General features: G+C 72.5%; 29 protein-coding genes, 1 tRNA gene, 2 rRNA genes and 1 pseudogene (1 of these 33 only partly in view). 11 read left to right on the top strand and 22 right to left on the bottom strand.

Features of this window, described 5'->3' with window-relative positions:
• The 3 genes from dapF to miaA form a co-directional block, all read right to left on the bottom strand.
• On the bottom strand, positions 1–742 hold the 5' portion of the coding sequence (dapF, locus tag BM385_RS04095; protein ID WP_093842195.1) for a diaminopimelate epimerase. It extends 125 nt beyond the left edge of the window; 742 of the gene's 867 nt are visible here — the first part of the coding sequence; it begins with the start codon at positions 740–742; the stop codon falls past the left edge of the window.
• A 52-nt stretch (positions 743–794) separates the two neighbouring features.
• Positions 795–1,271: a hypothetical protein gene (locus BM385_RS04100; protein WP_019435101.1), complete on the bottom strand. Its 477-nt coding sequence runs from the start codon at positions 1,269–1,271 to the stop codon at positions 795–797.
• Positions 1,272–1,381: 110 nt separating this feature from the next.
• Entirely contained in the window at positions 1,382–2,332 is a 951-nt protein-coding gene (miaA, locus tag BM385_RS04105) for a tRNA (adenosine(37)-N6)-dimethylallyltransferase MiaA (RefSeq protein ID WP_093842196.1), read from the bottom strand.
• Positions 2,333–2,449: 117 nt separating this feature from the next.
• On the opposite strand from miaA, the gene BM385_RS04110 reads away from it, so the two are divergent.
• Together BM385_RS04110 and BM385_RS04115 are read left to right on the top strand one after the other, a co-directional pair.
• The gene (locus tag BM385_RS04110) at positions 2,450–2,692 is read left to right on the top strand and encodes a hypothetical protein (protein ID WP_019435099.1); all 243 of its coding nucleotides are present in this window, start codon (positions 2,450–2,452) and stop codon (positions 2,690–2,692) included.
• Positions 2,693–2,736: 44 nt separating this feature from the next.
• On the top strand, positions 2,737–2,961 hold the full coding sequence (locus BM385_RS04115) for an antitoxin (RefSeq protein ID WP_237751352.1): 225 nt from the start codon (positions 2,737–2,739) through the stop codon (positions 2,959–2,961).
• A 75-nt stretch (positions 2,962–3,036) separates the two neighbouring features.
• Here BM385_RS04115 and BM385_RS04120 read toward each other — a convergent pair whose 3' ends face one another.
• From BM385_RS04120 to miaB, 3 genes are read right to left on the bottom strand one after another with little or no spacing between them, the layout of a single operon-like run.
• Positions 3,037–3,753, bottom strand: coding sequence for a class III extradiol dioxygenase subunit B-like domain-containing protein (locus tag BM385_RS04120; RefSeq protein ID WP_093842197.1), 717 nt, complete (start codon positions 3,751–3,753; stop codon positions 3,037–3,039).
• 23 nt (positions 3,754–3,776) lie between these two features.
• Complete coding sequence (locus BM385_RS04125; RefSeq protein WP_093842198.1) at positions 3,777–4,091, bottom strand: hypothetical protein; 315 nt, start codon at positions 4,089–4,091, stop codon at positions 3,777–3,779.
• Complete coding sequence (gene miaB, locus BM385_RS04130; protein WP_380979213.1) at positions 4,081–5,529, bottom strand: tRNA (N6-isopentenyl adenosine(37)-C2)-methylthiotransferase MiaB; 1,449 nt, start codon at positions 5,527–5,529, stop codon at positions 4,081–4,083. The genes BM385_RS04125 and miaB overlap by 11 nt, the downstream gene beginning before the upstream one ends.
• Before the next feature lie 163 nt (positions 5,530–5,692).
• On the opposite strand from miaB, the gene BM385_RS04135 reads away from it, so the two are divergent.
• Complete coding sequence (locus tag BM385_RS04135) at positions 5,693–6,703, top strand: TAXI family TRAP transporter solute-binding subunit (RefSeq protein WP_093842200.1); 1,011 nt, start codon at positions 5,693–5,695, stop codon at positions 6,701–6,703.
• Positions 6,704–6,824: 121 nt separating this feature from the next.
• On the top strand, positions 6,825–9,878 hold the full coding sequence (locus BM385_RS04140; protein ID WP_093842201.1) for an alpha-mannosidase: 3,054 nt from the start codon (positions 6,825–6,827) through the stop codon (positions 9,876–9,878).
• On the opposite strand, the gene BM385_RS04145 is transcribed toward BM385_RS04140, so the two are convergent.
• Together BM385_RS04145 and BM385_RS04150 are read right to left on the bottom strand one after the other, a co-directional pair.
• Complete coding sequence (locus tag BM385_RS04145; RefSeq protein WP_093842202.1) at positions 9,788–11,290, bottom strand: sensor histidine kinase; 1,503 nt, start codon at positions 11,288–11,290, stop codon at positions 9,788–9,790. The two genes, BM385_RS04140 and BM385_RS04145, sit on opposite strands and share 91 nt — an antisense overlap.
• Positions 11,291–11,305: 15 nt before the next feature.
• On the bottom strand, positions 11,306–11,992 hold the full coding sequence (locus BM385_RS04150; RefSeq protein ID WP_093842203.1) for a response regulator transcription factor: 687 nt from the start codon (positions 11,990–11,992) through the stop codon (positions 11,306–11,308).
• 263 nt (positions 11,993–12,255) lie between these two features.
• Here BM385_RS04150 and BM385_RS04155 point away from each other — a divergent pair, with 263 nt between their 5' ends.
• The 5 genes from BM385_RS04155 (at position 12,256) to BM385_RS04175 (ending at position 17,291) form a co-directional block, all read left to right on the top strand.
• Positions 12,256–13,041, top strand: coding sequence for an amino acid ABC transporter ATP-binding protein (locus BM385_RS04155; RefSeq protein WP_019435087.1), 786 nt, complete (start codon positions 12,256–12,258; stop codon positions 13,039–13,041).
• A gap of 79 nt (positions 13,042–13,120) precedes the next feature.
• Positions 13,121–13,969 carry a glutamate ABC transporter substrate-binding protein gene (locus BM385_RS04160; RefSeq protein ID WP_093842204.1) on the top strand — a complete coding sequence of 283 codons (849 nt, stop codon included), beginning with the start codon at positions 13,121–13,123 and terminating at the stop codon, positions 13,967–13,969.
• A 100-nt stretch (positions 13,970–14,069) separates the two neighbouring features.
• A complete protein-coding gene (locus BM385_RS04165) occupies positions 14,070–14,744 on the top strand; it encodes an amino acid ABC transporter permease (protein WP_019435085.1) in 675 nt (224 codons plus the stop codon).
• Positions 14,741–15,661, top strand: coding sequence for an amino acid ABC transporter permease (locus tag BM385_RS04170; RefSeq protein ID WP_019435084.1), 921 nt, complete (start codon positions 14,741–14,743; stop codon positions 15,659–15,661). Before BM385_RS04165 ends, BM385_RS04170 begins: the two co-directional genes overlap by 4 nt.
• A gap of 73 nt (positions 15,662–15,734) precedes the next feature.
• A complete protein-coding gene (locus tag BM385_RS04175; RefSeq protein ID WP_078576301.1) occupies positions 15,735–17,291 on the top strand; it encodes an FAD-dependent monooxygenase in 1,557 nt (518 codons plus the stop codon).
• Between the two features lie 346 nt (positions 17,292–17,637).
• Here BM385_RS04175 and recX read toward each other — a convergent pair.
• The 3 genes and pseudogenes from recX to BM385_RS04190 form a co-directional block, all read right to left on the bottom strand.
• Positions 17,638–18,375: pseudogene (gene recX, locus BM385_RS04180) on the bottom strand (recombination regulator RecX); the annotation flags it as partial.
• The gene (recA, locus tag BM385_RS04185; RefSeq protein ID WP_019435081.1) at positions 18,261–19,403 is read right to left on the bottom strand and encodes a recombinase RecA; all 1,143 of its coding nucleotides are present in this window, start codon (positions 19,401–19,403) and stop codon (positions 18,261–18,263) included. The pseudogene recX and the gene recA, both read right to left, overlap by 115 nt.
• 176 nt (positions 19,404–19,579) lie before the next feature.
• Positions 19,580–19,774, bottom strand: coding sequence for a DUF3046 domain-containing protein (locus BM385_RS04190; RefSeq protein WP_093842205.1), 195 nt, complete (start codon positions 19,772–19,774; stop codon positions 19,580–19,582).
• 122 nt (positions 19,775–19,896) lie between these two features.
• Between BM385_RS04190 and BM385_RS04195 the strand changes: the two genes are divergently transcribed.
• On the top strand, positions 19,897–24,567 hold the full coding sequence (locus BM385_RS04195) for an ATP-dependent helicase (RefSeq protein ID WP_093842206.1): 4,671 nt from the start codon (positions 19,897–19,899) through the stop codon (positions 24,565–24,567).
• A 144-nt stretch (positions 24,568–24,711) separates the two neighbouring features.
• On the opposite strand, the gene BM385_RS04200 is transcribed toward BM385_RS04195, so the two are convergent.
• From BM385_RS04200 to BM385_RS04235, 8 genes are all read right to left on the bottom strand, one after another.
• A complete protein-coding gene (locus BM385_RS04200) occupies positions 24,712–25,092 on the bottom strand; it encodes a helix-turn-helix domain-containing protein (protein WP_026047653.1) in 381 nt (126 codons plus the stop codon).
• A gap of 95 nt (positions 25,093–25,187) precedes the next feature.
• Positions 25,188–25,742, bottom strand: a complete 555-nt coding sequence (locus tag BM385_RS04205; protein WP_019435077.1) for a CinA family protein — start codon at positions 25,740–25,742, stop codon at positions 25,188–25,190.
• On the bottom strand, positions 25,739–26,437 hold the full coding sequence (gene pgsA, locus BM385_RS04210; protein ID WP_026047652.1) for a CDP-diacylglycerol--glycerol-3-phosphate 3-phosphatidyltransferase: 699 nt from the start codon (positions 26,435–26,437) through the stop codon (positions 25,739–25,741). Before pgsA ends, BM385_RS04205 begins: the two co-directional genes overlap by 4 nt.
• Complete coding sequence (rimO, locus tag BM385_RS04215; protein ID WP_093842207.1) at positions 26,434–27,951, bottom strand: 30S ribosomal protein S12 methylthiotransferase RimO; 1,518 nt, start codon at positions 27,949–27,951, stop codon at positions 26,434–26,436. The genes pgsA and rimO overlap by 4 nt, the downstream gene beginning before the upstream one ends.
• A 90-nt stretch (positions 27,952–28,041) precedes the next feature.
• The gene (locus BM385_RS04220) at positions 28,042–28,863 is read right to left on the bottom strand and encodes a helix-turn-helix domain-containing protein (RefSeq protein ID WP_093842208.1); all 822 of its coding nucleotides are present in this window, start codon (positions 28,861–28,863) and stop codon (positions 28,042–28,044) included.
• Between the two features lie 154 nt (positions 28,864–29,017).
• Positions 29,018–31,690: a DNA translocase FtsK gene (locus tag BM385_RS04225; RefSeq protein WP_093842209.1), complete on the bottom strand. Its 2,673-nt coding sequence runs from the start codon at positions 31,688–31,690 to the stop codon at positions 29,018–29,020.
• A gap of 156 nt (positions 31,691–31,846) precedes the next feature.
• Positions 31,847–32,524, bottom strand: coding sequence for a response regulator (locus tag BM385_RS04230; protein ID WP_019435072.1), 678 nt, complete (start codon positions 32,522–32,524; stop codon positions 31,847–31,849).
• 391 nt (positions 32,525–32,915) lie between these two features.
• The gene (locus BM385_RS04235; RefSeq protein ID WP_175542918.1) at positions 32,916–38,447 is read right to left on the bottom strand and encodes a HAMP domain-containing protein; all 5,532 of its coding nucleotides are present in this window, start codon (positions 38,445–38,447) and stop codon (positions 32,916–32,918) included.
• 315 nt (positions 38,448–38,762) lie between these two features.
• On the opposite strand from BM385_RS04235, the gene BM385_RS04240 reads away from it, so the two are divergent.
• On the top strand, positions 38,763–41,372 hold the full coding sequence (locus BM385_RS04240) for a SpoIIE family protein phosphatase (RefSeq protein WP_019436514.1): 2,610 nt from the start codon (positions 38,763–38,765) through the stop codon (positions 41,370–41,372).
• 129 nt (positions 41,373–41,501) lie between these two features.
• On the opposite strand, the gene BM385_RS04245 is transcribed toward BM385_RS04240, so the two are convergent.
• The 3 genes from BM385_RS04245 to BM385_RS04255 all read right to left on the bottom strand — a co-directional run.
• Positions 41,502–41,574 (bottom strand) — tRNA-Thr (locus BM385_RS04245).
• 3 nt (positions 41,575–41,577) lie between these two features.
• A 5S ribosomal RNA gene (gene rrf / locus BM385_RS04250) occupies positions 41,578–41,694 on the bottom strand.
• Positions 41,695–41,746: 52 nt separating this feature from the next.
• Positions 41,747–41,916 (bottom strand): 23S ribosomal RNA (locus BM385_RS04255); the annotation flags it as partial.

Consider the following 41,916-nt stretch of genomic DNA (forward strand, 5'->3'; position numbering starts at 1 on the left):
CGCCGTCCGCCACCGGGTTCCGGCCGTCGCGGCGGGCGGCGGCCACCATCACCGCGCAGGCGCCCGTCCCGCACGAGCGGGTCTCGCCGGAACCGCGCTCGTGCACCCGCAGGGCGACGTGCCGCGGGCCCCGGTCCACCACGAACTCCACGTTCGTCCCGTGCGGGTACACCTCGGCCGGCCGCACCTCGGGCGGGCTCAGCAGCGGGCCCGCGTCCGCCAGCGCCGTCACGAACGCCACCGCGTGCGGATTGCCCATGTCCACGTGGCGGGCGGGCCAGGAACGCTCCCCGATCCGCACCGTCACCGAGTCGCCGTCGCCGCCGGGCAGCCGGGCGGGTCCCATGGAGACCGTCAGCGGCCCGTCCCCGGCGACCCGGACCCGCCGTACCCCGGCCCGGGTGGCCACCGGCACCTCGCCGTCCTTGACCAGGCCGGCCCGCTGGAGGTAGCGCACGAACACCCGGACTCCGTTGCCGCACATCTCCGCGATGCTGCCGTCCGCGTTGCGGTAGTCCATGAACCACTCGGCCTCGTCCGCCAGCGCCCGCGCCTCGGGGTGCGCCGCCGTGCGCACCACCCGCAGCAGGCCGTCCGCGCCGATCCCGGCGCGCCGGTCGCACAACCGCGCGACGTCCGCGGCGGACAGCTCCAGCCGCCCGTCCGGGTCGGGAATGATCACGAAATCGTTCTCCGTGCCGTGGCCCTTGAGGAACGGTACGGACTGCCGTGCGGTGCTCATCTGCCCGATCGTATCCGGCGGGCGCGGCCCCCGCCGTCCGGCGCGGTCCCGCTCAGCGCAGCAGCGCGACGCGGCTGACGGCGAGCGCCGCGAGCAGGGCGATGCCCAGCCCGTACAGGGTGATCAGCCGCCAGTCGGGGCGGCGTCCCGAGCCCCGGGGCGGCAGCCCCGGCAGGGTGTAGCCCACCCGCAGGGCGGCCATCATGCCCAGTCCTGCCGCGCTGCATCCGATGAGCAGCCCGGTCATCGCGACGACGGCGCCGCCGTCGTCGAAGGTGAAGGCCAGCGGGAAGGCGAACATGAGCGAGCCGAGCAGGCCGAGCAGCACGATCGGCACGATGTGCAGGACGCGCAGCCGCCGCGGCGGGCGCAGTTCGCCGTACGACTCGGCGCGCTCCCCGCTCTCCTCGGGGGCGTCCTCACCCGCCGGCGCGCCGGGTTCGGGCAGCCGTGCTGCGGGGAGCTCGCCCCGGTGCTGCCGGGGGATGTCTCCGGTGGTTCCGTCTGTTTCGCGAGGGCCGGCCTCCATCGCCACGTGCCCTCCCTAGCGATCGGTCTTCACGGCTGCGGCATCGCTCGATGATGGCACGGCGGGGCGCCGGGACCGGCCCCGGGGAGCGTCCCGATGCCATCACGTGATCAGGATGTGACCGTCCGTTCGAGCAGCTCCCAGGCCCGGTCCGCCAGGGGCGCGCCACCGGCGTCCGGGGCGCCGTCGAGCCAGTGCACGCGGGCGTCGCGCCGGAACCAGGTCTCCTGCCGCCGCGCGAAGCGCCGGGTGGCACGCACCGTCTCGGCCCGCGCCTCCTCCTCGGTGCACTCCCCGGCCAGCGCCGCCAGCACCTGCTGGTAGCCCAGCGCGCGCGAGGCCGTCCGCCCCTCCCGCAGCCCGGCGGGCTCCAGGCCGCGCACCTCCTCGACCAGGCCGGCGGCCCACATCCGGTCCACCCGGGCGGCGATCCGCGCGTCCAGCGCCGGCCGGTCGGTGGCGATGCCGATCTGGAGCGCCCGGTAGTGCCCGGCGTCCTCGCCCGACGCCGGCAGGTTCGCGGTGAACGGCCGGCCGGTGATCTCGATGACCTCCAGGGCCCGTACGATGCGCCGCCCGTTGCCGGGCAGGATCGCGGCGGCGGCGGCCGGGTCGGCGGCGGTGAGCCGGGCGTGCAGCGGGCCGCTGCCCACCGCCTCCAGCTCGGCCTCGAGCCGGGCCCGTACCGCCGGATCGGTGCCGGGGAACTCCAGCCTGTCCAGCACGCCGCGCACATAGAGGCCGGACCCGCCGACCAGCACCGGGGTGCGGCCGGCCGCGAGCAGCCGGTCGATCTCCGCCCTGGCCAGCCGCTGGTACTCGGCGACGCTGGCGGTGACGGTGACGTCCCAGACGTCGAGCAGTCGGTGCGGCACGCCCGCGCGCTCGGCCTCGGTCAGCTTGGCGGTGCCGATGTCCATGCCCCGGTAGAGCTGCATGGAGTCGGCGTTGATCACCTCGCCGCCCAGCCGGCGGGCGAGGGCGGTGCCCAGGTCGGACTTGCCGGCGGCGGTGGGGCCGACGACGGCGATGACCTGCGGGGTCGGTGCTGCGGTGTTCATCCGGTGCAGTCTCGCAGACCGGCGGGCGCCACCACGAACGAGCGACGTGACGGGAGGCGCCCGGGGTCGTTTCCACCTCGGGGGACGGCAGGGACACACAAGGATCAGGAGCAGCTCATGGGTGTGGTCAGCAAGGTCTTCGGCCGGTTCCGGCGCCGGGCGGACGGGACGGAGCGCGCGCCGGAGTCCGCGCCCGGCGCGCAGGACGGTGCCGCGCCCGACACGGAGCAGGGCGCACCGTCCGGGGAGAGCGGGCAGACCACGGCGGCGGCGCCGGAAACCGTCGACATCCCGAAGCAGACGGCGGCCGGTGAAGCGGCGGATAATGAGACCGACGAGGGCGCTCGTCAGCAGCAGTAGGCCGTTGGCAGCACGTGAGAAAGCAGGTGGCCGGGATGGGCTTCATGGACAGGCTCAATGTCGACAAGCTGAAGCAGACGCTCAGCCAGCACCGTGACAAGGTCGAGGTCGGCCTGGACAAGGCCGCCGACGCGGCGAACTCCCTGACCAAGGGCAAGTACACCGACCGCATCGAGGACGGCGCGGACAAGGCCAAGGACGCGCTCGGCAAGTTCGCCGACGACGAGGACGGCAAGGACGGCGGCAAGCCCGCGAAGAGCGGTTCCTGACAGACCTCCCGCACACAGCGGAGCCGGCCGCGACGGGGCGCACCCCTCGCGGCCGGCTCCGTCGTTTCCGCGGGTTCAGGACCAGGCGGCGACGCAGTAGCCCACGCCGTACGGGGCGTCGTCGTAGAGCAGGGCGCCGGCCAGGTCCGCGCCCCGGGCCGCCCCGGCGAGCAGCTGCCAGCCGGAGCGGCCCGCCACGCGCAGTTCGCGGGCCAGGCCGGCGTCGAGGCCGGCCAGCGCGTCGAGGTCGGCGCGGCCGAGCGCGGCGGCGGCGTCCGCGTCGAAGGCGGCGGCGCGCTCGTCGAAGGCGCCGGGCGCCTTGGGGGTGCGGCAGGCGCTGCCGTCGCCCATGATCAGCAGCGCGAGGCGGTCGGTGTCCCGGGCCAGCTCGGCGCCGGTGGCGGCGCAGTGCGGCGGCTCCAGCAGTTCGCCGATGCCGAGCCCTTCGACGGGCGCCGCGTCCCAGCGGTGCTCCGCCAGCAGCCAGGCCCCCACCGCCAGTGAGGGCGGCAGGGCGCGGCCGTCGTGTCCGGGATGAGCGGCGCGCCCGAGGCGTACCGCGAGGTCCACCCCGAACCCGTGGAACGAGCCGGGCGAGCCCTCCGGGTACGCCCCGCGGGCCTCGGGGAGCGCGGGGCCGACCACCACCAGCCGTCCGGGGCGCGCGGCGGCGAGCACCGCGAGCGCGTCGGCGCAGGCGGCGCGCGCGGTGTCCAGTTCCGCGGCGGCACCTCCCGCCACCTCGGGAACCAGCAGCGGGGGGCAGGGGCACACGGCGGCGGCGACAAGCATGCTGATCAGCGTAGTGGCGCGGGTCAGCGCTTACCCGAGTCCCACACCAGTTCCCGGACCACGAACCGGGCCGGGTACGCGGCCCCGCTGGTACCCGTGTTGAGAGCCGGGAAGCCGCTCTCCTCCCGGTGGATCCGCTGATGCCGCACCGTGCGGGGAAGAGCCGGCCGGTGGCGGTGCACCAGCGGCTGCGGGGCCTGGACCGCGCCGGCATGCGCTCCGTAGTGCTCGCCGAGGAGCCGCGCCCCCCACCAGCGGGTCTTGCCGCGCCGCAGGTTCTCCTCGACGATCAGGCCCCACCAGCGCGACCGCTCTCCCTTGTGCAGGTCAACAGACACTGCATCCGCCGCCACCCGGCTGGGCGGCCGGCGCGGGGGCCGGGGCGCCGACGGTCGGCAGGCCGAGCAGCACGCCCTTCGGCTCGGCGGGGGCGGCGTTGCGCAGTTCCCAGGCCTCCCCGGCGCGGGTGCGCCGCACGGCGCTCGGCGGGGCCTCGGCCAGCAGGTGGTGCGGGGCGGCGTAGCTGATCTCCACGGTGACCATGTCCCCGGGGCGGACCGGCTCGGCGGGGCGGGCGAAGTGCACCAGCCGGTTGTCGGGGGCCCGCCCGGACAGCCGGCGGGTCGCGTCGTCCTTGCGGCCCTCGCCCTCGGCCACCAGCACCTCGACGGTGCGGCCGACCTGGCGCTTGTTCTCGGACCAGGAGATCTCCTCCTGGAGGGCGACCAGCCGCTCGTACCGTTCCTGGACGACCTCCTTGGGCACCTGCCCCTCCATCTCGGCGGCCGGGGTGCCGGGTCGCTTGGAGTACTGGAAGGTGAACGCCTGCGCGAAGCGCGCCTCGCGCACCACGTGCAGGGTCTCCTGGAAGTCCTCCTCCGTCTCCCCGGGGAAGCCGACGATGATGTCGGTGGAGATGGCGGCGTCCGGCATGGCGGCGCGCACCTTCTCGATGATGCCGAGGTAGCGCTCCTGCCGGTAGGAGCGGCGCATCGCCTTGAGCACCCGGGAGGAGCCGGACTGCAGCGGCATGTGCAGCTGCGGCATGACGTTCTCCGTCTCGGCCATGGCCTCGATCACGTCGTCCGTGAAGTCGCGCGGGTGCGGCGAGGTGAACCGCACCCGCTCCAGGCCCTCGATCCGGCCGCAGGCCCGCAGCAGCTTGGAGAACGCCTGGCGGTCGCCCATGTCGGAGCCGTAGGCGTTGACGTTCTGCCCGAGGAGGGTGATCTCCAGGACGCCCTCGGCGACCAGGGCCTCGACCTCCGCGAGCACGTCCCCGGGGCGGCGGTCCTTCTCCTTGCCGCGCAGCGCCGGGACGATGCAGAAGGTGCAGGTGTTGTTGCAGCCGACGGAGACCGAAACCCAGGCCGCGTACGGGCTCTCGCGCCGGGTGGGCAGCGTGGAGGGGAACGCCTCCAGCGATTCGGCGATCTCCACCTGCGCCTCGCGCTGGACGCGGGCCCGCTCCAGCAGCACCGGCAGCTTGCCGACGTTGTGGGTGCCGAAGACGACGTCGACCCACGGCGCGCGGCGGGTGATGGTGTCCCGGTCCTTCTGGGCCAGGCAGCCGCCGACCGCGATCTGCATGCCGGGCCTGGCGGCCTTCTTCGGGGCCAGCTGCCCGAGGTTGCCGTACAGCCGGTTGTCGGCGTTCTCCCGTACCGCGCAGGTGTTGAAGACGACGACGTCGGCGGTTTCGGCGTCCTTGCCCGCACGGACATAACCGGCCTGCTCCAGCAGGCCGGCCATGCGCTCGGAGTCGTGAACGTTCATCTGGCAGCCAAACGTTCTGACTTCGTACGTGCGCGTGACTTCCGGCATGCGAGTGCTCAATCCATGAAGATCCGGGACCTGATACAGCGGATCTCCCAGTTTACGTGCCCCCGCCGGCGGCCCGGCCTTGCCTCCGGGGGCGGGCAGCGACCAGGATTCCGGCATGCCCTCCCTGCGCGTCCCCGCCCCGCTGCGCCGCCGCCCGGTGCCGGTCCTGCTCGCCGTCGCCGTCGCCCTCGTCCTGCTGGGCGTGGTGCTGTGGGCCCCGGCCACCCGGGGCCAGGAGCGGCTGACCGGCAGCGTCACGCTGAGCACCGGGGTGCCGAGCGGGGTGTACGCGCGCTACGGGCCGCTCCTCCAGACGCAGCTGGCGCGGGACGCCCCGGATCTGGACATCACGCTGCGCGGCAGCGCCGGTTCGGTGGAGAACATCGAGCGGCTGATCTCCGGCGAGGCGGACTTCGCCATCGCGACGGCCGACTCGCTGGCCTCGTACCAGGCGGCGGGCGGCAAGGACGCGGACCGGCTGCTGGCGTGTGCCCGGCTGTACGACGACTACATGCAGCTGGTCGTCCGGGCGGACTCGCCGGTGCAGCGGGCCGCCGACCTGGCGGGGCTGCGGGTCGGGGTGGGGCAGGACCAGTCCGGGGTGCAGCTGGTGACGCGGGAGCTGCTGGAGGCGGCCGGGCTGGACATGGACCGGGACATCACGGCGGTGCGGCAGGGCATCAACACCACGCCGACGATGCTGGAGGCCGGCCGGATCGACGCGTTCTTCTGGTCGGGCGGGCTGCCGACCTCGGCCGTGGAGCAGTTGTCCGCGCACACCGGGATCCGGCTGGTGCCGCTGGGGGATCTGGTACCGGCGCTGCGCAGCGAGGGCGGCTCGTACCGCGACTACTACCGGGCGGCGGTGCTGCCGCCGGACGCGTACCCGGACGTGGCGGGCAGCCAGGTGATCGACACGGTGGCGGTGGCGAATCTGCTGGTGACCACGGACCGGGTGGACGCGGCGGTGGCGGAGCAGATCACCCGTTCGGTGATCAACGGCCGGGACCGGATCGGTTCGCAGGTGCACGCGGCGCAGCGGGTCGATCTGCGGACCGCGATCTACACCCAGCCGCTGCCGTTGCATCCGGGGGCGCGGGAGTACTACCGGTCGGTCAAGTCCTGAGCCGGCGGCCGGGAGCACGGCGCGCAGGGCCGGGCCACGGCCCTCTCGTGCGGGCGGCGGAAGTGATCTAGCCTCGACGGGCGTGTAGTCCCCGGTTCGACGCCGAGCCTTCGGAGCCGCCATGCATGACGACCGCCGCATTGTCGAGGACCGGCTGCGGCGCGTTCTCGACGAACGCGTCCGGCCCGCCGTCCACCGCGATCACGTGCCGCTGACCGTGGAGCGCTGGGACGCGCCGGGCGAGCCGGTGCCGGTCGCCGAGGCGCTGGCCGCGCCGTACGCGCCGTGTGCCGGGGCCGGGGAGCGCTGGGGGCCGGCGTGGGGCACCACCTGGTTCAAGGTGACCGGCACCGTACCGGCCGGCTGGGCGGGCCGCACGGTGGAGGCGGTGCTGGACCTGGGCTTCGACCGGGGGATGCCGGGCTTCCAGTGCGAGGGGCTGGTGCACCACCCGGACGGCACGGTCGTCAAGGGCCTGAACCCGGACAACTCCTGGGTGCGGCTGGCGGACAGGGCGGCCGGGGGCGAGGAGGTGGTGCTGTTCGTGGAAGCGGCGGCCAATCCGATCCTCAACGATCCGCGCCCCACCCGCCAGGGCGATGTCCGCACCGCGAGCGACGAGCCGCTGTACCGGCTGGCCGCGATGGACCTGGCCGTGTTCGAACCGCAGGTGTTCGAGCTGGTGGCCGATCTGGAGGTGCTCGGCGGGCTGATGACGCAGCTGCCGGTGGAGGACGCCCGCCGCTGGGAGCTGCTGCGCACCATCGAGACGGCGCTGGACGTGCTGGACCTGGACGACATCCCGGGCAGCGCGGGCGCCGCCCGCACCCGCCTCGCGCCGGCGCTCGCCGCGCCCGCGCACGCCTCGGCGCACCGGCTGAGCGCGGTGGGCCACGCGCACATCGACTCGGCGTGGCTGTGGCCGCTGCGCGAGACGGTGCGGAAGGTGGCCCGTACCACCGCCAATGTGGTGGCGCTGATGGACGAGCACCCCGAGTTCGTCTTCGCGATGTCGCAGGCCCAGCAGCTGGCCTGGCTCAAGGAGCACCGCCCGCAGCTGTACGCGCGGGTGAAGGAGAAGATCGCGGCGGGCCGGTTCGTGCCGGTGGGCGGCATGTGGGTGGAGTCGGACACCAACATGGTGGGCGGCGAGGCCATGGCCCGGCAGTTCCTGTACGGGAAGCGGTTCTTCCTGGAGGAGTTCGGGATCGAGACGGACGGGGTGTGGCTGCCCGACTCGTTCGGCTACACGGCGGCGATGCCGCAGTTGGTGAAGCTGTCGGGCTCACGGTGGTTCCTGACCCAGAAGATCTCCTGGAGCCAGACCAACGCGTTCCCGCACCACACCTTCTGGTGGGAGGGCATCGACGGCACCCGGATCTTCACGCACTTCCCGCCGATCGACACCTACAACGCGGACCTGGGCGGGGCGCAGCTGGCGCACGCCGCGCGCAACTACCGGGAGAAGGGCCGCGGCTCCCGCTCGCTCGCCCCGTTCGGGCACGGGGACGGCGGTGGCGGCCCGACCCGGCAGATGCTGGCCCGGGCCCGCCGGCTGGCCGATCTGGAGGGCTCGCCGCGGGTACGGATCGAGGAGCCGGCCGCGTTCTTCGACGCGGCGCGGGCCGAGTACCCGGACGCCCCGGTGTGGGTCGGCGAGCTGTACCTGGAGCTGCACCGGGGAACGTACACCTCGCAGGCGAAGACCAAGCAGGGCAACCGGCACTCCGAGTCGCTGCTGCGCGAGGCGGAGCTGTGGGCGGCGACGGCGGCGCTGCGGGTGCCGGGGTACGGCTATCCGTACGCGGATCTTGAGCGGCTGTGGAAGACGGTGCTGCTGCACCAGTTCCACGACATCCTGCCGGGCTCCTCGATCGCCTGGGTGCACCGGGAGGCGCGTGCGACGTACGCGCGGGTGCACGCGGAACTGGCGGCGATCACCGCCGCCGCACAGCGCGCGCTGGCCGGGGACGTCCCACCCGGGGGTACGGGCACGGTCGTCTTCAACGCCGCGCCGCACGCCCGGGACGGCATCCCGGCCGGCGGCGCCGGGCCGCGCCCGCCGCGCACCGCCGCGCCGGTCACCGTGGCGGAACGGCCGGGCGGCGGGTTCGTGCTGGACAATGGCGTACTGCGGGTCGGCATCGACCACCGCGGCCTGCTGGTCTCGGTGCGCGACCCGGACGGGCGCGAGGCCGTCGCCCCCGGCCGGGCCGCCAATCTGCTCCAGCTGCACCCGGATCTGCCCAACCACTGGGACGCCTGGGACGTGGACGCCTTCTACCGGCACAACACCACCGATCTGACCGGCGTCGAGGAGCTGGAGCTGGCCGAGGCGGACGAGGAGGCGGCCACCGTGCGGGTGAGCCGCGCCTTCGGGGCCGGTTCGGCGGTGCGGCAGCGGCTGACGCTGCGGGCCGGTGCCGCCCGGGTGGAGGTGGACACCGAGATCGACTGGCGGGAGAGCGAGAAGATCCTCAAGGCCGCCTTCCCGCTGGATGTGAAGGCCGACCACTCGGCGGCGGAGACGCAGTTCGGGCACGTGTTCCGGCCCACCCACACCAACACCTCGTGGGAGGCGGCGAAGTTCGAGATCTGCGCGCACCGCTGGCTGCACGTGGGCGAGCCCGGCTGGGGCGCGGCCCTGCTCAACGACTCCACCTACGGCCACGACGTCACCCGCGAGGTACGGGCGGACGGCGGGCAGACCACGACGGTACGGCTGTCGCTGCTGCGCGCCCCGCGCTACCCCGATCCGGAGACCGACCAGGGCATCCACCGGCTGCGATACGCGCTGCTGCCCGGCGCGACGCGGGCGGACGCGGTACGGGAGGGCCACGCGCTGAATCTGCCCGAGCGCGCGGTGCCGGGCTCGGCCACCGTCCCGCCGCTGGTGTCCGTGACGCCCGGGACGGCGATCGTGGTGGAGGCGGTGAAGCTGGCCGAGGACCGTAGCGGCGACGTGGTGGTGCGGCTGTACGAGTCGGACGGCGGCCGGGCGGCGGGCCGGCTGGTGCCGGGCTTCGCGCTGGCGTCGGCCACGGCCACCGATCTGCTGGAGCGCCCGCTGACCGACGCGCCCGGCTATCCGGTGGGCGAGGACGGCGGGGTGGCGGTGTCGCTGCGGCCGTTCGAGATCCTCACCCTGCGGCTGGTGCCGGTCTCCGCTTCCTGAGGCTCGGGGGCGTGCCGGGGGACGGAGATCAGCACGCGCAGCCCGTGCGGCTCGTTGTGGGCGTAGCGGATGGTGGCGCCGCCCGCGGCCAGCAGCGTGTGCACGATGGACAGCCCGAGCCCGGAGCCGGAGACGTTCTGGTGCCGGCCGGCCCGCCAGAACCGGTCGCCGATCCGTTCCAGCTCCTCGTCGTCCAGACCCCGCCCGGTGTCGGCGGTCTCGATGGCGACCCGGTCCCCGTCGGGGGTGACGGTGACGGTGACCTCGCCGCCGAAGGGCGTGAACTTCAGGGCGTTGTCGATCACCGCGTCCAGCGCGCTGGACAGTGCCACCGGGTCCGCCCAGCCGGTGACCGCCCCGGCGCCGTCCTGCCGCAGCACCACGCCGCCGCGGCCTGCCACCGGCCGCCAGGAGCCGATCCGCTCGGCGACCAGGGCGGCCACGTCGGTGACCCGCAGGTCGGCGGCGTGGTGCTCGGCGAGCGCCAGGTCCAGCAGGTCGTCCAGCACCCGTGCCAGCCGCTTGCCCTCGGCCTGGACGGAGGCGAACTCGGCGCTGCCCTCGGGCAGGTCGAGACCGAGCAGTTCGATGCGCAGCAACAGCGCGGCGAGCGGATTGCGCAACTGGTGGGAGGCGTCCGCGACGAAGGCACGCTGCTGTTCGAGGATGTCCTCGACGTGATCGGCCATCTCGTTGAAGGATCTCGCCAGCCGTTTGAGCTCGGGCGGTCCGCCGCCGGGCGCCACCCGCGCGGTCATCCGGCCGGTGGCGATCTCGTGGGTGGCCCGGTCCAGCACCCGGACGGGGCGCAGGATCCAGCCGGTCAGCTGGTACGCGGCGGCCACCGCCAGCAGCATGGCGGCGGCCAGGCCGTAGCCGATGGGCAGCCAGCCGGCCAGGATGCGGGAGCGCAGCGGCCCGGTCGGGGACTCGGTGACGACCACCGCGATCACGTCGCCGTCCCGGATGACCGGGGAGGCGACGACCAGGGTGCGGTCGCCGTCCCAGGGCCACACCTGCCCGGGGCCGCGGCTGCGGCGGCCGGCCAGAGCCTCGGCGAACGCATCCCCGTCGTCGCCGTCGGCGCGCGGCGCCGTCCAGCCGTCGGGCGCCACCGCCATCGGCTCCCCGTCGCGCTGGAAGACGCCGGCCTTGATCCCGTACACCTCGTGGTAGCGGCGCAGCTCGTCCTGGAGAGTGCCCAGCGGGTCGGCCGGCGCGGCGCGCCCCGGGACCGTGCTCTGGCCGGCGGCGAACTGGGCCAGCGAGGCGAACCGGGCGGTGTCGTCGATGCGGTCCACGACGACGCGTTGCTGCTCGGTGCTGGCCTGGCTGGTGGCGAGCGGTACGCCGAGGGCCAGCAGCACGGTGGCCAGCAGCACGGTGAGCAGCAGGAGCAGTCGGGAGCGCATGGTGGGGTGGCGGGGTCAGCGGGGCGGCAGGGCGAGGCGGTAGCCGACGCCGCGGACGGTCTCGACCAGCTCGGGGCGGCGCAGCTTGGAGCGGAGCGAGGCGATGTGCACCTCCAGGGTGCGGCCCGTCCCCTCCCAGCTGGTCTGCCAGACGTCGGAGATGATCTGTTCCCGGCGGAAGACCACCCCGGGCCGGTGGGCCAGCAGCGCCAGCAGGTCGAACTCCTTGCGGGTCAGGGCGATGCGTTCGCCGTCGACGGTGACCTGGCGGGTGGCGTGCTCCAGGGTGACGGGGCCGAGCGAGAGCACCCCGGAGGGGCCCTCGGCACGCTCGGGCTCCTCGGCGGCCTTGCGGCGGCTCACCGCGTGGATGCGGGCCAGCAGCTCGCCCGTGTCGTACGGCTTGACCACGTAGTCGTCGGCGCCGATGTTGAGGCCGTGGATGCGGGAGCGCACATCCGCGCGGGCGGTCACCATGATCACCGGTACCGAGGTCAGCCGGCGGATCCGGCCGCAGACCTCGAACCCGTCGACGTCGGGCAGGGTCAGGTCGAGCAGCACGACGTCGAAGGCGCTGTTGCGCAGCCGGGTCAGCGCGTCCTCACCGCCGCGGGCGTGGATCACGGAGAAGCCGTGCCGGCCCAGGACGGCGATGAGGGCGGCGGCGACGTGCTCGTCGTCCTCGACCAGAAGGAGTCTCATCCCGCTGTTCTCTCCTCCCGCCGCGTCGTCGTCGTTCCCTAACTGCATCCATCACGCGCGCGGACCCGGCGTCAAGGGACTTCGGAAGAGCTGAACTGTTCCGTTATCCGGAAAACGGGGAACGGATACCGAGGGCGACGGAGCGTCACGGTACGCGTTTCACGCGATCGGATCGTGATGCTCAATTTCCGCTCAACTCTGCTGACGCTGTCACCACCGGTGGCTAGTGTCCCTGCAACCGACGAGGACGGAGCTACCCCACGATGAGCGAGACGTCGCTGACCAAGGAACCCGAGGACGCGTCGCACGCGACGGAAGACCTGGTCGTCCTGGACAGCGTGAACAAGCACTTCGGCGCGCTGCATGTGCTCCAGGACATCAACCTGACCATCAAGCGCGGCGAGGTCGTCGTCGTCATCGGTCCCTCCGGATCCGGCAAGTCCACGCTGTGCCGTTCCATCAACCGGCTGGAGACCATCGACGCCGGCACCATCACCATCGACGGCGACCCGCTGCCGTCGGAGGGCCGCGAGCTGGCCCGGCTGCGCGCCGACGTGGGCATGGTCTTCCAGTCCTTCAATCTGTTCGCGCACAAGACGGTGCTCGAGAACGTGATGCTGGGCCCGATCAAGGTCCGCAAGGAGGACAAGGCCGAGGTCGAGACCCGGGCGCGGGCCCTGCTCGACCGGGTGGGTGTGGGCAACCAGGCCGACAAGTACCCGGCGCAGCTCTCCGGCGGCCAGCAGCAGCGCGTGGCGATCGCCCGGGCGCTCGCGATGCAGCCGAAGGTGATGCTGTTCGACGAGCCGACCTCCGCGCTGGACCCGGAGATGATCAACGAGGTCCTGGAGGTCATGCAGCAGCTGGCCGCCGAGGGCATGACCATGGTCGTCGTCACCCACGAGATGGGCTTCGCCCGCTCCGCGGCGAACCGCGTGGTCTTCATGGCGGACGGCCGGATCGTCGAAGAGGCCGACCCCCACCAGTTCTTCGACAACCCGCGCAGTGACCGGGCCAAGGACTTCCTCTCGAAGATCCTCGCCCACTGAACCCGCCGCCCCCACCGGCACCCGCACGCCGCAGTCAACCGATACGCACAGCACGTTCGACACCGAGGGAAGTACAACCATGAAGCTCCGCAAGGCAAGCGCTCTCGCCGCCTCCGTTCTCGCCCTGACCCTCACCGCGACCGCCTGCGGTTCCAGCGACGACGACAACGGTGGTAGCGGCAGCGGCAACGGTGGGGGCGGCAGCGACACGATCACCATCGGCATCAAGTTCGACCAGCCCGGCCTGGGCCTGAAGACCCCGGACGGCTCCTTCGCCGGCTTCGACGTGGACGTGGCCACGTACATCGCCGGCGAGCTGGGTTACGCCCCCGAGGACATCGTCTGGGAGGAGACCCCCAGCCCCGAGCGCGAGAACCTGCTCAAGCGCGGCGACGTCGACTTCATCGTGGCCACCTACTCCATCACCGACACCCGCAAGGAGTCGGTCGACTTCGCCGGCCCCTACTTCGTGGCCCACCAGGATCTGCTGATCCGTGCCGACGAGGAGATCACCAGCGAGTCGGACATCAACGACCTCACCCTGTGTTCGGTCACCGGCTCCACCTCGGCGCAGAACGTGAAGGACGACTTCGCCCCCGACGCTCGGCTGCACCCCTTCAACACCTACTCCGAGTGCCTGACCGGCCTGGAGAACGGCACCATCGACGCGCTGACCACGGATGACACCATCCTGGCCGGCTACGCCGCGCAGGAGCAGAACGTCGGCAAGTTCAAGCTGGCCGGCCTGAACCTGAGCGAGGAGCACTACGGCGTCGGCCTCCAGAAGGGCTCCGACCTGCGCGACGACATCAACGCCGCCATCCAGAAGATGATCGACGAGGGCGAGTGGAGCGCCGCCGTCGAGAAGAACCTCGGCCCGGCCGGCTACGAGGCCGAGGCTGCCCCGGAGATCACGGAGACCAACTGAGCCATCGGGCCAACGGAAGGGTACGCCGCCGCCGGTGACCGGCGGCGGCGTACCGCCCCACCTTCTTTCCTCTTAGACTCCGCCGAGACTGCGAGTTTCCGTGTTCGAATTCCTTGATCTCGAACGGTATGACCTGTTCGGGGCCTTCTGGGTAACGGTGCAGCTCACCTTCTACTCAGCCCTCGGGTCCTTGATCTGGGGGACGGTGCTGGCCGCCATGCGTGTCAGCCCGGTCCCGATCATGCGTGCGTTCGGCACCGCGTATGTGCACCTGTTCCGCAACACCCCCCTGACCCTGATCATCCTGGCGTGTTCCCAGGGCCTCTACTTCACGCTCCAGTTCGACATGGGGACCGGCGGCGACCCCGAACCGCTCGGCTTCCGGCTGGCGGTCCTGGGATTCGTCGCCTACACCGCCACGTTCGTCTGTGAGGCCCTGCGTTCCGGCATCAACACCGTTCCCGTCGGACAGGCCGAGGCGGCCCGCGCCCTGGGACTGAATTTCAGCCAGGTACTGCGCCTCATCGTCCTGCCCCAGGCCTTCCGGTCCGTGGTCGCTCCGCTGGCCAATGTGCTGATCGCACTGACCAAGAACACCACCATCGCCTCCGCCATCGGTGTGGCCGAAGCCGCCGCCCTGATGAAGGTCATGATCGAGAACGAAGCCCAACTGCTGCCCATCGCGGCAATCTTCGCCTTCGGGTTCATCGTCCTCGTACTCCCGATGGGCCTGTTCCTCGGATGGCTCAGCAAGCGCGTGGCGGTGAAACGATGACGAATCTTTCCGTACTGTACGACGCCCCGGGCCCCCGGGCCCGCCGGCGGAACACCCTCCTGGCCGTCCTCTTCGTCGCCCTGCTCGCCCTGGGCGCGTGGTGGGTGTGGCGGGCCCTGGACGAGAACGGCGAGCTGGAGTCCGCCAAGTGGACTCCCTTCGTCAACTCCCAGGCCTGGACCACCTACATCCTCCCCGGTCTCCAGGCAACCCTGACGGCGGCGGCGCTCGCCATGGTCATCGCCCTCCCGCTGGGCGCGATCCTGGGCATCGGCCGGCTCTCCGATCACTGGTGGATCAGCAAGCCGTGCAGTGTCATCGTGGAGTTCTTCCGCGCGATTCCGGTCCTGCTGCTGATGCTGTTCGCCAACGAGGCCTACGCCCTGTGGACGAACGTGGACCGCGCCGACCGCCCGATGTACGCGGTGGTCACCGGCCTGGTGCTGTACAACGCCTCGGTCCTGGCCGAGGTCGTCAAGGCCGGCATCCTGTCCCTGCCCCGCGGGCAGCGGGACGCCGCTCAGGCCATCGGTATGCGCAAGAGCCAGACCATGGGCTACGTGCTGCTTCCGCAGGCGGTCACCGTCATGCTGCCGGCGATCGTCAGCCAGCTCGTCGTCATCGTGAAGGACACCGCCCTCGGTGGCGCCCTGCTCGGTTACAGCGAACTCATGCGCAGTGTGGGTCTGGTCAGCGCCAACTACGGCAACATCATCGCCAGCTTCATCGTCGTCGCGCTGATCTACATCCTGGTGAACTTCCTGATCACCAGCTTCGCGAGCTGGCTGGAAGGCAAGCTGCGGCGCGGCAAGCGCAGCACGGGCAAGGTACTCACCGCGGATCCGGCCGGTGCGACGGCCGCCGCCGGAGTCGGTGCGGCGCCGGCGGCGGGTACCGGCGACGCTCCGAAGCCCTGAGCGGGGGAAATACCGACTCCCCCTGGTCAAGGCCGACTTGACGCGAGAACAACCGCTGGGTTGCATACATGATGTGCTGCCCGTGATCATTGCCGGCGCGGGCCCGACAGGGCTCGCGCTGGCGCTTGCCCTGGCCGGGCACCGTGTCCCCACCATCGTTCTCGACGGTGCCGACGGCCCTCCGCCGCAACGCCTCGCCCGCACCTGCGTGCTTTTCCCGGACCTCGCCCACTGGGCGCGGCTGCCTGGCCTGGCCCGGGAGACCGCCGCCTGGAGCGGCTGGTACGCGCGGCAGCGCGGGCGCGTGGCGGCGCACCGTCCGTTCGCCGACGGCGAGGCGCCTCTCCATCTCCCCCAGCACGCCCTCGAAGGCGCGCTGCGTGCCGCCGCGGCGGGCCAGGAGCTGATCCGGGTGCTGCCCGGTACCCGGATCACCGATCTGGAACAGCACGGCACCGAGGTCGTCGTCCGCAGTACCGAGCTGACCGAGCAGACGCTGCGCGGCAGCTATCTGGTCGGCTGCGACGGCGCCAGGTCCACGGTGCGCAAGCTGCTGGGCGTCGGCTTCCCCGGGCGCACTGGTGTCGAGCGGTACGCGGTGGCCACTCTGCGGGCGGCTTTCCCGTGGCAGGGCGAGGGCGGGCTGCACCGGGGCGGCCCGGGCGGCGAGGTAACGGTACGGCCCCTGCCGGGCGACCGGTGGCGGCTGGACTGGCCGCTGCCCGAGGGGGACGGCCTGGTCACCCCGGACGCCATGCTGGAGCGGGTGCACACCACCCTCGGTGGCTGGTACGAGGGCGAGCCGCCGCCGTACGAGCTGCTGGACGCCGGGGTCCAGGTCTGCCATCAGCGGCTGGCGCTGCGCTGGCGGGCCGGCCGGGTCTTTCTGGCCGGTGACGCCGCCCGTCTGCTGGGCGCGCTGGGCACCCAGCCGGTCGCCGAGGGGCTGCGGGACGTGGAGAACCTCTCCTGGAAACTGGCCGCCGCCTGGCACCACGCCCCGGCCGAGGGGCTGCTGGACAGTTACGAGAGCGAGCGCCGTGCCGCCGTCGCCGACCGGCTGCGTGCGGTGGATCAGGCACTGCCGCTGGTGCGCGGTCGGCGCGGCCGGCTGGCGCGCCTGATACGGGGCCGGGGCAGGGGGCGGTTGCGGCTGCTCACCGACGGCCATGCGGGGGACGGAGCGCTGGGCGCCCCGGCGCGCTATCCGGACTCACCGCTGACCTTCGCCTCCCGCCGGGCGACCAGTGCCACACCGCCCGGCGCTGCGGTGCTGGATGTGCCGGTGACGGCGCTGGACGGCACCCGTACCCGGCTGCGGCACTGCCTGGGCGGGCCGCTGCTGCTGGTGCTGACCGCCCCGGGGTCACGGGTGTGGGAGGCCAAGCACTGGCTGTCGGCGGGGCTGATGCCGCGCCTGGCCGAGGCGGCGCGTGCCCTGCCGCTGCCGACCGAGTTGCTGGTCACCGAGGCGTACCCGGACGCCGCCGCGCACACCCTGCTGGTGGTCCGGCCGGACGGCCACCTGGCCGCGACCCTGCCCGGCGCGGACCGGGAGGAACTGCGCGGCTTCATCACCCGCTGGCACGCGGAGGCCGACACCCGTTCCGGGGAGCCCACCGCTCCCTGATCCGCCGGCCCGGCGGCAACGGCTGTGCCCCGTCCTGGGCACTCCCCCACGGCAGCCGCCCGGGGACGTGGCTGTCCCGGGGCACGTGGCCGGGCTCGGCCCGGCCACTGCGCCGCCGACGGGTGCCCCGCCCGCGCCCGCTTCCCGTACCGACGTCCGGACTGCCCCCTTCCGCTGCGGGGACCGGCTTCCGGGGAGTCCGGACCAGGTCTCCGCCCGGGGAATGTGCCCCGGCCGCCCCCGCCCCCGGGCACGTCGGCCAACCGGGGCCGCTCTCTCCCCTCCGGCCCGCTTCCCGATCAGCCCCGGGCCGGGCGCTCACTCTCCCGGCCGGCGGTGCGAGCCCTCATGCCCCCGTCCCGGGCGGCGGCCAGTCGTCGGCGTCGCCCCACTCCTCGGACTCGGTCTCCCCCTCCGCCTCCAGGGCCTGCCGCACCACCCGCAGGGCCATTCCCTCCGGATAGCCCTTGCGGGCCAGCATTCCGGCCAGCCGGCGCAGCCGCTTGTCCCGGTCCAGGCCCCGGGTGGCCCGCAGGCGGCGGGCCACCAGCTCGCGGGCGGTGGCCTCCTCCCGTTCGCTGTCGAGTTGCTCCACGGCTTCGTCGATGACGGCCTGGTCCACCCCCTTGGTGCGCAGCTCGCGGGCGAGTGCCCGGCGGGCCAGGCCCCGGCCGTGGTGCCGGGATTCCACCCAGGCACCGGCAAAGGCCGCGTCATCGATGAGCCTCAGCTCCTCGAAGCGGTCCAGCACCTCGTCGATCACCGGCTCGGGGATGCCCCGCTTGCGCAGCGCGTCCGTCAGCTGCTGCCGGGTGCGCGGGGCCCCGGTGAGCAACCGCAGACAGATCGCCCGCGCCCGCTCCACCGGGTCCCGCTCGGTGTGCGGCGTCCCCGCCCCGGCCCTGGGGGCACCTCCCGCTTGCGGGGGAGGAGCGGGCACGCCGCTGTCCTCGGTGCGCCGGGTCACCGTCAGCTCTTGGCCGCCGCGGCGGTCTTCGCCGCCTTGGTGGCCTTGGCCGCCGGCGCGGGGACGGTCTTGGCCGCGGTGCCCGCGCCCGCTGCCGCCGTGTCCTTGGCCGCCGCGTCCTTGCCGGGCTCACCCGCGGGCGTCTCGGTCTTCGGCCCGATGCCCAGCTTCTCCTTGATGCGCTTCTCGATCTCGTTGGCGAGATCGGGGTTGTCGCGCAGGAAGTTCCGGGAGTTCTCCTTGCCCTGCCCCAGCTGATCGCCCTCGTAGGTGTACCAGGCGCCGGACTTGCGCACGATGCCGTGCTCCACACCCATGTCGAGCAGCCCGCCCTCGCGGCTGATGCCCATGCCGTACAGGATGTCGAACTCGGCCTGCTTGAACGGCGGGGCCACCTTGTTCTTGACGACCTTGACGCGGGTGCGGTTGCCGACCGCCTCGGTGCCGTCCTTGAGAGTCTCGATCCGCCGGATGTCCAGCCGCACCGAGGCGTAGAACTTCAGCGCCCGGCCACCCGTGGTGGTCTCGGGCGAGCCGAACATCACGCCGACCTTCTCGCGGAGCTGGTTGATGAAGATCGCCGTGGTCTTGGACTGGTTGAGCGCACCGGTGATCTTCCGCAGCGCCTGGCTCATCAGCCGCGCCTGGAGGCCCACGTGCGAGTCGCCCATCTCGCCCTCGATCTCGGCGCGCGGCACCAGAGCGGCCACCGAGTCGATGACGATCAGGTCGAGGGCACCGGAGCGGATCAGCATGTCCGTGATCTCCAGCGCCTGCTCGCCGTTGTCCGGCTGGGAGAGGATCAGCTGGTCCACGTCCACCCCGAGCCGCTTGGCGTACTCGGGGTCCAGCGCGTGCTCGGCGTCCACGAAGGCGACGGTGCCGCCCGCCTTCTGGGCGTTGGCCACCGCGTGCAGGGTGAGGGTGGTCTTCCCGGACGACTCCGGGCCGTAGACCTCCACCACCCGGCCGCGCGGGAGACCGCCCACACCCAGGGCCACGTCCAGGGCCGTGGAGCCGGTGGGGATGATCTCGATCGGTTCGTCAGGGCGCTCCCCCAGGCGCATCACCGCGCCCTTGCCGAACTGCCGTTCAATCTGTGCGAGAGCGGCGTCGAGCGCCTTCTCGCGGTCCGTACCTGCCATGGGAGCCACCCGGTCCGTCTGATTCGATCGCTTCACACTCACGGACGCTAGCGCCTGCCACTGACAATCCACGCCGACACCGGCCGGGACACCGCTCCGCACTCCCATAAGAATGGATGTTCGATTTTTGTGTCAAGCGCCGCGCCCAGCCTGTGGATAACTCGCGTTCCCGCAGCTCAGCGCAGGTGCGCGGGCACCTCGACCGCCGCACACACCCCACGCCAGACGTCCTTGGCCGCCCAGCCCGCGTCCAGCGCCTCCATCACGGTGCGCCCGCCCAGCTCGGCCATCACATGGTCCCGGGCGAAGGACTCGGCATAGGCCGGTCCGAAGCTCTCCCGCATCCGCGCCCAGAATTCCGTCAACCGCATACCCCCAGTATCCCGCCCCGGCCACCGGTCCCGGCACCGCCGCCACCACCGCCGCACGCCACCGCCACCGCGCCCGTCCTCGCTCCCCGCCGTTTGTCAGTGCCCGGGTGCACGATGGTCGGGTGAGCACTTCCCGCGCCCTGAGCGGATTCTCCCCGGCCACCCGCGCGTGGTTCACCGGGGCGTTCTCCGCGCCCACCGCCGCCCAGGAGGGTGCCTGGCAGGCGATCGCCGCCGACTCCGACGCCCTGGTGGTCGCCCCCACCGGCTCCGGCAAGACCCTGGCCGCGTTCCTCGCCTCCCTCGACCGGCTGGCCGCCACCCCACCGCCCGCCGACCCCCTCAAGCGCTGCCGGGTGCTGTACGTCTCCCCGCTCAAGGCGCTGGCCGTCGACGTCGAGCGCAACCTGCGCAGCCCGCTGACCGGCATCCGGCAGGAATCCGTCCGCCTCGGCCTGCCCGAGCCGGAGATCAGGGTCGGCATCCGCTCCGGCGACACCCCCGCGGCCGAACGCCGCGCGCTCACCCGCCGCCCGCCGGACATCCTCATCACCACGCCCGAATCGCTGTTCCTGATGCTCACCTCCGCCGCCCGCGACGCGCTCGCCGGCGTGGAGACGGTCATCCTGGACGAGGTGCACGCGGTGGCCGGCACCAAGCGCGGCGCCCATCTCGCGCTCTCCCTGGAACGGCTCGACGCCCTGCTGCAGCGCCCGGCCCGCCGCATCGGGCTGTCCGCCACCGTCCGCCCCGTCGACGAGGTGGCCCGTTTCCTCTCCCCGCGCCGCAGCGCCACCGTCGTCCAGCCGCCCAGTGGCAAACGGTTCCGGCTCACCGTGGAGGTCCCGGTGCCCGACCTGGGCGAGCTGGGCGGCTCCCCCGTCCCCGACGCCCCCGGCTCCGGCGAGAAGCCCTCCATCTGGCCCTCCGTCGAGGAACGCATCGTCGACCTGGTGCGGCAGCACCGTTCCACCATCGTCTTCGCCAACTCCCGGCGGCTGGCCGAACGGCTGTGCAACCGGATGAACGAGATCGCCCACGAGCGCGACACCGGCGCCCCGCTCCCCGAGGAGCACTCCCCCGCCGACCTGATGGGCGGCTCCGGCGCCGCCCGGGGCGCCGCCGCCGTCCTCGCCCGCGCGCACCACGGCTCCGTCTCCAAGGAGCAGCGCTCCCGGATCGAGGAGGACCTCAAGGCCGGCCGGCTGCCCGCCGTGGTGGCCACCTCCTCGCTGGAGCTGGGCATCGACATGGGCGCGGTCGACCTAGTCATCCAGGTGGAGTCCCCGCCCTCGGTCGCCTCCGGGCTCCAGCGGGTGGGCCGCGCCGGGCACCAGGTGGGCGCGGTCTCGGCCGGCGTGGTCTTCCCGAAGTACCGGGGCGATCTGCTCCAGTCCGCGGTCGTCACCGAGCGGATGCGCGAGGGCGCCATCGAGGAGCTGCGCATCCCGGCCAACCCTCTGGACGTCCTCGCCCAGCAACTGGTGGCCATGACCGCCCTCGATACCTGGGACGTGGCGGAGCTGCTGGCCCTGGTCCGGGGCGCCGCGCCGTTCGCCGCCCTGCCCGAGTCGGCCTTCCACGCCGTGCTCGACATGCTGGCCGGCCGCTACCCCTCGGACGCCTTCGCCGAACTGCGGCCCCGCCTGGTGTGGGACCGGGTGGCGCAGACCGTCACCGGCCGCCCCGGTGCCCAGCGGCTGGCGGTCACCTCCGGCGGCACCATCCCCGACCGGGGGCTGTTCGGGGTCTTCCTGGCCGGCTCCGACCCGCGCAAGGGCGGCGGCCGGGTCGGTGAGCTGGACGAGGAGATGGTGTACGAGTCGCGGGTCGGCGACGTGTTCACGCTCGGCACCACCTCCTGGCGCATCGAGGACATCACCCGCGACCGGGTGCTGGTCACCCCCGCTCCCGGGGTCCCGGGACGGCTGCCGTTCTGGAAGGGCGACCAGCTCGGCCGCCCGCTGGAGCTGGGCCGGGCGCTGGGCGCGTTCGTCCGGGAGGTCGGCGCGCTGGAGCCCGGGGCGGCCAGGGAACGGCTGAGCGCGGCCGGTCTCGACACCTGGGCGGTCGACAATGTGCTCGGTTATCTGGACGAGCAGCGCCAGGCCTGCGGGCACGTCCCGGACGACCGCACCATCGTGGTGGAGCGGTTCCGCGACGAGCTGGGCGACTGGCGGGTGGTGGTGCACTCCCCGTTCGGCGCCCAGGTGCACGCCCCGTGGGCGCTGGCGCTCGGCGCCCGGCTCACCGAGCGCTTCGGCCTGGACGCCCAGGTGCTGCACGCGGACGACGGCATCGTGCTGCGGCTGCCCGACATCGACCTGCTCGGCCACGACCCGGACGCCGGCGGCCCCGACCCCGGGCTCGACCCGGCCCGCTGGGCCGGGGACGACCAGGCACCGCCGATCGGGGCCGCCGATGTGCTGTTCGAGGCGGGCGAGGTCGACGGTCTCGTCACCGAACAGGTCGGCGGCTCCGCCCTGTTCGCCGCCCGGTTCCGGGAGTGCGCGGCCCGCGCGCTGCTGCTGCCGCGCCGCGACCCCGGGCGCCGCACCCCCCTGTGGCAACAGCGTCAGCGGGCCTCCCATCTGCTCGCGGTGGCCAGCGAGTTCGGCTCGTTCCCGATCATCCTCGAAGCGGTCCGCGAGTGCCTTCAGGACGTCTTCGACGTGCCGGGGCTTGCCGAGCTGATGCGCGACATCGCCGGCCGCCGGGTCCGTCTGGTGGAGGTCACCACCCGCGAGCCCTCGCCCTTCGCCCGCTCGCTGCTCTTCGGCTACGTCGCCCAGTACCTGTACGAGGGCGACTCACCGCTGGCCGAGCGCCGCGCCGCCGCCCTGTCACTGGACTCACGGCTGCTGTCGGAGCTGCTCGGCAAGGCGGAGCTGCGCGAGCTGATCGACCCCGGGGTGCTGGCCGAGCTGGAGCGCGAACTGCGCTGGCTCACCCCGGAGCGGCGGCTGAAGGACGCCGAGGCGGTGGCCGACGCGCTGCGCGTCCTGGGCCCGCTGACCGGCGAGGAGCTGGCGGCGCGCGGCGCCGAGCCCGTCTGGGCCGAGCAGTTGGAGCGCGCCCGGCGGGCCCTGCGCGTCCGCATCGCCGGCCGCGAGCACTGGGCGGCGATCGAGGACGCCGGCCGGCTGCGGGACGCCCTCGGCGCTGCCCTGCCGGTCGGCGTCCCCGAGGCGTTCACCGAGCCGGTACGCGATCCGCTGGGCGACCTGCTGGCCCGGTACGCCCGCACCCACGGACCCTTCACCTCGGCGGGCGCCGCCGAGCGGTTCGGGCTCGGCACCGCGGTCGCCGACGGGGCGCTGCACCGGCTGGCGGCCGACGGGCGGCTGGTGCAGGGTGAGTTCCATCCGCAGGGCCGGGGCCAGGAATGGTGCGACGCCACGGTGCTGCGCCGGCTGCGGCGCCGCTCCCTCGCGGTGCTGCGCCAGGAGCTGGAGCCGGTGCCGCCCACCGCGCTGGCGTCGTTCCTGCCGCGCTGGCAGCACGTCGGCACCCCGGGCGGCGGGGGCGGCGGGCTGCGGGGCATCGACGGACTGCTGCGCGCCGTCGAGCAGTTGCAGGGCGCGCCGGTACCGGCCTCCGCGCTGGAGCGGCTGGTGCTGCCCTCCCGGGTGCCGGGGTACGGCCCGCAGCTGCTCGACGAGCTGACCACCTCGGGCGAGGTCGTCTGGGCCGGCGCCGGGGCGCTCCCCGGCAAGGACGGCTGGCTGGCGCTGTATCCGGCGGACAGCGCGCCGCTGCTGCTGCCGCCCGCGCACCCGCTGGAGCTGACGCCGGTTCACCAGGCGGTCCTGGACGCGCTGGAGGGCGGCTACGGCTTGTTCTTCCGGCAGATCGCCGACCGGGTGCACGCCGGGCGCCCCGATGTCCCGGAGGCGGCGCTGGCCGAGGCGGTGTGGGAGCTGACGTGGTCCGGGCGGCTGACGAACGACTCCCTGGCTCCGCTGCGGGCCCTGCTCGGCTCGGGCCGCACCGCCGGATCGACCGCGCACCGTGCCCGGCGCAGCACACCGCGCGGCCGGTACGGGTCGCTGGCGGTGGCGGCCGGTCCAGGACGCCGTGCGCCGGCTTCCCGGGGCGGGCCGCCGACGGTGGCGGGCCGCTGGTCGCTGCTGCCGGTGGCCGAGAGCGACCCCACGGTGCGCGCCCACGCGCTGGCCCGGACCCTGCTGGACCGGCACGGGGTGGTGACCCGCGGCGCGGTGGCGGCCGAGGGGGTGGCGGGCGGCTTCGCGGCGGCCTACCGGGTGCTGTCGGCGTTCGAGGAGAGCGGCCAGGCGCGGCGCGGCTACGTGGTGGAGGGCCTGGGCGCCGCCCAGTTCGCCATGGAGGGCGCGGTGGACCGGCTGCGGGCGATCGCGGGCGCCGGGGAGTCCGGACGGACGCCGGAGGCGGCGGGCCGGGCGGTGGTGCTGGCGGCGGCCGATCCGGCCAACGCGTACGGTGCGGCGCTGCCGTGGCCCGAGCCGCCGCAGGACGCGGGGCACAAGCCGGGCCGCAAGGCGGGCGCGTTGGTGGTGCTGGTGGACGGTGCGCTGGTGTGCTATCTGGAGCGGGGCGGGCGCACCCTGCTGGCCTGGCAGGACGGGCCGGACCCGGAGGCCGTGCGGACGGCGGCCGGGGCGCTGGCGACGGCGGCCGGGCAGGGGGCGCTGGGCACCATCACGGTGGAGCGCGTCAACGGCAGGGCCGTACTGTCCGACCCGGAGTGGGTGCGGCTGCTGGAGGAGGCGGGCTTCCACGCCACCCCGCGCGGACTGCGGCTGCGGGGCTGACCGGCGGACGCGGGCCCCTGGCCCCGGCCCCCCCCTGGCCGGCGCGGGCCCGCCCCGGGGACCGGTCGCACAACGACGCCGGGGAGAGCCTCGATGGCTCTCCCCGGCGGTGTGATACCTGTGTGCTCTGTGTGCTCTGTGTGGTCAGGCCGCTACGACGTCCACGGCCTCGGCCGGCGCCTTGATCGTCACGTGCTCGTCCGGACGGTGCGTGACCGAGGTCACGCGGACCGGGTTGAGCATCGGGCGCATCGGGGCCGGCACCGCGTCGCTCGCGGCGGACGCGGCCAGCTCGGCGAGCGCCAGCTCGTCGCTGACCTCTCGCATCAGTTCCGACATCCGCAGCTCGAGGGCGTCGCAGATGGCGGCCAGCAGCTCCGAGGACGCCTCCTTCTGCCCGCGCTCCACCTCGGAGAGGTAACCGAGCGAGACCCGGGCTGACGAGGACACTTCGCGCAGAGTGCGGCCCTGTCGTTGGCGCTGCCGACGCAGCACGTCACCCAGTAGGCGACGGAGCAGGATCATCGGTGGCTCCCTCCTCGGACCGTTGGCCTCGCTTGCTTCATGCCCCACCGTACCGCCTCGGACTCCACCCGTGCGGGGAGCGATGTCTTGTTCACTCAGGGCTGCAAACATCCATCCTCTCCGTTCTGTTCCGTATTCTGCCCCCCGCTCGGGGCCATGTGGACGAGTTCTTCCCGCAGCAGAGCGAGTACCGCCCGGACGCTCCCGGCCCGGATCGTGGCCCGGTCCCCGCTCAGCTGGATCCGCTGAGCGACGACTCCCCCCGATCCGGGCGCCGAAACCGCGACGTACACCGTGCCGACCGGCTGCCCGTCCTGGGGTTGCGGTCCCGCCACCCCGGTGGTGGCCGCTCCCCAGTCGGCGCCGAGCCGCTCCCGTACTCCCTGGGCCAGTTGCCGGGCGACCTCCGCGTCCACGGCGCCGCGCTCCGCGAGCAGCGCGGCGTCCACGCCCAGCGTCTCGCGCTTCACCTCGGTCGCGTACGCGGTGACCGACCCCTTGAAGACCCGGGAGGCCCCAGGGATGTCGGTGAGCGCCGCGGCCACCAGACCGCCGGTCAGCGACTCGGCCACCGCCAGGGTCTGTCCGCGTCCGGCCAGCAGGCTCAGTACCTGGGCCGCGGGGTTCCCCGCCGTGCCGCCGTCCCTCACCGCTCGGTCTCCTCCCGTGCCGCCTGCGCCGCCGCGTCCGCCGCGGCCGGCCGTGTGCGCTCCTGCGCGGCCAGACCGGCCCGGCGCAGGACGACCGCCTGTCGTATGTAGTCCAGGCCGGTGCCCACGGTGAGCACCACGGCCGCGGCCATCACCCACCAGCGGGCGCTGGCCAGCAGCCCGGGCAGCACCAGGATGTACATGCCGACGGCGACCCCCTGGGCGAGGGTCTTCAGCTTGCCGCCGCGGCTGGCCGGGATCACTCCGTGCCGGATCACCCAGAACCGCAGGGCGGTGATGCCCAGCTCCCGGGCGAGGATCACCGCCGTCACCCACCAGGGCAGGTCGCCCAGCAGGGACAGGCAGATCAGCGCGGCGCCCATGATCGCCTTGTCGGCGATCGGGTCGGCGATCTTGCCGAAGTCGGTCACCAGGTTGTGCCGCCGGGCCAGCTCCCCGTCGAACAGGTCGGTGATCATGGCGACGGTGAACGCCGCCCAGGCCCAGGCGCGCCAGGCCGGGTCGTGGCCGCCGTCGGCCAGCATCAGCAGGACGAAGCCGGGCACCAGGACCAGCCGGAACATCGTCAGGACATTGGCGATGTTCCACAGCCCGGCGCCCATCAGGCCCGTCGCCCCGGCCCGCCCGCCGGCCGGCCGTCCCTCTCCGGCCGCCGCGGCCGGCACATTGCTCATCTGTCCGCCCCGGCCGGTACGGGGACGGCGGCGGGGCTCGGCTCGGCGAACAGGTCCACTCCCTCGGCGCCGGTGATCTCGGTGTCCACGAAGGTGCCGACCTGCGGCACCGGGTCGCCGGGCGCGCCGGTGATCAGCATCTGGCCGTCGGTCTCGGGCGCCTGGTGGGCGGCGCGGCCGACCGCGATCACCCCGTCCTCGGCGCCGTCCTCGGCCGCCACCGACTCGATCAGCACCCGGGCCCGTTCACCGATGCGGTCCTCGGCGCGCTGGGCGGTCAGCTGTTCGGCCAGCTGGGTGATGCGTTCCAGCCGCTCGGCGACCACCTCGGGCGCGTTCTTGTCCGGGTACGAGGCGGCTTCCGTGCCGTCCTCGTCGGAGTATCCGAAGACCCCGATCGCGTCCAGATCCGCGCCGATCAGAAAGCGCTCCAGCTCGGCCAGATCGGCCTCGGTCTCCCCGGGGAAGCCCACGATGAAGTTCGAACGGACCCCGGCCTGCGGGGCCTTGCCCCGGATGGTGGCCAGCAGTTCCAGGAAGCGGTCGGTGTCCCCGAACCGCCGCATGGCGCGCAGCACATCGGGCGCCGAGTGCTGGAACGACAGATCGAAGTAGGGCGCGACTTTCTCGGTACCGGTGAGCACGTCGATCAGCCCCGGCCGCATCTCGGCGGGCTGGAGGTAGCTCACCCGGATCCGCTCCAGGCCGTCCACGGCGGCGAGTTCGGGCAGCAGCGTCTCCAGCAGCCGGATGTCGCCGAGGTCCTTGCCGTAGGAGGTGTTGTTCTCGGAGACCAGCATGATCTCCTTGACGCCCTGCTCGGCCAGCCAGCGCGCCTCGCCCAGCACATCGGAGGGGCGGCGGGAGATGAACGAGCCGCGGAAGGACGGGATCGCGCAGAACGAGCACCGCCGGTCGCAGCCCGAGGCGAGCTTCACCGACGCGACGGGCCCGCCGTCCAGCCGGCGGCGCAGCGGCGCCCGCGGCCCGGAGGCCGGCGCGAGCCCGGCCGGCAGATCCGCCGGGGCGCTCTCCCCGTGCCCGGGCAGCGCCACCGCGGCGCCCTGCCGCTCGACGGGGCTGATCGGCAGCAGCTTGCGCCGGTCCCGGGGAGTGTGCGACACATGGCCGCCGCCGCTGAGGATGGCGTTCAGCCGCTCGGAGATGTCCGCGTAGTCGTCGAAGCCGAGCACCCCGTCCGCCTCGGGCAGCGCCTGGGCCAGCTCCTTGCCGTACCGCTCGGCCATGCAGCCGACCGCCACGACGGCCTGGGTACGGCCCCGGCCCTCACCGGCAGCCGTCTTCAGCTCGCCGGCCTCCAGCAGGGCGTCCACCGAGTCCTTCTTCGCGGCCTCGACGAAGCCGCAGGTGTTGACCACGGCGACATCCGCGTCCGCGGCGTCCTCGACCAGGTCCCAGCCGTCTGCGGCCAGCCGCCCCGCCAGCTCTTCCGAATCCACCTCATTACGGGCGCATCCAAGGGTGACCAGGGCAACGGTACGGCGATCGGACATGGGCTCAGCCTACTTCGTCCCCGACCAGCCACCCGCCCCCGGCCCGGCAACAGCGCCTGCTCGCACGGCCGTGCGAGCGGGCGGGGGCGGTCAGCCCTCCTCGGGGTCGCCCTTGGTATACGTCAGCCGCTGCACCTGGCCGGGTTCCCCGACGCTCTCCAGGGGCTTGCCGTTGACGTGCAGCTGCACCGCGCCCGCGTTGCCGAGCACCAGGTCGATCTGCTCGTCGTCGACGAACGTCTGGGAGTCGCCGTCCTCCAGCACCCCTTCGAACAGCAGCCGGCCGCTGGCGTCCTTGGCGGAGATCCAGCTCGATCCGCTCTCCACCGTGGCCACGACGGTGACCTTGTCCGCCGGCACCCCGGCGACCGCCTCGTCCGACGGGTCCGGCTCCGGATCGGCGGGCGGTGCCTCGCTCTCCTGCTCGGCGCCCTCCCCACCGTCCTCGGCGGTCGGCGAGGGCGACGGGCTCTCGTTGGCCACCGACCCGGCCGAACCGTCGCCGCCCCCGCCGGCGAAGGTGAAGCCGACGAACGCGATCACGGCGACGATCGCCGCCACCATGGCGGCCGTCCAGTTGGGGCGGCGCGGCTCGGGCCGGATCCGCTCGGCCTCGAAGACCGGCGCCGTGGGCGGCGGCAGCGTGGCCTCGCCCTCCTGCTCCGCGTACAGCGCGATCACCTCGGCCGGGTCGAGCCCGACCGCACGCGCGATCATCCGGATGTGCCCGCGCGCGTAGACGTCGCCGCCGCAGCGGGAGAAATCGTCCGCCTCGATGGCGTGAATGATCTGAGCCCGCACCCGAGTGGCGGAACTGACCTCGTCAACGGTCAGCCGCGCATCGATCCGGGCCTGCTGAAGAGTGCGACCGACGGAAGGCCGGTCCTTGGCGGGGGAAGTGCCGTTGGACACGGGCGGGCCTTTCGAGCGTGATACCGCGTGCTGTGCGCACAAGTCTAGGGGGGACGCCGAAGGAACGGGCAAGCGGGCCGGTGAACATTGTCCGCCAACCGAATGGTCCCGCCCCGACGGCGCCCGCACCGCCCACGACGCCGCGAATTACGCCTTATGAGTGAGTTTCACCCCGGATCACCGCGAGCACTCCCGCGAGTTCGTCCGGCTTCACCAGCACATCCCGCGCCTTGGACCCCTCGCTCGGCCCGACGACGCCCCGCGACTCCATCAGATCCATCAGCCGCCCGGCCTTGGCGAAGCCCACCCGCAGCTTGCGCTGGAGCATCGAGGTGGAACCGAACTGCGTGGTGACCACCAGCTCCGCCGCCTGGCACAGCAGATCGAGGTCGTCGCCGATCTCCTCGTCGATCTCCTTCTTCCGCCCGGAGCCGCCGACCGTGACGTCGTCCCGGAACACCGGCGCCATCTGCTCCTTGCAGTGCTTCACCACGGCGGCGACCTCCGCCTCGGTGATGAACGCGCCCTGCATGCGGGTGGCCTTGCTGTCCCCCATCGGCAGAAACAGCCCGTCGCCCTTGCCGATCAGCTTCTCCGCGCCCGGCTGGTCCAGGATCACCCGGCTGTCCGCCAGCGAGGAGGTCGCGAACGCCAGCCGCGAGGGCACATTGGCCTTGATCAGCCCGGTCACCACGTCCACACTGGGCCGCTGCGTGGCCAGCACCAGATGGATCCCCGCGGCCCGCGCCAGCTGGGTGATGCGGACGATCGCGTCCTCCACGTCGCGCGGCGCCACCATCATCAGGTCGGCCAGCTCGTCCACGATGACCAGCAGATACGGGTACGGGGCGGGCTCGCGCTCGCTGCCCGGCGGCGCCGTCACCTTCCCCGCCCGCACCGCCGCGTTGAAGTCGTCGATGTGCCGGAACCCGTACGCGGCCAGATCGTCGTACCGCAGATCCATCTCGCGCACCACCCACTGCAACGCCTCGGCGGCCCGCTTCGGGTTGGTGATGATCGGGGTGATCAGATGCGGAATGCCCTCGTACGCCGTCAGCTCCACCCGCTTGGGGTCCACCAGCACCAGCCGGACCTCCTCCGGCGTGGCCCGCAGCATGATCGAGGTGATCAGGCAGTTGATGCACGACGACTTGCCGGACCCGGTCGCGCCGGCCACCAGCAGATGCGGCATCTTCGCCAGATTCGCCGCCACATAGCCGCCCTCGACATCCTTGCCGAGCCCGACCAGCAGCGGATGCGTGTCCCCCACCGAATCGGCGGTGCGCAGCACGTCCCCGAGATTGACCATCTCCCGGTCGCTGTTGGGGATCTCGATACCGACCGCCGACTTGCCGGGAATCGGACTGATGATCCGCACATCGGGACTGGCCACCGCGTACGCGATGTTCTTGGTCAGCGCGGTGATCTTCTCCACCTTCACCGCCGGACCCAGCTCCACCTCGTACCGGGTCACCGTCGGCCCACGGGTGAACCCGGTGACCGCCGCGTCCACCTTGAACTCGCTGAACACCGTGGTCAGCGACTCCACCACCGCGTCGTTGGCGGCACTGCGGGTACGCCCCGGGCCGCCCCGCTCCAGCAGATCCAGCGACGGCAGCGCGTAGGTGATGTCCCCGGCCAGCTGGAGCTGTTCGGCACGCGGCGGCAGCACCTCCACCTGCTCGGGCGCGGCCTTCGTCAGATCCGGCACCCCGCCGCCCGGCGAGCGCTGCGCGGGCGGCGCCGCGCCCTCCGCCTGCTGCCGGCTACGCGAGCGGCCGGTGGTCACCCGGCTGCTGAGATCGGCCACCAGCGGCGAGGGCTGCACCCCGTGCAGTACCGCACCGTCCAGCGCCGCGGCGGTCGCCGCGGCCACATCGATGGGGTCCCCGTCCCGCTCGCGCGCCGCCTTGCCCTTGCGCCCCCGCCCGGTACGGCGCTGTTCCAGGGCCTCCTGCTCCAGCGCCTCCGCCTCGTCGGCCGGCTCCTGCTCCGCCGGGCGCGGACGGCGCCGGGCCCGTCCGGGACGTTCGCTCCCGTGCCCGGCGTCCTCGACATACCCGTCGCCGTCCTCGGCGTAGATCCGCAGCCGCACGGCGGCCTGCCGCACCCGGCGCGGAATGGCGTTCACCGGCGTCGCAGTGACGACCAGCAGCCCGAAGACCGTGAGCAGCACCAGCAGGGCCACCGCCAGCATCTCACCGAGCGTCAGAATCAGCGGCCGGGACGCCGCCCAGCCGAGATAGCCGCCGGTGTCGCGCAGCGCCTGGGCGCCCTCGCTGCGCCCCGGCGCCCCGGTGGCGATGTGCACCAGGCCGAGCACACCGAGGACCAGCGCGGTGAGCCCGACGACGATCCGCCCGTTCGCCTCCCGCTTCTCCGGGTGGGCGAACAGCCGCACCGCCATGAAGCCGAGCAGCAGCGGGCAGACCAGGTCCATCCGGCCCAGCGCACCGGTGATCACCAAGGTGATGAGGTCGCCGACCGGGCCCTGGAGGTTCGCCCAGGTGCCAGCCATCACGATCAGCGCCAGGCCCAGCAGCAGCAGGGCGAGCCCGTCCTGCCGCAGATCCGGGTCGAGCCCCTTGGTGCCGCTCCGTATACCGCGCATCATCGCCCCCACCGAGTGGGCGATGCCCAGCCAGACGCGGCGGACCACCCGCACCACGATGTTCCGCCGGGGCGCGGCCTTCTTCCTGGCCGGCGGCTTGCGGGCAGCCGTCTTCTTCGCGGGCGCTCGCTTGGCGGGCGCCGTCTTCCTGGCTCCCCCGCCGCTGCGCCCGGCGCTCGCGCTGTGGGAACTCCTGCCGGACGTACCTGAAGCCATGAGGGGCAGATTACCGGGGACTTCGCGCCGGAGCACGGACACCGCTCGCGGGCACCCCCGCATGGCGCCACCGCGCCCGCCGGAAGCCGTCCGGCGCCACCGGTCCGGTGACGGCACGCCGCGCGTGCCGTCACCGGACCGGGACGCCTCGTACGATCACGGGGATTCGTCGGCCGGACCGGGGTCACCGGCTCCCGGCTCCAGAGCGTCCAGCGCTCTGCGCAGCCCCGACAGCTTCCGTTCCAGATGCGCCGCCGTGGACACCGCCGCCGAGCCGCCCGACTCCGCGAGCTCCTTCGACAGCGCCTCGGCCTGTTCCTCCACGGCCGCCAGCCGCGCCGACAGCTCCGGCAGCAGCCCGCCCGGGCCGCGCTCGGTGGTGTCGGCCGGTGCGGCACCGCCCTCCAGCTCCCGGCGCAGCAGCGCCGCCTGCTCGCGCAGCTGCACGTTCTTCATGTGCAGCTCGACGAACACCGAGACCTTCGCCCGCAGCACCCACGGGTCGAACGGCTTGGAGATGTAGTCCACCGCACCCGCCGCGTAACCGCGGAAGGTGTGGTGCGGACCGTGGTTGATCGCGGTGAGGAAGATGATCGGGATGTCCCGGGTACGCTCCCGCCGCTTGATGTGCGCGGCGGTCTCGAAACCGTCCATCCCCGGCATCTGAACGTCCAGCAGAATCACCGCGAAATCGTCTGTGAGCAGCGCTTTGAGCGCTTCCTCCCCTGACGATGCCCGGACCAGGGTCTGATCGAGCGCCGAGAGGATCGCCTCCAGCGCCAGCAGATTCTCCGGCCGGTCATCGACCAGGAGGATCTTGGCCTTCTGCACCATGGCCCGTCCTCCTCGCCCCTCGCGGCGCCGCCGTGGCGCGCCGCTGTCCAGGGCGGCCGTGGTTGTGCACGCCGCCCGTTCCTGTGCCGGACATGTTGGCACCCACGCGAGCGGGACCGCCAGCGATCCCGGTCACCTGCCCAGGGGGCGGCGGCCTTCGGTGGGCCCCGCTTCGTCACGGGAAGCCGAAATCACTTCGGCCAGGTCCCCGCTCCACGGGCGATCGCCCTGCCCGCCGTGTCAGCAACCGACCACACAAGGCGCCCGGTGATCAGCGCATTGCGCTGCGTCACCATACCACGCGGGCCACGGACCGGCGAACAGAGTGAACCGCACCCCGTCAACGCCCGCCGGTCCGCGAAGGTTCCGCCAACACCGCCCGTGGGACAGGTCACTTCCGCTCGATCCACTCCTCCATCACGGCCACCAGGTGATCGGTGTCCACCGGCTTGGTCACATAGTCCGAGGCACCCGACTCGATGCTCTTCTCCCGGTCGCCCTGCATCGCCTTCGCGGTCAGCGCGATGATCGGCAGCCCCGCGAACTGCGGCATCCGCCGGATCGCGGCCGTCGTCGCGTACCCGTCCATCTCCGGCATCATGATGTCCATCAGCACGAGCACCACGTCCTCGTTGGACTCCAGCACCTCGATGCCCTCCCGCCCGTTCTCGGCGTAGAGCACCGACAGACCGTGCTGCTCCAGCACGCTGGTGAGCGCGAACACATTGCGCACGTCGTCGTCGACGATCAGCACCTTGCGGCCCCGGAAGTCGTGGAACTCCCGCCGCCGGCGCACGGCCTCCTTCCCCGGCACGCCCGCCTGCGCCCCCTCACCGGCCCCGGACTCCTCCGGCACGGCCGGCTCACGGAACCGCCGCGTCATGGTGGCCGCCGCCCGCTCGGCCGCGGAGGACGCCTCCGTACGCTGCTCCTCCCCGCCCGGCTCCTGCTCCTGGCTCCCGCGCGCCCGCGGCAGCGCCGGAACGGCCGGGGCACCGGCCACCGGGGCCGGAGCCGGCCCCGCCACCGGCGGCGCCACCTCCACGACCACCTCGTGCTCCGCCGCACGCGCCGCCTCCAGCGCCCGCCGCTCGGCCGCCTTCCGCGCGATCGCCTCCCGGGTCTGCGCGCTGTCCAGCACCGGCGCCCCCTCCGTCAGCTGCCGGTAGCCGGGCGGCGGCAGCTCCGTCGGGTGCAGCGGCAGGAAGAGCGTGAACGTCGACCCGCGCCCCGGCTCGCTCGCCGCGTGGATCTCCCCGCCCAGCAGCCGCGCGATCTCCCGGCTGATCGACAGCCCCAGGCCCGTACCGCCGTACTTGCGGCTCGTGGTGCCGTCCGCCTGCTTGAACGCCTCGAAGATCACCCGCATCTTGCTCGCCGCGATCCCGATCCCGGTGTCCGACACCGAGAACGCCACCAGCGGCGCGTCCGCGCTCTCGATCGAACCGTTGGCCAGCATCTGCTCACGGATCTCGTACGGCACCTCCGTACCCGCCGCCCGGATCACCAGCTCCACCGAACCCGTATCGGTGAACTTCACCGCGTTCGACAGCAGATTCCGCAGCACCTGCAACAGCCGCTGCTCATCGGTGTGCAGCGTCGGCGGCAGCTCGGGCGACACCCGCACCGACAGCTCCAGGTTCTTCTCCGCCGTCAGCGGCCGGAAGGACGCCTCCACGTAGTCGACCAGCTGCACCAGCGCGATCCGCGCCGGCGACACATCCATCTTGCCGGCCTCGACCTTCGACAGATCCAGAATGTCGTTGATCAGCTGGAGCAGATCCGAGCCCGCGCCGTGGATCGTCTCCGCGAACTCCACCTGCTTGCGCGAGAGATTGCCCTCCGCGTTGTCCGCCAGCAGCTTCGCCAGGATGAGCAGCGAGTTCAGCGGCGTCCGCAGCTCGTGCGACATGTTCGCCAGGAACTCCGACTTGTACTTCATCGACAGCGCCAGCTGCTCGGCACGCTCCTCCAGCACCTGCCGGGCGTCCTCGATCTCCGAGTTCTTCACCTCGATGTCCCGGTTGGTGCGCGCCAGCTGATCCGCCTTGCGCATCAGCTCCTCGTTGGAGTTCTTCAGCGCCTTCTGCTGCTCCTCCAGCTCGTTGCGCGTCATGCGCAGCTTGTCGGCGGTCTCCTGCGTCTGGTCCAGCAGCATCTTCGTCCGCGTGTTCACGCTGATCGTGTTGACGCTGCCGGCGATCATCTCGGCCATCTGGTTCAGGAAGTCCCGCTCGATCACCGTGAACTCACCGAACGTGGCCAGCTCCAGCACCCCGAGCACCCGGTCCTCGAACACCACCGGCAGCACGATCACCTGCGCCGGCGGCGCCTGCCCCAGACCCGAGGAGATCGCCAGATATCCCTCCGGCGTCGGCCCGAACATGATCGTCCGGCGCTCGGCCGCCGCCGTACCGATCAGCGAGTCACCCGGCCGGAACGACGTCGGATGCGCCCCCGCCGCGTACCCGTACGAGCCGATCAGCCGCAGCTCGAACCCGTCCCCGTCGTCCGGACCCGCCACCACCGGCGACTCCGCGTCCGCGGGCATCGACAGATAGAACGCCCCGTGCTGCGCCGACACCGCCGGAGCCAGCTCGCTCATGATCAGCCCGGCCACATCCTTCAGATCGCGGCGGCCCTGCATCAGCGCCGAGATCCGGGCCAGGTTGCTCTTGAGCCAGTTCTGCTCGTCGTTGGCCTTCGTGGTGTCCCGCAGGTTGGTGATCATCGTGTTGACGCTCTCCTGGAGCGCCAGGATCTCCCCGGCCGCGTCGGTGTCGATCCGCACCGTGTGATCGCCCCGGGTCACCGCCGTGGCCACCCGGGCGATACCGCGCACCTGCCGGGTCAGGTTCCCCGCCATCTCGTTGACGGAGTCCGTCAGGTCCTTCCAGGAGCCGTCCACGTCGCGGACCACCGCCTGGCCGCCCAACTGCCCGTCCGTACCCACCTCGCGGGCCACCCGGATCACCTGATCCGCGAACAGCGACAGCTGATCGACCATCGTGTTGATGGTGCTCTTCAGCTCCAGGATCTCGCCCTGGGCGTTGATGTCGATCTTCTTCGTCAGATCACCGCGCGCGATCGCGGTGGTCACATCCGCGATGTTCCGCACCTGGAGCGTCAGGTTGGTGGCCATCTGGTTCACCGACTCGGTCAGATCCCGCCAGGTCCCCGAGACGCCCGGCACACTGGCCTGACCGCCCAGCTGACCCTCGGTCCCCACCTCACGGGCCACCCGGGTGACCTCGTCCGCGAACGACGACAGCGTCGTCACCATCTTGTTGACCGTGTCGGCGAGCTGCGCCACCTCACCGCTCGCCTCGATGGTGACCTTCTTCGACAGATCACCGTTGGCCACCGCCGTGGCCACGTCCGAGATGCCCCGCACCTGCATCGTCAGATTGCTGGCCATCACGTTCACGTTGTCCGTCAGGTCCTTCCAGGTACCCGACACCCCACGCACCCGCGCCTGGCCGCCCAGCTGACCCTCGGTGCCCACCTCACGGGCCACCCCGCTCACCTGGTCGGCGAAGGACGACAGCTGATCGACCATGGTGTTGACCGTGGTCACCAGCTCCAGGATCTCGCCCCGCGCGTCCACCATGATCTTCTTGGTCAGGTCGCCGTCGGCGACCGCCTTCATCACCTCGGCGATGCCCCGCACCTGATCGGTCAGATTGTTCGCCATGCTGTTGACGGACTGGGTCAGGTCCTTCCACGTCCCCGACACCCCGTCCACCCGGGCCTGGCCCCCCAGCCGGCCCTCGGTGCCCACCTCCTGCGCGACCCGCGTCACCTGCTCCGCGAACGACGACAGCTGGTCCACCATCCGGTTCAGGGTGTCCTTGAGCTCCAGGATCTCGCCCTGCGCGTCCACGGTGATCTTCCGCGACAGATCGCCGCGCGCCACCGCCCTGGCGACCTCCGAGATACCGCGCACCTGGCTCGTCAGGTTCGTCGCCATGTCATTGACGGAATCCGTCAGATCCCGCCACACACCACCGACCCCGGCCACCATCGCCTGGCCGCCGAGCCGCCCCTCCGTACCCACTTCCCGGGCCACCCGGGTCACCTGGGCCGCGAACATCGACAGCTGGTCCACCATCGTGTTCATGCTGTTCTTCAGTTCGAGGATCTCGCCCCGCGCGTCCACGGTGATCTTCCGCGACAGGTCACCCCCGGCCACCGCCATCGTGACCTGCGCGATCCCGCGCACCTGATCCGTCAGATTGGTGGCCATGTCGTTGACCGAGTCCGTCAGCTGCCGCCAGGTGCCGGACACCCCGTCCACCCGCGCCTGACCGCCCAGCCGGCCCTCGATACCGACCTCCGTCGCCACCCGCGTCACCTGCTCGGCGAACGACGACAGCTGATCCACCATGGTGTTCACGGTGTTCTTCAGCTCGGCCATCTCGCCCGACACATCGACCGTGACCTTCTGCGACAGATCGCCGTTCGCGACCGCCTTCGTCACCTGCGAGATGTCCCGCACCTGCGCCGTCAGGTTCCGGAACGCCGTGTTGACCGAGTCCGTCAGGTCCTTCCACGCCCCGGCGACCCCCAGCACCGACGCCTGCCCGCCCAGCGCGCCCTCGTGGCCGATCTCCCGCGCCACCCGGGTCACCTCGGACTGGAACGACGACAGCTGGTCGACCATCGTGTTGACCGTCGTCTTCAGCTCCAGCATCTCGCCGGAGACGTCCACGGTCACCTTCTTGGACAGGTCGCCGTTCGCCACCGAGGTCGTCACCTCGGCGATGTCCCGCACCTGCGCCGTCAGATTCCGGAAGGCGTCGTTGACGGAGTCGGTCAGCTCCTTCCACGTACCGGCCACCCCGTGCACCCGGGCCTGCGCGTCCAGCCGGCCCTCGCTGCCGATCTGGGACGCCGCCCGCGTCACCTCGTCCGCGAAATTCCGCAGCGTGCCGTTCATGTCGGTGACCGTGCGCGCCAGCTGCGCCACCTCACCGCGCGCGCTCACCCGCACCGTCTGCGACAGATCACCATTGGCCACCGCCGTCGTCACCCGCGCGATGTCCCGCACCTGCGCCGTGAGGTTGGTGGCCATCGTGTTGACGTTGTCGGTCAGGTCCTTCCAGACCCCCGCCACGCCCTCCACCTGCGCCTGGCCGCCCAGCTGACCCTCGGTGCCCACCTCACGGGCCACCCGCGTCACCTCTGACTGGAAGGAGGAGAGCTGATCCACCATGGAGTTCACGGTGTTCTTCAGCTCCTGCATCTCCCCTTCCACATGCACGGTGACCTTCTGCGACAGATCACCGTCCGCCACGGCCTTGGTGACCGTGGAGATGTCCCGCACCTGGGCCGTCAGCCGCAGCACCATCTGGTTCACCGATTCGGTGAGGTCCTTCCAGGTACCCGAGACCCCCGGCACATGCGCCTGGCCGCCCAGCTTGCCCTCGGTCCCCACCTGGCTGGCCACCCGGGTCACCTCGTCGGTGAACTCCGACAGCTGCGTCACCAGGCTGTTGACCGTACGCCCGACCTTCAGGAACTCACCGCGCAGCGGACGCGCCGCACCGTTGCCGCCCGGCGCCCGCAGCTCCATGCGCTGATCCAGGTCACCGACGGCGACCGCCGACAGCACCCGGCCCACCTCGGCCATCGGCCGGACCAGATCGTCCACCAGCTCGTTGGCGTCGTCGATCGCCTTCGCCCAGGCACCGTCGCTGACGCCGGACTCCATGCGCTCGGTGAGCTTGCCCTCACGGCCCACCACCCGCCGCACCCGCGACAGCTGGCCGGTGAGATGAAGATTACGGTCGGCGACCTCGTTGTACACGGCCGCCAGCTCCGCCATCGGCCCCTCGCCGGCGACCGTCAGCCGCCGGCGGAAGTTCCCGTCCCGCATCGACTCCAGAGCGGAGAGCAGCCGGCCCAGCGCCACGGCGTCCACTTCCACCGTGCCGCTCCCCCGCGACTTACCGCCGCGCCCACTCTTACCGGCGCGTGCCACCGCTCCCTCAGACACCACTGTGTCCCTCCTGCAGGATCGACCATTTCGCCCGGGCTTACCTCAACGAGCCTTCCCAGTGTTTCACCCTCGAAGAACCGGGCGATAACAGTTCGGCAGCATCGCACACCCGCGTATCCCGGTCGGGGGGAAATCACCGTATCCGCGGCCCGCGCGGGCGGTCGACGTCAGTAACCTGGCTTCCGGCCCCTCGACGAGGCGCCGCTAGCGACGAGAGACCTTTTTTGGGGGAGTGACGTGATCACCGCGCGAGCCGCTGCCACCTTCGAGCCGGTTGGGCGTTCGGTCGCCACGGCGCGCGGCTTCGTCCGGGACACCCTCCAGGGCTGGGGGCTCGCCGAGCTGATCGAGGACGCCGTCGTCCTGACCAGTGAGCTGGTCACCAACGCCGTCATCCACGCGGGCACCGCCGCCGAGGTCCGCTGCCTGCGCGACGACACCGGCGTACGGTTCGAGATCATCGACCGCCATCCCGAGCGCGAACTGCCGCTCGGCGAGAGCAGCCGCGGCCGTGACCTCAACAGCGAGGGCGGCCGGGGGCTGATGCTGTGCGCCGCGCTCGCCTCCCGCTGGGGCGTCGACTACACCACCGCCGACAAGTGCGTGTGGTTCCGCCTCGAACAGCAGACCTTCCCGGCCGGCACCCGCGCCGCCGGGCCGCCGCTGCCCGCCGAGGCGCTGCCGCTGGCCGAGACCCGGGTCAAGGTCGCCGTCATCCAGGTGGACCGCACCGACACCGTCACGGCCTGGAACGGCGACGCCCAGTCCCTGTTCGGGTACCCGCCGGAGCAGGTCGTCGGCAAACCGCTGGCCGACCTCGCGGCCTGGCCGCAGACCCCCGGCACCGGCACCGGCATCGCCGAGGCCCTGTCCCTCTCCCGCTGGGAGGGCAGCTACGGGCTGCGCGACAGCGAGGGACGCACCGTCCCGGTCTACGCCTGCCACCTGCGGGTCCGCGACGCCCGCGGCGAGCCCTCCACGGTCTGTCTGATCGTCCACGACCGCGAGCGCGCCATCCTCCAGACCCCCACCCGGGTCCCGGTACGCACCGGGAACAGCTCCGACGGCGGCGACCGGCCGCAGAGCGACCCGCTGGACGCCCTCATCGGCTCCCCGCCGCCCGACGACCTCGACGGCCTCCTCCAGCGCACCGTGGAGCGCGCCCGCGACCTCCTGGACGGCGACGCCGCCTTCCTGCTGCTGGCCACCGACGACGAAACCGAGCTGGAGGTACGCGCCACCACCGGCCTGCCCGCCGCCCGCCAGCGGTTCGCCCGGGTCCCGGTCGAGGCCGGCAGCGGCCGGTACGGCTCGGCCCGGATGCCCTCGGTCCACGAGGACCTGGCCCTTTCCCCCGGCGCCGTCCCGCTGCTGTCCGGCACCGGCATGCACGCCGTGGTCACCGTGCCCCTGAAGGTGGAGGGCCGGCTCACCGGCTCCCTCGGCGTCGCCTCCGAGACCCCGGGCCGGTTCACCAACGAGGAGGCCCTGCGTCTGCAGTTCGCCGCCGACCGCATCGCACTCGCCGTGGAGTCCGCCCGGCTCACCGAGCTGGAACGGCTGCGCCGCAACTCGCTGTCCTTCCTGGTGGAGGCGTCGGAACTGCTCGCGGGCACCCTGGACCGCGACCAGACGCTCGCCCTCATGGCCCAGATGGTGGTGCCCACCCTGGCCACCTGGTGCGCCGTCTACACCATCGCCGAGTCCGCCTCGGAGCCCGTCCTGTCCTACGTGCTGCACGAGGACGAGGACCGCATCGACGGCATCAAGGACCTGCTCTCCCGCGTCGACCCGCCGGACCCCGACATCCGTCTCGGGGTCCGCCCCTGGACCGCGCCGTCCGACGCCGCGCACAACACCGCCCTGCGCAGCTCGCTGCGCAGCCTGGCGATGGGCCGGCTGCCGGCGCCGCGCACCCCGGGCCCGAGCCTGGCCACCGCGGCGGCGGTGGGCGGGGAGACGGTGCTGCTGCCGCTGATCGCCCGCAACCGGGTCATCGGCCTGCTGGCGCTCGGCCAGCCCGCCGACGAGCGGTTCCGCCAGGACATCCTGGAGCTGGCCGAGGACCTCTCCCGGCGGGCCGCCCTGGCGCTGGACAACGCCCGCCTCTACAGCGAGCGCACCGCCACCAGCCAGTCCCTCCAGCGCAGCCTGCTGCCGCCGGAGCTGCCGGAGATCGACGGCGTCGACGTCGAGGTCATCTACCGCGCGGCGGGCGAGGGCAACGAGGTCGGCGGCGACTTCTACGACGTCTTCCCGATCCGCGAGGGAGCGTACGGGTTCGCGATCGGGGATGTGTGCGGCACGGGCCCGCTGGCCGCGGCGGTCACCGGGCTGGCCCGGCACGCGCTGCGGCTGCTGGCCCGGGAGGGCCTGGGCGGCCCGGCGGTACTGGAGCGGCTCAACGCGGCGATCCTCGACGAGGGTGCCCGGTCCCGCTTCCTCACCCTGCTGTACGGCGAGCTGTGGCCGCAGCCGGACGGCGGCGCGCTGCTGAAGATGGTGTGCGCCGGCCACCCGTTGCCGCTGCGCCTGACGCAGGACGGCCGGGTGGAGGCCGCGGCCGATCCGCAGCCGCTGCTCGGTGTGATGGAGGACCTGGAGCTGTACGAGCAGAACACCATGCTCAACCCCGGCGATGTCCTGCTCTGTGTGACCGACGGCGTCACCGAACGCCGCGAGGGCACCCGCATGCTGGGCGACGACGGCCTGGCCGAGGTGCTGAGCAACTGTACGGGCCTGACCGCCGGCGCGGTGGCGGCCCGCGTCCTGCGCGCCGTGGAACGCTTCGCGTCCGACGCCCCGTCGGACGACATGGCCATTCTGACCCTGCGCATTCCGGAATGACGTGCTGCGGGTGCCGGCCGGACGGCCGGCACCCGCACACGAGTGGCGCGCAGTGAGCGAATATAAGAAGCAGAAAACGAAGAAGGCCCCCGCCTCGTGGCGGGGGCCTTCTTCTTCGAGCTTTCGCTGAGCCCCAAAACGGAATCGAACCGTTGACCTTCTCCTTACCATGGAGACGCTCTGCCGACTGAGCTATTGGGGCATTGTTCGGCGGCGACCTACTCTCCCACACGGTCCCCCATGCAGTACCATCGGCGCTGGAAGGCTTAGCTTCCGGGTTCGGAATGTAACCGGGCGTTTCCCCTCCGCCATGACCACCGAAACACTAAAAGGTTGTCATCGAAGAAAAAATTTCACAGTGGACGCGAGCATCTGAGGACAAGCCCTCGGCCTATTAGTACCAGTCAACTCCACCTCTCACAAGGCTTCCATATCTGGCCTATCAACCCTGTCGTCTACAGGGAGCCTTACCCCATCAAGTGGGTGGGAGCCCTCATCTCGAAGCAGGCTTCCCGCTTAGATGCTTTCAGCGGTTATCCCTCCC

Origin of the sequence: Streptomyces harbinensis (assembly GCF_900116145.1) — a bacterium.
GTDB classification, from domain to species: domain Bacteria; phylum Actinomycetota; class Actinomycetes; order Streptomycetales; family Streptomycetaceae; genus Streptomyces; species Streptomyces carpaticus.

Coding starts and splice junctions, on each gene's coding strand:
- BM385_RS04155 (WP_019435087.1), top strand. CDS start 12,256: ATGAGCGAGACGTCGCTGACCAAGGAACCCGAGGACGCGTCGCACGCG.
- BM385_RS04100 (WP_019435101.1), bottom strand. CDS start 1,271: ATGGAGGCCGGCCCTCGCGAAACAGACGGAACCACCGGAGACATCCCC.
- BM385_RS04200 (WP_026047653.1), bottom strand. CDS start 25,092: ATGATCCTGCTCCGTCGCCTACTGGGTGACGTGCTGCGTCGGCAGCGC.
- rimO (WP_093842207.1), bottom strand. CDS start 27,951: ATGTCCGATCGCCGTACCGTTGCCCTGGTCACCCTTGGATGCGCCCGT.
- BM385_RS04120 (WP_093842197.1), bottom strand. CDS start 3,753: ATGCTTGTCGCCGCCGCCGTGTGCCCCTGCCCCCCGCTGCTGGTTCCC.
- miaB (WP_380979213.1), bottom strand. CDS start 5,529: ATGAACGTTCACGACTCCGAGCGCATGGCCGGCCTGCTGGAGCAGGCC.
- BM385_RS04230 (WP_019435072.1), bottom strand. CDS start 32,524: ATGGTGCAGAAGGCCAAGATCCTCCTGGTCGATGACCGGCCGGAGAAT.
- BM385_RS04170 (WP_019435084.1), top strand. CDS start 14,741: ATGACGAATCTTTCCGTACTGTACGACGCCCCGGGCCCCCGGGCCCGC.
- miaA (WP_093842196.1), bottom strand. CDS start 2,332: ATGAACACCGCAGCACCGACCCCGCAGGTCATCGCCGTCGTCGGCCCC.
- BM385_RS04150 (WP_093842203.1), bottom strand. CDS start 11,992: ATGAGACTCCTTCTGGTCGAGGACGACGAGCACGTCGCCGCCGCCCTC.
- BM385_RS04145 (WP_093842202.1), bottom strand. CDS start 11,290: ATGCGCTCCCGACTGCTCCTGCTGCTCACCGTGCTGCTGGCCACCGTG.
- BM385_RS04135 (WP_093842200.1), top strand. CDS start 5,693: ATGCCCTCCCTGCGCGTCCCCGCCCCGCTGCGCCGCCGCCCGGTGCCG.
- BM385_RS04225 (WP_093842209.1), bottom strand. CDS start 31,690: ATGGCTTCAGGTACGTCCGGCAGGAGTTCCCACAGCGCGAGCGCCGGG.
- pgsA (WP_026047652.1), bottom strand. CDS start 26,437: ATGAGCAATGTGCCGGCCGCGGCGGCCGGAGAGGGACGGCCGGCCGGC.
- BM385_RS04140 (WP_093842201.1), top strand. CDS start 6,825: ATGCATGACGACCGCCGCATTGTCGAGGACCGGCTGCGGCGCGTTCTC.
- recA (WP_019435081.1), bottom strand. CDS start 19,403: ATGGCAGGTACGGACCGCGAGAAGGCGCTCGACGCCGCTCTCGCACAG.
- BM385_RS04110 (WP_019435099.1), top strand. CDS start 2,450: ATGGGTGTGGTCAGCAAGGTCTTCGGCCGGTTCCGGCGCCGGGCGGAC.
- BM385_RS04160 (WP_093842204.1), top strand. CDS start 13,121: ATGAAGCTCCGCAAGGCAAGCGCTCTCGCCGCCTCCGTTCTCGCCCTG.
- BM385_RS04190 (WP_093842205.1), bottom strand. CDS start 19,774: ATGCGGTTGACGGAATTCTGGGCGCGGATGCGGGAGAGCTTCGGACCG.
- BM385_RS04115 (WP_237751352.1), top strand. CDS start 2,737: ATGGACAGGCTCAATGTCGACAAGCTGAAGCAGACGCTCAGCCAGCAC.